The sequence below is a fragment of the Plantibacter sp. MMLR14_011 genome (genome assembly GCF_001865025.1).
Classification (GTDB): Bacteria; Actinomycetota; Actinomycetes; order Actinomycetales; family Microbacteriaceae; genus Plantibacter; species Plantibacter flavus_A.
This window is the reverse complement of the sequence record NZ_MJGW01000001.1, coordinates 299,022-356,692: the sequence shown is the minus strand read 5'-3', so window position 1 is coordinate 356,692 and position 57,671 is coordinate 299,022. Positions and strand designations below refer to the sequence as shown.

The window sequence follows — 57,671 nt, the reverse complement described above, 5'->3', positions numbered from 1 at the left end:
ACACCGATCAACCACACCCAGACCCGCGGGAAGATGATCCCGAACGCGACCGCGATGGTCGCCGCGTTCGCGCTGTGCCCGGAGGGGAACGAACCGAAGTCGGCGTGGACGAGGATGTCCTCGGGCCGTGACCGACCGACGATGTTCTTGATGATCTGCACTGCTCCGGCGCTCAAGGCGGAGACCAGCGCGAAGTACAGGGCGGCCCATGGACGGCGCAACAGCAGCAGGACGGCGATCCCGAGCAGCGGCACGACGAAGATCGCGACGACCCCGCCGCCGAGCCAGTTCATGACGAGCGCAGCCTGGACGAGCCACGGCGAACGCTCCTCGAGGACCTCCTGCATCCACTCCTCGTCGAACCCGAACGGGGCGTTCGGACCGCGCTGGAAGAGCAGTACGCCGAGCAGGAGGACGAGGACCACGGCGATCGCGCCGCTGATCAACGGCCACCGCCGGGAGACCTTCGCGGCGAGCTTCGGATCGGGCCGGATCGACGCCGGGTCCGGATCCATCGCGAGCGAACCCGACTCGTCGAGCGCGGGCGAGACCGCCTCGTGCACCTCGGGAGCCGGTGCAGCTGCGGGATCGTCGTGGTCGTCGGGTGCCGTCATCGTCCCATCATGCCGTGTCGGGCATGTCTCACGCGCGGGCTTGCGCCGAGAGGATGTCGTGCTGATCGCCGCGCCGATGCGCCACCGGACGCGTGCCGACGGGCAGTGACAACCGACGTCCGGCGAGCACGACCCGCGAGCCTGGCGGGCGATACTGGAGCAGTGACGACCGACGCCCGAACCGCTGCCCTCGCCGACGACGCGCGGTGCCCCTGCCTGTCCGGTGAGACGTACGGCGCTTGCTGCGGCCGCCTGCACCGAGGCCAGTCGTCGGCGGCGACCGCGGAGGCGCTCATGCGGTCACGGTTCTCGGCCTTCGCGGTCGGCGACCCGGAGTACCTGTTGCGCACGTGGCATCCGTCGACCAAGCCGGCATCGCTCGAGTTGGACGACTCGCTCCGCTGGTACCGGCTCGACATCGTCGCGACGTCCCGAGGTGGGCTGCTCGACACCGAGGGGATGGTCGAGTTCGTCGCGCACCACAAGGTTCCCGGCGTGCGGGGCTCCGCGGGGAGCCAGCACGAACGGAGTCGGTTCTCGAAGGACACCGGCGCGTGGACCTACGTCGACGGCGTGGACCCCTCCGTCTGACCGGGACCCGCCCGCCCGATCCGGCCCCGATGCCGGCGTCAGCGCGGTGCGCCGGCCCGAACCGCCCGGGACCGGCGTCAGCGCGGTGCGGCCACGTGAGCGAGCCCGAACTGGCGCGACCGCGGGTCGCAGCCGTGAGCGCGCCGCTCCGGAGACCCGCGCTCACGCCACAGGCCCGCGCTCACGTCAGCGCACCGCGCTGGCGCAGCCCACCAGGTCAGCCGGCGAGGGCCGGGACCTTCTTCGGCTGCACGATGAACCAGAGCGCACACACCGACACGACCGAGGTCGCGGCCATCACGGCACCCATGGGGATCGCGGTACCGATCCCGAGCACACCGACGATCGGCGAGATGAGCCCCGCGAGACCGAAGTTGAGCGCCCCGAGGAGCGACGCCGCCGTCCCGGCCTCGTGCCCGTGGTTCGCGAGTGCGAGCACCTGCACCGCCGGGAAGCCGAAGCCGCACGACAGGATGAAGAAGAACAGCGGCACCAGCACACCGAACAGCCCGACGTCCGCCATCGTCAGCGCGACGATCGTGACCGCCGAGATGAGCTGCACGATGGTCGTGCACGCGAGGATCCACTGCGGCCCGTACCAGCGCATGAGGCGCGACGAGATCTGCACCCCGGCGACGATGCCGAGCGAGTTCACCGCGAACAGGAGACCGTACTCCTGCGCGTCGAAGTCGTAGACCTCCTGGAAGAGGAACGACGAGCTCGAGAGGTAGGCGAACAGGCCCGAGAAGCTCATGCCGCCGATGAGGGCGACACCGACGAACACGCGGTCGCTGAACACCGAGCGGTAGCGGTCGCGGACGGTGCTGTGGCCGGCGTCGCGACGCCGCGCCGGAGGCAGGGTCTCGACGATCCAGAGCGACACCGCGATGACGACGAACAGTCCGTAGGCGGCCAGGAACACGAAGAGTCCGCGCCAGTCGAGGACGAGGAGGAGCTGCGACCCGATCACGGGGGCGGCGATCGGCGCGAGCCCGTTCACGAGTGCGAGTCGCGACAGCATCCGCACGAGCGGCTTCCCACCGAAGAGGTCGCGGACCATCGCCATCGCGACCACACCACCGGCCGCCGCACCGGCGCCCTGCAGCACGCGGAACACCATGAGCCATCCGATGTCGGGCGCGAATGCGGCGCCCACCGAGGCCGCGATGTGGATGCTCGTCGCGAGGATGAGCGGGAGACGCCTGCCGACCTTGTCGCTCCAGGGCCCCATGAAGAGCTGGCCCACCGCGAAGCCGATCGTGGTCCCGGTGAGGGTGAGCTGGATGAGGCTGACCGGGACGTCGAGGTCCTGTTCGAGGATCGGGAACGCCGGCAGGTAGAGGTCGATGGTGAACGGCCCGAGTGCGGTGAGCGCGCCGAGCACGAGGATGTAGACGAGGCGCTGCCTGCCCGAGAGCGAGTCGCCGGGGTGGACGACGGTGATTCCTGCGGTGTGCACTGGTGAACGGATTCCTAGCGAGGTGCGGGGGGGTGGAGGGGTGGTCCGAATCGATGTCGAATCGATTCGAGAAGAGGCGTCAAGGCTAGCAGCCGGGGATGCGTTTTCGCGACACCCCAGGACGACCGATCGGCGTCGACCTCGCTCCACAGGCCCTGGGGAGCAGGGTCGTCTCACCGACTCCCAGGCGACCGCCCAGCATCCGTTTCACGACGTTCGCTAGGCTGATCCGGCTGCAGATGAACCGGTCGCGGTCCGTCTGCCTGAAGCCCGATCCACCCCGCACAGACGCCCGATGCAGGCCCCGCAGCCGCCGACGGAAGAGAGCCATGCCAGACCACTCCCGAGCCCCGCTGCCGTTCCAGGTCGACCTCCGCGGAGTCGTCGACCTGCTGAGCCGCCACATCTACTCGGGACCGCGCGTCTACCTCCGCGAGCTCCTGCAGAACGGACGCGACGCCGTCGCAGCCCGTCGCGCCGACGACCCGACGGCACCTCCCGGCAGACTCCGCATCACCCCGCACGTGCCGCCGTCCGGCTCGGAGGCGGGCTCGCCGTTCCGATTCCGCGACGACGGTGTCGGGCTCACCCGCGACGAGGCCGCAGAACTCCTGGCGACGGTCGGCCGCAGCTCCAAGCGCGGCGACCTCGACGAACTCCAGCGCGGCGACTACCTCGGCCGGTTCGGCATCGGTCTGCTGAGCTGCTTCATGGTGGCCGACACCATCACCGTCCGCAGCCGCTCGGCTCGTGGCGGTCCGGCCATCGAGTGGATCGGCGACGCCGACGGCACGTTCACGATCCGAGAACTCGACGACGCCGCGACCGCCGCCATGCCGATCGGCTCCGAGGTCGTCCTCGATCCACGCATCGACGGTCCGATGCACGACGGCAGTCTGCTCGGGCACGGTTCGGTGCTCGGCCTCGCCACGACGTTCGGACGCTTCCTCGACCTCGACGTCGAGGTGGTCGATCCCTCCGCCCCCGACCACCCGGTGCGCATCAACGTCGACCCGGTGTTCCGGACGGCTGAGGCGACGACCCGCGAGGCGCTCCTGGCGTTCGGGGAGGACCTCCTCGGGACGCGCCCGTTCGACGCCGTCGAGATCGTGGTGCCCGGCACCGGCACCCGGGGCACCGCCTTCGTCCTCCCCTCACCGCCTCCGCCGGGCGCCCGGCAGGCGAGCCGCGTCTACCTCGGCGGCATGCTGCTGAGCGAACAGATCGACGATCTGCTGCCCGAGTGGGCGTTCTTCGTCCGCTGCATCGTCGACACGACGGGGCTCCGCCCGACGGCGTCGCGCGAGCAGCTCGTGCAGGACGACGCGTTGGAGTTCACCCGCGAGGCCATCGGAGCAACCCTGCGACGGTGGATCCTCGATCTCGCCCGCCAGCGGCCGCACCGACTCCAGGAGTTCATCGGCGTCCACCAGCTCGGCATCAAGGCGATCGCCGCTCACGACGACGACCTCGCGAGTGCCGTCGTCCGGTGGCTCCCCATCGAGACCTCAGCCGGCACGATGACGATCGACGAACATCTGTCGCAGACCGGCGTCATCCGGTACACGGCCTCCCGCGACGAGTTCCGTCAGATCGCCGCGGTCGTCGATCCGGCCTCTCCGATCGTCAACGGCGGGTACGTGTACGACCAGGAGATCCTGGAGCGGCTGCCCCACCTGATCGACGGCGTGCGGGTCGAACGGGTGACGGTCGCCGACGAGCTCGACAACCTCGAGCCGCCGCACCTGGACGACCTCGCCGCGACGACGGCACTCGAGGACCGCGCCAGCCGCGTGCTCGCCGAGGTCGAGTGCCGGGTCTCGGTGCGCCGGTACCGGCCGGACGACCTCGCCGCGCTGTACGTCGCCGACCCGTCCGTGCTCCGCCGGCTCGAGCGGCACCGGGCCGCCTCGGTCGCGCCGGGTATCTGGTCGCAGGTCGTCGGGGCCGTCGACTCCTTCCTCGCCGACGCCGGCCCGGGAGGTACTGAGGCCGACACCGCAGCCCGGCTCTGCCTCAACTGGAACGCGGCGCTCGTCCGCCGCTTGGCGACCCTCGACGACGACCTCGTGTTCGAGCGCAGCATCCAACTGCTCTACGTCCAGGCGCTCCTCGCCGGGCACCGCCCCCTCGAAGCACGCGACCGCCGCATGCTCGACGCAGCCATGACCGACCTGATCGGCCTCAGTGTCGGTCTCGACGACAAGGAACTCCGATGACCGACACCACCGCCACCCCCGTGAACGACATCGATCCCGACGCGAGCGTCCAGGACCTCCTCGAGGAGGCCGACACCCTGCCGTGTGGTCCCGCCGAGCGAGCCCTGCTCGACGAGGCGCTCCGGCGAGCCGAGGCCGCCGGCGACGAGGAGGCCGCGTACGCGACCCGCATGCGGTTGACCCAGTCGGCGCACATGACGGGCGACACCGACGCCATGTTCAGCTCTTTCGGCTGGTGCGTCGGCAAGCACGATGCAGACCCGGAGCGCTTCCCGATCACGGTCGACGGCTGCGACCTGCTGTTCCAGTACAAGTGGATGGCCGGCCGGCTGTCGACGAACCCGACCTTCTCGCTCGCGCAGATCGAGGCCATGCACGAGGACATGCGCGCGCGGTACGCGGCAGCGGGCGCCACGATGAGCGGCGTGGTGCAGTCGCAGTTCCACATCGCGACGGTGACCGGTCGCCTCGACGAGGCCGCCGCGTTCCTGGAACGCCGCTCGACCATCGAGGACGACCGGTACAGCCACTGCGAAGCGTGCGTGCGCAATGAGGACGCCTGGTTCCACCAGCTCCGCGGGCACGACGACGACGCGATCCGGATCTACGACGAGATGTTCGAGAACCGCATGAGCTGTGGCGAGGAACCGGAGACGAGCGAGGCACAGGCGCTCCTCCCCTACCTCCGCGCCGGCCGGTTCGACGACGCCAAGGCGGCGCACCAGCGCAGCTACCGGGTCGCCCGTTCCAACGCCGACGGATTCGGCATCATCGCCGACCACCTCGTGTTCTGCGCCGTCACGGGCAACGAGGCGCGCGGCCTGGCGATGCTCGAACGTCACCTGCCGACCCTCGTCAACGATCCCATCAACCTGTCCGGGCACGCCGACGGGCTCATCGCGGTCGGCGTCCTGCTGGATGCCGTCGCCCGAGCCGGTCACGGTGATCTGCCCGTCCGCGGTGCCGACGCCCCGGACCTCGCCCGGTACCTCGGCACCGAGTCGACCGACGCCGCCGACTGGACCGTCACCGCGGTCGCGGCTCGCGCCTGGGCGGCCGCCGAGCACCTGACCCGTGCCTTCGACGAACGCAACGGCAACGGCTTCCGTACCGAGCGACTCGAGGCCGCGCGGGCACTCGCGACGGAGCACTGGGACCTCCCGCTGTCGGTCGAGGGGTTCGCAGCCCCCGTCGCCGAGCCGGAGCCGGCGACCACGGCCGCCGAGTGGCGTGAACGGACCTCCGCGCTCCTGCAGAGCGCCGATCCGCGGGCTGCGATCGTCGCCGCGGAGCAGGGCCTCGCGCTCCTGGCGGACGACGCGGATCCCGACGAGAACCTCCGCGCCGGGCTCCTCGGTGCGATCGCGCAGGCAGCGGTCATCGAGGGTGACGACGACCGCGCTGCGACGGCCTGGGCCGACCGCGGTACGGCGCTCCGCGCGGCCGGACGCATCGCGGTCGCCGACGTCGAGGCCCGCTTCGGCGTGGCCCTCCTCGGCACGGCGACCGAGGACCGGCTCACCCTTCTGCTCGCCGAGCTCGACGACGCGCGTCTCGTCCCCGTCGACGCGGACCGGCTCATCCACACGCTCGTCGTCACCGCACGCCATGCGTTCGAGCTGGCGGGAGCGCAGACCGAGCAGGAGTCCGCGGAACGGTTCATGGGGATCGCCGACCGACTCGCGGGTGAGGCCGTGCTCGCCGCCGCGGTCGACGATCCGGGCGAGGCAGGCCCACCGGCCCGCCTCCTGCACGCGCACCTCTTCGCCGTGACCGGCCGGATCGAGGAGGCGGCAGAGCTCCTCGATCCGCTCCTCGAGCCCGGGCAGCGGGCGTCGGTCCGCCTCCCGGCATTGACGCTCCGCACCCGGATGCTCGGCGGGGCAGGGGCCTTCGCCGAGGGGGTCGCGCTCGCCGACGAGCTCGTCGCGCTCCAGACCCTCCTCGGCAACCGGCTCGGCATCATCCAGGCATGCACCCTCTCCGCGGCCCTCCTGAGCGACGCCGACCGCGATCGCGAGGCCGCGGCCCGCATGCAGCTGGCGATCACCCACGCGAAGCGGGCGGAGTACGCCGACCTCGACTCGCTCACGCTCCAACTCGCGCGGTACCTCCAGTTCGCGGGCGATGCCGCCACGGCGCTCGAGCACTACGACGAGGTCTACCAGGCGAAGCGCGAGCACGCTGCGCCGGGTGAGCTCGCGGACCTGCTCGCCAACATGGGCGAGGCCGCGCGCATGATCGGCGAACACGGCATGGCGTACGGCGTGTGGCGCGCCGCGATCGACGACGCCGCGTCCGTGGGGAACGACCAGGTGGTCATCCGCACCGGCTTCGGGTTGAGCACGCTCCTCGTCCAGTTCGAGGACGACGACGCGATCGAGGTCATCGACCAGGCACTCGCCGCCGCTCGCCGTCTGGGCGACCCGCAGCTCCTCGTCCAGGCACTCCAGCGTGCGGCGAGCGCACGGGCGGCCTTCGGCGACGACACCGGGCTGCCGCTCTACTCGGAGGCTCGTGACATCGCCTCGGCGCACGAGGCGGCGTGGCTCGTGGCCGACATCACCGATTCGGAGGCACGCTCGCTCGGTGCGCTCGGACGTGCCGACGAAGCGACGGCGACGGCTCGGCTCGCCGCTGCGGGGTTCGTGGCCGCCGGCGACGAGAACGGCGCGGCGGTGGCCGAGGTGTTCGCGGCGAGGTCGCGGGTCGCCGTCGACGACCACGCCGGTGCCGTCGACCTGTTCCGGTCGGCTCGCGGACGCCTTCCTGCCGGTTCGCCCGACTGGACGACGGTCACGGCCGAGCTCGCGGACGCGTACGAGCGATTGGAGCAGCACACCGATGCGGCACTGCTCCGGGCCGAGATCGAGGAGTGATCGGGACCGTCCTCAGCGCGCCGCCGGCACCGCGAGGACGGTCTTCGGACCGCGCCTAGGGCAGTCGCGCGAAGGCGCGGACGGGGAAGGTCGCGAAGTCCTCGACGAGCGGTGGCGTCGCGGTGAAGGCGGCGCCGCTCGCGGGGAGCTGCTCGAGGCCGGTGAGGTGCTCGACCACCTGGATCCCGGCTTCGAGGAGCAGCGAGTGGGCGGGACGCGCGCCACCGGATCCCGGCTCGGTGTCGTCGATGTTGATGGAGTCGATGCCGACCAGCACCACGCCCTGCTCGACGAGGTACCGCACCCCGTCCTCGGCGAGGTAGGGAGCGTCCTTCGTGTAGGCCTCGGTCGCGAAGTGGCGGTCCCACCCGGTGTGCAGGAGGACGGCGGTCCCGCGCAGGTCGCGGTCGAGGAAGACGTTCGCGCCGATACCGCGTTCCGCCGAGTCCTGGAGGTGGAACACCTCGGCCGGGAGGTCGACGAGCTGCTCGAGCGTCAGGCTCGCGAGGTCGCCGCCGCCGGCGTAGCGGTGGTACGGGCTGTCGAGGTAGGTGCCGGTGTTGCCGACCATCTCGATGATGTCCATCGCGAACTCGGTGCCCTCGGCGTACTTCGGGCGAGAGTCCTCACGGGTGAGGAACGGACGGATCACGGGCTCCGGCAACCCCGGGTAGGTGCGGAGGCCGGCACGGATCGGGTGGCTGAGTTCGACGAGTGCGCCCGCCGGACGGGGGCGCACGGCGTTCGCATGCGCTGCGCTGTCCGGGACCTCGAGCCCGGCCGCAGCAGCCGCCGCCAGGATCCCGCGGGAGCCCTTGTGCTGCTCGCGCACGATCTCGAGCTTGGTGATGCGGATCTCGCCGACCATCGCGAGCCCGAGGTGCGTGACGAGCAGCCGACCGACCTCCTGCTGCTGCGCCTTCCCCTTCGTCTGCGCGATGGCGGGCGGCAGGTCGAGACGGAAGTCCTCGACGGCGAGACCGCCGCCGTTCAGGAAGCTGACGGTGGCATCGAGGACGGCGCGTTGTTCGGTCATGCCCTCATTCTGACGGGTGCCGCGAACCCTGCCGAGGGATTCCCGGCCATGGGCCACCGATATCCGGCCACGACCGTGCGGTTCCGTCGACTGGACGGCTGAGTGCACTCCACAAGCAGCCCTCATGAGGCTTTTGTACACAGGGCTTGCATATCACATACCTCATGTCTATCCTCGATATGCAAGGATGGCTGACGAACCCGTCCGCGGACGAGGAGAGCCCCCATGAAGCACCAACGAACCCTGTCGATCGCCGCTGCAGCCGCCACGCTGGTCGCGCTCTCCGCGTGCACGGGCGACGCCGGGGGCGAGCGTGTCGGTCGCTGCGCGATCGCCGACGAATTCGCCGCTGGCACGCCGGTCGATGCGACGCCGTCCGGCGAGATCACCTTCCAGACCACCGCGCTGAAGGCCTCGTTCTCCGAGTACTTCACCGAGCTCATCGAGGAGTTCGAAGCCGCCTACCCCGGCACGACCGTCACCTGGGAGGACGACCCTGGCGACGGCAGCTTCGCCACCCGGCTCGTCGCGGACGCGCAGGCGTGCTCGCTGGCGGACGTCGTGAACATGCCGCTCGCCACCGCCGGCGGGCTCCGCGAACAGGGCTTCCTCGCGGACCTCGACGCAGCGTCACCGGGTATCGGCGCCGACTTCATCCCGAGCCTCTGGGACAGCCTGGTCCTCCCCGGCGACGACCACCACTACGTACTCCCCTGGTACTGGGGCCTCATCGGCCTCCAGACGTACAACACCGAGCTCATGCAGCGCGCCGGGCTCGACCCGGAACAGCCGCCGACCACCTTCGAGGAACTCTTCGACGCGGCCGATCAGGTCGCCGAACGGTCGAACGGCGAGTTCAGTGCCTTCTCCGCGAGTCTCGGTCTGCGACTCCCGCTCGAGTGGCAGCTGCAGGAGGCCGAGGTCATCGCCGACGACGGTTCGGCGTTCGTCTTCGCCGACGATCCGGCCGTGCAGGAGTGGACCGAGCGCATGACGCGACTCGCGCTGGCCGGCGGCATCCCGAAGGACTCGATCGCCTCCGACGACGAGCCCACCGCCCTGTTCACCCAGGGCGCGACCGTCTGGGGGTCACCGAACGCCTCGTCGCTCCGGTACGTGCAGGAGGGCAACCCGGGCGTCTACGAGCACGTGGGCGTCTCGTCCCTCCTCGACCGCCGCGGCACGGCGATCGCCGAGGTACAGACCATCGGTGTCCCGAGCACGAGCACCAACCCGGCCACCGCCATCGCCTTCGCGCGATTCCTCCTCGCCGCCGAGCAGCAGAACCGCTTCATCAGCGACCCACGCATCCAGAACTTTCCGAGCACCACCGAGTCGCTCGGCATCCCGAAGCTCACGGACATCACCGGTACCGCACCCATCGACGAGGCGAACCGTCTCGCCGTCAACCTCGCCGACGAAGCGGAGATCGTCACCATCGTGCAGTGGAGCGACGCGGTCGCGAACGCGGTCAACGCCGAGCTCCAGCTGGCGCTCACCGGGAAGAAGGCACCGCGTGAGGCGCTCCGGGCCGCCCAGGACGCGGCCAACCGGGTCATCGGAGCCGATGCTCGATGACGACCGCGATCCACCTCAACGGGGCGGCGCGTTATCGACCGCCCTGGGTGCCGCTGCTGTGGTGCGCACCCGCGCTGCTCATGATCACGATCTGGAGCGTCGGGCCCTTCGTCGGGACCATCGCGCTGTCGTTCACCGACACCTCCCCGCTCGGCATGGGTGGAGCGTTCGTCGGCCTCGACAACTACCGCTCGATCCTGCAGGACCCCGCGTTCTGGTCCGCGAGCGGCAACAGCGTGCTGTACGCGATCATCGCCGTCCCGTTGCTGATCGTCCTCCCACTGCTGCTCGCGCAGCTCGTCCACACCCGGCTCCCCGGGATGGGGTTCTTCCGCTCCGCCTACGCGGCTCCGATCGTGGCGTCCGTCGTCGCGGTCGGGCTGGTCTGGCAGAACCTCCTCGGTGAACAGGGGCCCGTGAACACGATGCTCCAACGGGTCGGTCTCATCCAGCAGGCGGTGCCGTTCCTCTCCGAGGGGTCGCTCATCCTGCTCAGCGCCATCGCCCTCACGGTGTGGCGTGGGCTCGGGTGGTATCTGATCTTCTACCTGGCGGCGCTCTCCAACATCCCCCGTGAGCTGTACGAGGCGGCGGAACTCGACGGCGCCGGCCCGACACGACGGTTCCTCACCATCACGGTGCCGGGCACCCGCCTCACGATGCTCCTCGTCGGGCTCCTCGCCGGCATCGGGTCGCTCCGCGTGTTCAGCGAGGTCTATCTGCTCGGCGGCGCCACCGGTGGCCCGGGAGGCGAAGCGCGGACACTCCCGTTCTTCATCCGCGACGCAGCGCTCGACCCGATCACCGGCAACGCGGGCTACGGCGCGGCCGCGAGCGTGGCGCTCTTCACGCTCACCGCCGTGTTCGCCGTGCTGGCTCAGCGCTTCGGCGGGGAGCGGGACGCATGATCGCGCACATCGGGCAGCCACCCGCGCGACCGCTCCTGCGGCGTCGGCGTCGACGCTGGTCGAGGACGACACCGGTGCGGTACGCGCTCCTGCTCCTCGTGCTCCTCATCTCCGTCGGCCCGTTGCTGTGGCAGTTCCTGTCGTCGATCAAGGGCTCCGGCGAAGCACTCTTCGGACGCGACGCCACCCTGTTCCCGCAGTCGCCGACGCTCGACGCCTACGTCACGATCTTCCGGCAGATCCCCATGGACGCCTACCTGACGAACAGCGCGATCGTCTGCGCCCTCACCATCGCCTCCCAGGTGGTGTTGCCGACCGCCGCCGGGTACATGCTCTCCCGACGCGGCTGGCGCGGGCGGCGGGTCACCTTCACCGTGCTGATCGTGTCGATGGTCGTGCCCTTCGAGTCGATCATGGTGTCGCTCTTCCTCATGACCCAGGAGCTCGGCCTGCTCGACACCCTCGTCGGCGCGTGGCTCCCCGGTGCGGTCTCCGCGATGAACGTCCTCATCATGCGGGCCGCGTTCACGGCGGTGCCCGACGAGATCGAGGACGCCGCGTTCCTCGACGGAGCCTCGGAGTGGCAGCGGTTCACCGCCCTCTTCCTGCCGTCGTCCATCGGCGCGATGCTCGTCGTCGTCGTCAACTCCTTCATCACCGCGTGGGACGACTTCCTCTGGCCGCTCCTCGTCCTGCGGAGCGAGTCGTCGTTCACCGTCTCGCTCGGACTCGCACGACTCTCGGCGTCGTCGTTCGGGTTCGACCCCAGGGTCGTGATGGCCGGATCCATCATCGCCGTCGTCCCGGTCCTCGTGGTGTTCATCGTGCTGCAACGATGGTTCCACCGAGGCGTCGCAGCAGGAGGAGTCAAGTGAGTCAACAGTCGCACCACCGCCAGCACCGTCCCGTCCCGACCGAGGGCCAGTTGCGCTGGCAACAGGACGGCTTCGGCGTGTTCTTCCACTTCGGCGTCAACACCTTCGCCGGCAAGGAGTGGAGCGACGGCACCCTGCCCGCCTCGAGCTTCGATCCAAGCGACCTCGATGTACGGCAGTGGGTGCGCGTGGCGGCCTCGATCGGCGCCCGATACGTCATCCTCACCGCGAAGCATCACGACGGGTTCTGTCTCTGGCCGACCGCGACGACCGACTACAGCGTCGCATCCTCTCCGTGGCAGGACGGCCACGGCGACATCGTGGCCGAGCTTGCAGCGGCCTGTCGCGAGGCGGGCCTCGGACTGGGGCTGTACCTCTCGCCGTGGGATCGCCACGCTCCCGAGTACGCCGACGAGGCGCGCTACGCCGAGGTGTACGCCCGGCAGCTCACCGAACTGTGCACGAACTACGGCGAGCTCGTCGAGCTGTGGTTCGACGGCGCCGGGTCCGAGGGGTACACCTACGACTGGCCCGGCATCACCGCCATCATCGAACGACTCCAGCCGCAGGCGATGGTGTTCAACATGGGCGCCCCGACGATCCGCTGGGTGGGCAACGAGAACGGTCTCGCCGAAGACCCGGTGCGGTACGTCGTCGACCACACCGACTTCAGCAACTACACGGTCGTCACCAGCCGGTTCGAGGAGGCCCTCTACCTGCCGCCCGAGTGCGACGTCTCGATCCGCCGCGGCTGGTTCTGGCACCCGGACGACGAGCCGAAGTCGGTCGAGCATCTGCTCGCGATCTTCTACCGGTCCGTCGGACTCGGAGCGAACCTGCTCCTCAATCTCCCACCAGACACTCGCGGACTCCTCCCCGACGCCGATGTGGAACGGGTGACCGCCTGGGCCGCGGAGCGCGACCGACGCTTCGCACAGCCGATCCCGGGAACGCTGACCACCGACGGGTCGACGGTCACCGTCACGTTCGCGGAGCAGGTCACCATCGATCACCTCCGGCTGCACGAGGACCTCGCAGCCGGACAGCTCATCGACCGCCACGAGGTCCGGACAGCGGACGGCCGCACGCTCGTCGGAGCCGGTTCCGTCGGCGTCTCGAGGGTGCACGTGTTCGAACCGGTCACCACCGACCGGCTGACGATCGAGCTCGTCCCGGACGTCACCGACGAGGCGGGCCATCCCGAGGAAGCGCCGAACCCGACGCTTCTGGCGGTCACCGCGTTCCACACTGGCACGAGCACCGTCCCCGAGCTACCGGTCGGCTACGAGGCCCCGACGGACGCCCCCGACTGAGCGGGCCGCACCTGATCGGGCCACGCCTCGACGCGGAACTAGGCTGGTGAACGTGCAGGCACTCCCCGAACCACTCGACACGAGTGCGCTCACCCGGCCGCTTCCCCGCCGCGAGGTTCGAGAGCAATGGCGAGCCTTCGTCGCCGAACAGCCCGACGCCCTCGACCGCATCGGGCGGGCGCGCCGGATCACGACCACGATCGGCACGGTGGGCGGACTGCTGAGCATCCCGCTCTTCACGCTGATCGGCGTCCTGGCGCTCGCACAACACGGCGCGGATGCTGCACGACTCGCCTTCGGATTGGGAACGCTCGCGCTGGCCATGGTCACCGTCGCCGTGATCCTCGTCCGGACGACGGTCAGGGTCTGGTCACGCAGGACCATGCGACGCACGCACCTCCGTCTCGTCGCCTTCGCCGAGGCGAACGGATTCGACTACCTGGTCGGCCCCGTTGCGGCGCCGCGCGACATGCCCTGGCGGAACCGCGGTGCACTGAACCTTCACCGCGTCCTCCGAAGCCGCCAACCGCGCGGCATCGAGATCACGAATTACGAGATCACCGGAAACCGGAAGAACCTCGCGGCCCCCTTCGGCGGCTACTGCGCGCTCCGGATACCGATCGCCCTGCCACACCTGGTGCTCCGCGCGCAGGACGGCCGACGCCGCGGCATGAGCGCCGCGAGCGCCCCGGTGGGCACTCAGCGACTGGAGCTCGAGGGCGATTTCGACCGACACTTCCACCTCTACTGCCCGATCGGCTACGAGGCGGACGCGCTCTACCTGTTCACGCCCGACGTGATGGCGCGCCTCCTCGACCACGTGCGCGGCTTCGACGTCGAGATCGTCGACGACTGGCTCCTCCTCGTGACCACCGACGACCTCGTCACGACGAAGGTCGACGATTGGCAGGACATCGCCGCCGCTGTCGACGCCGTGGACGACCGTGTCGAGCGCTGGGCCCGGTGGTGCGAGACCCGGGGCGACCGACGGAGCACCGAGACGGTCGCACCGGCGCCCGACGCGATGGTCGGCCGCGTCAGCACTCGCGGCCGACGCCTCAAGCTCCGTATGAGTACCGACGACATCCTCATGTGGAGCGCGCTGGCGCTCTTCGCTGTCGGCGCCGTCGTCGGACTCCTCCCCTAGCGCGTCCGGACGGGTACGGGTCAGTCGCCGTACTCGTCGAGGAAGGTGTCCGACTCCGCATCGAGCGCACATCCCTCGGCGGCGGCCTCGGCCGGGGTACGGTCGCCGGCGTCGACGATGCTGCTCGCCCGCTCCGCGATGCACCGTTCCATCGCCCGCTCGGCGGCCGCCGGGTCGGCGGCGGTGAACCCGCCCGTCGCTGCGACGATCGCGAGGACCGCTCCGACACCGGCGACGAGGACGGTCCCACCGATCGCGAGCTTCCATCCGAGCCTCGTCGGCTCGGCCGTCCTCTGGTCGCCCGGTTCGTGCTGCTCCGGCCGCGTGAACACATCCGTCATCGGTCGACCCCCGTCGTTCAGTGCGCCACCCCCGGCGCGTCGCCCCAGGCTAGCAAGCGCCGTCGTCGCACCGCACGATCGACGACAGCACGACGCGGGACGGCCTCCCGCTAGTGGGCAGGAGGCCGTCCCGGTCGGATCGTCCCGAGGCTAGAACCCCTGGGCCAGGCGGTAGTACGCGTTGTTCCAACGGACCTCGCGCTGGAAGTCGCGCGTGGTGGTCGACTCGTCGATCACGAGGAGCTCGGTCTTGGCGATCTCCGCGAAGTCGGCGAAGACCTCGACCCCGACGGCGGTCGACATGACGGTGTGGTGCGCGGCGCCGGCGGTGAGCCAGGCAGCGGCCGAGGTCGCGAAGTCCGGAGCCGGCTTCCACACGGCGCGCCCGACGGGCAGCTTCGGCAGGGCCTCGATGGGCTGGACGACCTCGACGACGTTCGCCGTCAGCCGGAAGCGGTCGCGCATGTCGCTCATCGCGACGACCACGGCGGGGCCGGAGTCGGCCGTGAAGACCAGGCGCACCGGGTCCTCCTTGCCACCGATGCCGAGCGGGTGCACCTCGAGGGTGGCACGAGCCGAGGAGAGCGTCGGGCTGACCTCGAGCATGTGCGCCCCGAGGATGAGCTCGTTGCCGGGCTCCATGTGGTACGTGTAGTCCTCCATGAGCGAGGCGCCACCGGGGAGGCCGGCGCCCATGACGGACGCGGCACGCACGAGGACGGCCGTCTTCCAGTCGCCCTCCGCGCCGAAGCCGTAGCCGTCGGCCATGAGGCGCTGGACGGCGAGGCCCGGCAACTGACGCAGCTCGCCGAGGTCCTCGAAGCTCGTCGTGAACGCGGCGAAGTCGCCGGCCTCGAGGAAGGAGCGCAGGCCCAGCTCGATCGCGGCGCCGTAGCGGAGCGACTCATGCCGCTCGCCACCCTTCCGCAGCTCGGGGACGACGTCGTACAGCTCCTCGTACTCGGCGACGAGCGCGTCGATGTCGGCGTCCGTCGACGCGTGCACGGCCTCGGCGAGCTCGTTGACGCTCCACGTGTTGACCTGCACCCCGAAGCGCAGCTCGGCCTCGGTCTTGTCGCCCTCGGTGACGGCGACGTACCGCATGTTGTCGCCGAAGCGTGCGAGCTTGAGCTCGTGCGTGGCCGCCCAACCGGCGGCGGCGCGCTGCCAGGTGCCGACCTCACGCTGGACCCGCGGGTCCGAGACGTGGCCGACGACCGTCTTGCGGGCGACGCCGAGACGCGTCTGGATGTACCCGAACTCGCGGTCGCCGTGTGCCGCCTGATTGAGGTTCATGAAGTCGAAGTCGATCTCCGACCACGGCAGCTCGACGTTCGCCTGCGTGTGGAGGTGCAGCAGCGGCTTCTGCAGCGCGTCGAGGCCGGCGATCCACATCTTGGCCGGGCTGAAGGTGTGCATCCAGGTGACGAGACCGATGACGCTGTCGTCGGCGTTCGCGTCGAGCATGGCCCGACGGATCGACTCGGAGTCCTTGAGGACGGGCTTCCACTCGATCCGCACGGGGACGTCGGCGGCGGCGCCGAGCTCGGCGGCGATGGCCTGGGACTGCTCGGCGACCTGACGGAGGGTCTCCTCGCCGTACAGGTTCTGGCTGCCGGTGAGGAACCAGACGGTGTAGTGGTCGAGCGTGGTGGTGGGCTTCGGCATGGGTGGGTCTGCTTTCTGAGTGGGTGGGCCCTTCGACAAGCTCAGGGACCGGAGTTCGGTGCGGCGGTCCCTGCCCTTCGACAGGCTCAGGGACCGGGAACGGCGCGGGGGCCGGAGATCGTTCTGGTTAGAGCGCGCCCTGCGGCGCCTGGCCGTAGACGTTCTGGTAGCGGTCGAACAGGGCGTCGATCGCCTCGGTCGGCATGGGCTTCGGCTCGCCGAGCTGACGCGAGATGTGCACGGTACGGGCGACGTCCTCGACCATGACCGCGGCCTTCACGGCGTCGCGGGCGTCCTTCCCGATCGTGAACGGCCCGTGGTTCTGCATGAGCACCGCGCGCGAGCGGTGACCGGTGAGCGTCTCGACGATGCCGCGTCCGATCGAGTCGTCGCCGATGATCGAGAACGGACCGATCGGGACCTCCCCGCCGAACTCGTCCGCCATCGCCGTGATGACGCACGGGATGGGCTCGGCGCGTGCGGCCCAGGCCACCGCGTAGGTGGAGTGGGTGTGCACGACGCCGCCGACCTCGGGCATATGCCGGTAGACGTATGCGTGCGCCGCGGTGTCGCTCGACGGCGACCGCTCAGCACCGGGCGTGCCCGGGATGACGTTGCCGTCGAGGTCGCAGAGGATCATGTTCTCGGGCGCGAGGTCGTCGTAGTCGACGCCGGAGGGCTTGATGACGAAGAGGTCGGCTCCCGGCACCCGACCGGAGACGTTGCCGCCGGTCCAGATGACGAGCCCGTACCGGACGAGCTCGCCGTGCAGCTTGGCGACGTCGGACCGGACGCGCGCGATCGCGACCTCGATCTCGGGTGAGTAGGTGTTCACGCGGTTGCTCCTTCGAGGGCGGTGGTCTCGGTGTCGGTCGGCAGGCTGTCGACGCCGCCACCGAGGGCGGCTCGGCGGATGCGCTTCAGGCGCTTCATGACGTCGTTGGCGCCACGACCGAAGTAGTCGTGGAGCGTCGCGTACTCCGCGTAGAGCAGGTCGTACGCGTCGGCGGCGGCCTCGTTCGGTGTGTAGACGGCGCGGTTCACCTTGCCCATGGCGGCACTGGCGGCCGGGACGTCCGGGTAGGCCCCGGCGGCGACGGCGGCGTGGATGGCCGAGCCGAGTGCGGGGCCCTGGTCGCTCGCCGTGATGGAGATCGGCAGGCGCAGGATGTCGGAGTAGGTCTGCATGAGGAAGGGGTTCCGCTGCAGACCGCCGGCGACGATGAACTCGGTGACGGGGACGCCCGAGGCATTGAACGTCTCGACGATCTTCCTGGTGCCGAACGCGGTCGCCTCGAACAGTGCGCGGTAGACCTCCTCGGTGCGGGTCGTGAGCGTCAGACCGAGGACGGTGCCCGAGAGCTCGTGGTCGACGAGGACCGAGCGGTTGCCGGAGTGCCAGTCGAGGGCGACGAGGCCGTGCGCGCCGACCGGCTGGTCCTGGATGAGGGAGGTGAGGTGCTCGTGGATGCTGACGCCGCGCGCCGCAGCCTCCTCGGTGTATCGGGCGGGGACCTGGTTCGCGACGTACCAGGCGAAGATGTCGCCGACGCCGGACTGCCCGGCCTCGTAGCCGTAGAGGCCGGCGATGATGCCGCCGTCGACGACGCCGCACATGCCCGGGACCTCGCGGAGGACGTCGCCGTTCATGACGTGGCAGGTGGAGGTGCCCATGATCGCGACCATCTGGCCGGGCGAGACGGCCTGCGCCGCGGGTGCCGCGACGTGCGCGTCGACGTTCCCGACCGCGACCGCGATGCCCTCACGGAGACCGGTCCACCCAGCGGCCTCGGCCGACAGGGTGCCTGCGGCGGCGCCCAGCTCACCGATCTCGTGCGCGACCTTGTCGTCGGCGAAGCGCTCGAAGGCGGGGTTGAGGGCCGCAAGGAACTCGTGGCTCGGGTAGGCGCCGTCCTGGTAGATGCCCTTGTAGCCGGCGGTGCAGGCGTTGCGGACGTAGGTGCCGGTGAGCTGCCAGATGATCCAGTCGGCCGCCTCGACCCAGTGGTCCATGCGCTCGTAGAGCTCGGGGTCCTCCTCGAGGAGCTGGAGCCCCTTGGCGAACTCCCATTCGCTCGAGATGAGCCCGCCGTATCGCGGCAGCCAGGACTCGCCCCGCTTGGCGGCGAGCTCGTTGATGCGGTCCGCCTGCGGCTGCGCGGAGTGGTGTTTCCACAGCTTCACGTAGGCGTGTGGGCGGTCAGCGTACTCGGGCAGCTCGTTGAGCGGCGTCCCGTCGGCGATGACGGGGACCATCGTGCAGGCGGTGAAGTCGGTGCCGATGCCGATGACGGCGGCGGGGTCGATCCCGGCGGCCTCGACGGCGCGCGGCACGGCGGACTGCATGACGGCGACGTAGTCGGCCGGCACCTGCAGCGCCCAGTCGGGCGGCAGCGCGGCGCCGGTGGAGGCGAGCTCCCGATCCATGACGGCGTGCGGGTAGTCGAGCACCGCCGACCCGAGTTCGGCGCCGTCGGACACTCGCACGACGACGGCTCGGCCGGACAGCGTGCCGAAGTCGACGCCGATCGTGTAGGTCTCGGCGTGGGTGGCGGTCGCCTGCTCGGGGGCGCTGGCGGCCGGGTTCTGCTCGGTGTTCACCGGTGGGACTCCTTCGTCGATCTGGTGCTCGGATGATTCGCGATGCTGTGGTGAAGCGGGTGGGGGCGGCTGCTCGTTCGGGTGGATCAGGGCTGGGCCGCACTCCAGTGTACAACGTTGTATATTGCCGTGGCCATGCACAGGACGACGCGATCTCGACTCATGCGAGACCGCCCATCGTCTCGATGACGGCGCGTGCGTCGAGCGGCTCGGGATCCGGCGCGTCAGCAGCGCCGACGGTCCCCACGATCCGGCCCGCGCGGACGGCGACGACCCGGTCGCAGACGGCCGCGAGCGCCGTTGGGTCCTCGCTCGAGACGACGACCGCCCGGCCGGACGCCGCGAGCGATCGGATCAGGGCGCACCGCTCAGCCCGCCGACGTCCGTCCTCGGAGCCGGGGGCGCCCGTCGCACCGAACGGTTCGGCGAGCAGCACGGCGCGTGCCCCCGTGTCCGCGATGATCCGGAGCGACTCCGTGAACTGGTCGGCGTCCGGTCCGCGGTGCACGCCGGGGAGTGCGGCGACCAGGCCACTCGGCACGGTCGTCGCCCGGTAGTCGCGGCGCGGGTCGGCCACACCCAGCCTGACCATCCTCGTGAGGGCGTCCGGGGAGACACTCGACGGCACTCCGCCGAGGAAGGAGAGGTCGAAGCGGATCGGATGCTCGGTCGTGTAGAGCACCCCCGCGGCGCGCGCCAGGTCCGTCGTCGAGACGTCGACCGCCGCACCGTCGAGCGCCACCGAACCACGGGTCCGCGCACCGTACGACCGACCGAAGACGCTCAGCAACACTTCCCCGGCACCGGAGTCGGGCGGACCGAACAGCCCGAGCACCTCCCCCGGTGCGCAGGCGAAGGACAGGTCGTCGACGACGGTCCGCTCGGGGTCCGCGGGGTGGCTCGCGGTCCAGTGTTCGACGGCGAGGCCGGTGCCCGACACCCGATCCGTGGGAACCGTCGCGGTACCCGGTGTCCACGAGCGGGCCCCGGCCGGACCTGCGGCGTCGAGGGCGAGCGCACCATCGGCCATGGCTTCGAGCACCTCGCGTTCACCGCTGTCGGGAGTCAGTCGGATCGAGGGCGAGTGGGCACCGCCGACGGCCAGCACGGTCGCGGTCGATGCGACGCCCGCCAGCCCGGTGACGGCCCCGGTCGCGAGCAGGACGCCGGGTGCTGGGCCGGCGGCTCGAGGAACTCGGGCCACCTCGACCATCGCCTGCCGCCAGCGCTCGACCTCGTCCGCTCGAAGCGCGGGTCCGCTGTCGTCGATGACGATGAGCGACGCCTCCGCGGCGACCGCCCTGGCCAGCTCCACGAGCCGACGCTCCACGACCGACAGGGCACCGGCGGGGTCCGCGGGTGACCGGTCGAGCCCGACGATACGCAGAGCGCGGCGGATCCGCGCGGCATCGCTCTGCTCCACGGACGTCCGATCGGCGGACGGTCCTCGGAGGAGCCGCACGACCGTCTCCCGCAGGCCCGCGGCACGCTCGGAACCGAGCAGCACGTTCTCGCCGATGGTCTGCGACCAGCTGATGGCCTGCCCGGCCGTCACGACGGCCACCCCGGAGGCGCTCGATGCGGCCCGGGACGACAACCGCGCCGGTCGACCGGCGACGAGCACCGTCTCGGAACCGGACGACCTGGTCACGCCGCGCGGGGCGGGAGCCGTCCCGGACAACCGCGCGATCAGGTGCCGGAGCGCGGAGACCGGGCCGAGCACGGCGTGCACCGTGCCGAAGGGCACCTCCAGCAGCGGCGTGCCGTCCCGCAGGACGGCGAGCGCCGGCATGGCCGACGAGGACTCGGGCGGGGCGGTCGCCTCGCCACCACGCACGGAGGCGAGGGCACCGGCCAGGTCGCCGGTGCTCTCGCCTCCGTGGTGGATGTCCATGCGTCGGATCGATCCGGGTTCCGCTGTCGCGGACCTCGGGATCAGCGTCCGCCGCTGCGGCGCTTGTTGTAGACGTCGAACGCGACGGCCAGCAGCAGCACGAGACCCTTGACGGCCTGCTGCCACTCGATGCCGAGGCCGATGATCGACATACCGTTGTTCAGCACACCGATGATGAGACCGCCGATGATCGCGCCGCCGATGGTACCGACGCCACCCTGCACCGCGGCTCCACCGATGAAGGCGGCGGAGATCGCCTCGAGCTCGAAGCCGTCACCGGCCTTCGGACCGGCGAGGTTCAGGCGGGCCGTGAAGATGAGGCCCGCGAGCGCCGCGAGGAAGCCCATGTTGACGAACAGGAAGAAGTCGACCTTGCGGGTCTTGATGCCGGACAGCTCCGCGGCGTGACGGTTGCCACCGATCGCGTAGATGTGGCGGCCGAAGACCGAGCGGTTCATGACGATGCCGTAGACGAGCACGAGGACGGCCAGCACGATGAGCGTGACCGGGATGCCCTTGTACGCGGCGAGGGCGTACACGAAGAAGCCGATGCCCGCGATGATGAGGACGAGCTTGGCGACGAACCACGGGAACGGCTCGGTCTCCTGGCCGTACTTCTGACGGCCGAGGCGCGTGCGGACCTGCTGCACGACGAGGCCGACGACGGCGATGACGCCGATCCCGAGCGTGAGCGGGTCGATCGGGAAGTCACCGAACACGTCGTTCAGGAAGCCGTTGCCGAGCGCGCGGTACTCCGCCGGGAAGGAACCGATGTTGGCGTTGCCGAGGACCACGAGCGCGAGGCCGCGGAAGATGAGCATGCCGGCGAGGGTCACGATGAACGCCGGGATCCCGACGTAGGCGATCCAGAAGCCCTGCCAGACACCGACGAGCGCGCCGATGGCGAGCGACAGGATGACGGCGATCCACCACGGCATCTGCATCTGCACGGCGAACACCCCGGAGACCGCACCGACGAAGGCCGCAACTGAACCGACCGACAGATCGATGTGGCCGGCGATGATGACCATCACCATGCCGATCGCGAGGACGAGGATGTACCCGTTCTGCACGATCAGGTTGGAGATGTTCTGCGGCCGCAGCAGGATGCCGTCGGTGATGACGGCGAAGAACACGACGACGAGCAGGAGGGCGATGAAGATGCCGTTCTTGCCGAGGTCACTGAGGATGTGGGTCAGCCAGCTCGTGAAGCGGTTGGTGGCCGGGTTGACGAGGCCGCCGGCGGCGGTGCCGTCGCCTGCCGGGACGGTGGGTTTGGTGTCCAGATCGGACATTGCGGTTCTCCTTCGATCCGTCCGCGCCCGCGTCAGCGGGGCTTCTCCATGGTCATGAGTTTGAGGAGCGCTTCGGGGTTCGCTTCCTCGATCGGCAGTTCGCCGGTGATGCGGCCCTCGCTGAGCGCGTAGATGCGGTCGCAGATGCCGATGAGCTCGGGGAGCTCGGAGGAGATGACGATGACGCCCTTCCCCTCGGCGGCGAGGCGGTTGATGATCGTGTAGATCTCGTACTTCGCGCCGACGTCGATCCCACGGGTGGGCTCATCGAGGATGAGGACGTCGGGGTCGGAGTAGATCCACTTCGAGAGGACGACCTTCTGCTGGTTGCCGCCCGAGAGCTTCCCGGTCTTCGCGAGCACGTTCGGAGCCTTGATGTTCATGCTCTTCCGGTACTCCTCGGCGACCTTGTACTCCTCGTTGTCGTTGACGAGTCCGCCGCGTTCGAGCTTCTTCAGCGAGGCCATCGAGATGTTCCGCTTGATGTCCTCGATGAGGTTGAGGCCGTAGTACTTGCGGTCCTCGGTGGCGTAGGCGAGGCCGTTGTCGATCGCCTCGGACACCGTGCGGGTGCGGATCTCGGTGCCGTTCTTGAACACCTTGCCGCTGATCCGACTGCCGTAGGACTGACCGAACAGGCTCATCGCGAACTCGGTGCGGCCGGCGCCCATGAGGCCGGCGATGCCGACGATCTCACCGGCGCGGACGTTGAGGTTGACGGCGTCCACCATCACGCGGGTCGGGTCCTGCGGGTGGTGGGCGGTCCAGTCCTCGACGCGCAGGATCTCCTCGCCGATGTTCGGCGTGTGGTCCGGGTAGCGGTGCTCGAGGTCGCGGCCGACCATGTCCTTGATGATGCGCTCTTCGGTGACGTCGTTCTTCACGATCGTCTCGATGGTCTTGCCGTCGCGGATGACCGTGACGGTGTCGGCGACCTTCTTGATCTCGTTGAGCTTGTGGCTGATGATGATCGACGTGATGCCCTGCTCCTTGAGGTGCAGGATCAGGTCGAGCAGGTGGTCGGAGTCCTCGTCGTTCAGCGCGGCCGTCGGCTCGTCGAGGATGAGGAGCTTCACGCGCTTCGAGAGGGCCTTCGCGATCTCGACGAGCTGCTGCTTGCCGACGCCGATCTCGAGGATCTTGGTCGTCGGGTTCTCCCGCAGGCCGACCCGGGCGAGCAGTGCTGCCGCCTCCTGGTTGGTGCGGTTCCAGTCGATGAGGCCGAGCGGCCCCTTCAGCTCGTTGTTGAGGAAGATGTTCTCCGCGATGGAGAGGTAGGGGCTGAGGGCCAGCTCCTGGTGGATGATGACGATGCCCTTGGACTCCGAGTCGCGGATGTCCTTGAACTCCATCGTCTCGCCCTCGAAGACGATGTCGCCCTCGTAGGTGCCGAACGGGTAGACGCCGGACAACACCTTCATGAGCGTCGACTTGCCGGCGCCGTTCTCACCGCAGATGGCGTGCACGGTACCGCGCTGCACATCGAGCGTGACGTTCGAGAGGGCCTTGACGCCGGGGAAGGTCTTGATGATGTTGCGCATCTCGAGGATGCTCGTGGTCTCGCCTGACACCGTGTCTCCTTACAGGTGATCGTCGTTGAACCGGGCCCTCCGACAGGCTCAGGGATCGGAAGTGATTCCGTTCCCTGAGCCTGTCGAAAGGGGTGTTGCAGGACTGACTAGCCCTTGATCTCGTCTTCGGTCCAGTACCCGGAGTCCACGAGGACCTCCTGGATGTTGTCCTTGACGACGATCTGCGACTCGAGGAGGAAGGACGGGACGACCTTCTTGCCGTTGTCGTAGTCCTCGGTGTTGTTGACCTCGGGCTTCTCACCGTTCAGCACGGCGACGGCCATCTTGACGGCTTCGCTCGCCAGCTGGCGGGTGTCCTTGAAGATGGTCGCGTACTGCTCGCCGGACTCGATGGCCTTGACCGAGTCGAGCTCGGCGTCCTGGCCGGAGATGACGGGCCAGCCGTCGCCCACCGAGTAGCCGGCGTCGGTCAGCGCCGAGATGATGCCTCGCGAGATGCCGTCGTAGGGCGACAGGACCGCGTTGACCTTGCTGCCGTCGGAGTAGGTCGACGTGAGGATGTTCTCCATGCGCTTCTGCGCGGTCTCACCGTCCCAACGGAGCGTTGCAGCCTGCTCGAAGGAGGTCTGGCCGCTGGCGACCTTGAGGGTGCCCGCGTCGATGAACGGCTTCAGGGTGTCCTGAGCGCCGTCCCAGAAGAACGTGGCGTTGTTGTCGTCGGGCGAGCCGGCGAACATCTCGATGTTGAACGGACCGGCGGGTGCGCCCTCGGTGGGCTTGCCCTCGAGGTCGACGAGGCCGAGGCCGTTGAGGACCGAGTTGGCCTGCTGCACGCCGACCTTGTAGTTGTCGAACGACGCGTAGTAGTCGACGTTCTCGCTGTCGCGGATCAGGCGGTCGTAGGCGATGACGGGGATGTCGCCGTCCTTGGCCTCCTGCAGCACGCTCGTGAGCGTGGTGCCGTCGATCGAGGCGATGATCAGGACGGAGGCGCCCTTGGTGATCATGTTCTCGATCTGCGAGACCTGGGTCGGGATGTCGTCCTCGGCGTACTGCAGGTCGACCTTGAAGCCCTCCTTCTCCAGCTGCTCCTTGACGGCGTTGCCGTCCTGGATCCAGCGCTCGGAGCTCTTGGTGGGCATCGCGACGCCGACGAGCTTGCCGTCGCCTTCGCCGCCGCCCGATCCGCCGCTTGCGCCGCCGGAGCAGCCGGCGAGCGACACGATCATCGTGCCTGCGGCCAGCGTGGCGAGGAGCATTCTCTTCTTCACTGTGTGGTTCCTTCCCTAGGGAGTTGCTTGGACGTCATTGTCATGCGCAGGTCTGTCGGCTCCGATGTGTCCAGCTCATCGAGGCCGCTCGTCGGTTACGTGGCGTTCGCGGGTGCGGGTGCGGGCGCCTCGTCGTGGTGCCGGCGAGGGTGCAGGGAGAGGTGGCCGGCGGAGAGCCGGGCCGAGAGGGAGCTGTGGTCGGATCGATCGGTGCCGTGGATCGGGAGGCGGCTCATCGCCGACCTGCTCGCTCCATTGCGCTTCGTTCCCACGTCGACTTCCTCGTCACTCCGAATGTGACCGTTCACATTGTGTGTCACACGATAGCCCCAGACCTCCACCTGATGTCAAGTCGGGATGGGTCTCATTTTCATAACCGGCGATTGCCGGGGCATGGTCGCGCTCTCAGCGTGCCCGTGCAAGCACGTGCCGGGGGCGCAGCTACGCCCCGATCGGCGTGGCCGGAACCCGGGGAGGTGCGCGGGCGATCCCAGTGGACGCCTAGAGTTCGGCGTCGATCGCGCGGATGACGTCCCACGCGCCGTCCTCGGAGTTCGACAGCACGACGACGTCGATGGCGTCGGCGGCGGTCGGGCCGAAGTAGGTGCGGACGATGCCGCTCGCGCCGGGGTTGACACCGTCGAGGTACATCGATCGCACCTGGCCGCCCTCGTCGACGTCGAACTCGAAGCCGAAGCCGTAGGAGATCTCCTCGTCGACCTCGATCTGCGGGGAGGTGAACTCCTCGGTCAGCTCGGCGGTGACGATCTTCGCGTCGCGGGCGGCGCGCAGGAAGGTGATGAGGTCGGCCGCGGTGGACTGTGCACCGGCGTCCGGGCCGCCGAGCGGTGGGAACGCGTCGGCGTTCGAGTGCCAGACGCCGTCGTCGTCGACGTCGCCGCCCTCGGCCAGGCCGGGCTCGCCCGTCCGGCGGTCGACGAAGCCCGAGTGGTCCATGCCGAGGAGCGCGAAGACCTGCTGCTCGATGAGCTGGCGGTACGGCAGCCCCGTCACGCCCTCGAGCGCGAGCCCGAGCAGCACGTAGCCCGCATTGACGTAGTTCGCCTCTTCGCCGGGGGCCGCGAGCGGCTCCTTGTCGGCGAAGAGCGGCAGGAGGTCGGCGGTCTCGCGGATCGACGAGGCCGGGCGCTCGGCCCAGAGGTCGTCGTAGCTCTCGCCGGCGGTCTCGTCGGCGTCGTCGGCGATGCCGGAGGTGTGGGTGAGCAGGTGGAGCAGCTGGACGTCGCGGCGGATGGTGGTGCCGTCGAGGTCGACGTACTCGTGGATCGACTCGTCGAGGTCGATGTGTCCGGCGTCCACCTGCTGGAGCACGGCGGCGGCGGTGAAGAGCTTCGTGATGGAGGCCGTGTCGAAGCGGGTGTCGAGCGTGATGGGTTCGTCGCGCTCCCTCGAGGCGAGGCCTCGGGCGGCCTCGAAGAGCGTCTCGTCACCGCGCTTGACGAGCACGACGCCCGAGAAGTCGGTGGCTTCGATGACGCGGGCGACGCTTTCGGTATCCATCCCCCAACGGTACCGTCGCGGACCCCTCCGTGGCTCCACGCGCCCTGGGGGACCCGATCCGTCGGGGGGGGGCTGACGCGTGTGCATAATGGGTGCAGCACGAAATGTGACCGTGCACATCGAGGTCCGAGGAATCCGTGAGCGACGACGCCGAACGGGGGCGAGCCCCCAATATCCGCGATGTCGCGCGCCTGGCCGGGGTCTCCCACCAGACGGTCTCACGGGTGCTCAACAACCATCCGAGCATCCGCGACTCCACCCGCGACCGGGTCCTCGCCGTAATGGACGAGGTCAACTACCGTCCGAACCGGGCCGCCAGGGCACTCGTGACGAGTCGGTCGCGGACGATCGGCGTGCTCGCGAGCCAGCGGTCGCAGTACGGTCCGGCGAGCATGATCCAGGCGATCGAGAACGCGAGCAAGGACGCCGGGTACCTCGTCAGCACGGCCAACCTGCCCGACGTCTCCGACGCGTCGATCGTCGCCGCCGTCGAGCATCTGCTCGCGCAGTCGGTCGACGGCATCGTGGTCATCGCGCCGCAGGTCCGGGTGTTCCGGGCGATCGAGGAGCTGCAGGTACGGGTGCCGTTCATCGCGGTGCAGTCCGGCGGTGACCTCGACGACCACTCGATCGGTGTCGACCAGGTCGCCGGTGGACGCTTGGCGACACGGCACCTCATCGAGCTCGGGCATCGGAACATCTACCATCTCGCCGGCCCGCAGGACTGGATCGAGGCGGAGGCGCGCATGCACGGGTTCCTCGCCGAGATGAGCGCGCAGGACGTGCCGACGACCGCGCCGATCCTCGGTGACTGGACCGCCGACTTCGGGTATCGCGCCGGGATCGAACTCATGCGGGTGCGCGACTTCACGGCGATCTTCTCCTCGAACGACCAGATGGCGCTCGGTCTCATCCACGCGATCCGCGACGAGGGGTACGACGTGCCCCGGGACGTGTCGATCGTGGGGTTCGACGACATCCCGGAGGCACCGCACTTCTGGCCGCCGCTCACGACCGTGCGGCAGGACTTCGACGAACTGGGGCGTCGTTGTGTCGCGCGGTTGCTCGGCAACCTCGAGGTCGACGCCGTCGGCTACCGCGGCACGATCGAGCCGGAGCTCATCGTGCGGAAGTCGACGGGTCGCCCGGCCTTCTGACCCCTTCGTGGTCGCGTCTGGTGTGGTGGTGGTGGTCCCAGCGCGGTGCGCTGACGTGAGCGCGAGTCACACGCGTGAGCGCGCCCCTCTGGAGACCCGCGCTCAGGTCCATGCCCCGCTCCCACGCCGATTCGCGCGATCTCGCGTCAGCGCACCGCGCTGACGCCGGGTGAGCGCATCTCACGCCGGCGCACCGCGCTGACCACCAGGCCGACAGCACCCAGGGCGAGGATCACCAGGCGGCGGGGTCCGCGATGAGGCGATCGAACGCGAGTTCCGCGGCACCGATGAGCAGGAGGTCCTGGCCGAGTTCCGCACGAACGATCGAGACGTCCTCGAACGGCGGGACGAGCGCCCGCTCACGGACCGCGTCGTGCAACTCCTCCGACGCCAGTTCGAGCACGATCCCGAGATGACCACCGAGGACGACGAGTTCGGGGTCGAGGATGTTCACCGTCCCGGCGAGCGCCCGTCCGAGCGTCCTGGCCTGCCGGACGACCTCCTCCCGCATCGCCCCGGCCGGATCGGCCGCGATGCCCTCGGCGAGCGCCGCTTCGAGGACCGCGTCGTCCCCGGCGGCGAGACCGGCGACACGGAGGAGCTCGCTGCGTCGCACAGCGTCTTCGAGCGCATTGCCGGCGGTCGTCGCCGAGGTGTGGCCGAACTCCCCCGCGTAGCCGCGTGCACCACCGACGGGTCGGCCGCCGGCGATGATGCCACCACCGATACCGCTCGCGCCACCGTTCAGGTAGACGAGGTCGTCGATACCGCGGCCCGCCCCGAAGGTCCGCTCCGCCCGGGCGCCGAGACTCGCGTCGTTGGCCGCGAACACCGCACGACCGGTCGCGGCACGCAACCGTTCGACCAAGGGCTCGTCGACCCACCCGAGGTGCGGTGCGAGCCGGACGACCCCGTCGGCGTCCCGGACGAGACCGGGGACCGCCAGCCCGATCCCACCGCCGCCGCGAGCTTCTTCGGGCAGGCGGTCGGCGAGTTCCGCGACCAGTTGCGCGATGATCGCCGTCGCCTCGGCCGCCGTCGGTGTCGTGTCGACCTCGCGACGCACGCGCTCGAGGACCTCGCCGCCGAGTCGCACGGCCGCCACCGTGATCGCGTCGAGTTCCGGGTTCGCTGCGAAGGCGACGGCTCGCGGGCCGGCTGAGACGAGTGGCGACGGCCGGCCGACACCCTGCCCACCGACCGGGACGGACTCCGTGACGATACCGATCGAGGCGAGTTCCGTGACGAGCGCGGCGACCGTGGACCGGTTGAGCCCGGTCGTCCTCGTGAGCGCCGACCGCGACTGCACGCCGCCCTGATGGACGAGCTCGACGATCCGGCCGAGGTTGCGACGGCGCACCGAGTCGAGTCCGCTCCCCATGCCGGATCCGCCCGCTGGACCCGCCCCGACCGCTGTCGACTCGCTCACACGCACACCCTCTACTCGATCCCTCCAGTGTCCCCTATCCGAGCACACGCCGGTTCACCCGCCTCCGGCCACGGATGGTTGACTGGACGGATGCCCGCCGCCTGGACACTCCGCCCCGCCACCATCGACGACTCGACCTGGATGGTCGAGTTGCGTGCCGTCGTCATGCGACCCGACCTCGAGCGCCTCGGTCGCTACGACGAGACCCGCGTGCGTCAGCGCTTCCTCAGCGGATATCGACCGGAACACACCTCGGTGATCGAGGTCGAGGGCATCACGGCCGGGCTGGTCGCCCTCCGCCCGGAACCCGACGAGCGGTGGCTGGAGCACTTCTATCTGGCGCCCGAGCACCAGGGCGCGGGCCTCGGCACCGCGGTGCTCACGCGGCTCCTGGCCGACGACGGTGACCCGCGCCCGTTCCGCCTGAACGTCTTGCAGGGCAGCCCGGCCCGCCGCCTCTACGAGCGCCACGGCTTCACGCTCGAACGCGAGGACGAGGTCGACGTCTGGATGGTCCGCGGCGCGGGAGCAGGAGATCGGCACGGTGGCAGGACGTTCGGCTGAGTGACGTCCTGCCACCGCGCGGATCTCCTCCTGCGACGCCGGCACCGGCACCGGCACCGGCACCGGCTAGCGGGTGAGCAGCGCGACGCCCGACCAGCTCAGGCGGGCTGGCGGACCGTGGTGACGATGTCGACGAGGTGCGGGTCGGCCGGCGCGGAGCCGAAGCCGAAACGCACGGGCGGGTCGAGTCGGGCGAGGGTGCCGAGGTCGGCACCGGACCAGCTCGCGGTGGCGGCGGTTATGCGGCGGGCGCCGGTCACGCCGTAGTACTCGCGTCGACCGTTGCCTGCGGAGCCTGCCGTCCGGGCGCCGGGTTGGAGCACGCGGGCGAGGGGGTCGATCGTCTGCAGCCAGACCGGGTTCACGGCCACGGGTTTGGGGACGACCCGGAGCGCTCGACCGAGCGGAGAGCTCCCGCCGATGCGGAGGGTCGTGTCGAGCGGACCGCCCACGAAGCGGAGCCCCGTCGGCAGGCGGGTCCAGCCGACGGTGCCGATCTCGACGTCGTCGAAGGTGTACGTGGAGGAGATGAAGTCGGCGATCTCCTGGGTCGGCGCGAGCAGCAGGCGTTTGCCGCGGGAGTCCTCGATCATCGCGTCGGCGAACGAGCCGAACGGCGAGGTGGACCAGAGCCCGAGGACGATGCGGACGCCGCCCGTGGTGCCGTAGCCGGCGATCCTCCCGGAGAAACGAAGGTCGGTTGCGGGCATGGGATCACCCTAGTCGCCCCTCCTGCGGGAGTGTCCGTGAACGGCGGTCCGCGGCCCGGTCCCCGAGCGGGTCGACGGGCGCGCGAGCACCACCCGGTTGACGGAGTCCGCCCGATCCGCTTCCGTGGGACCATGCCGACCTCGCTGCTCCTCCTCGCCGACACCCACCTGCCGAAGCGGGCGAAGGTCCTGCCGGACGCGGTCTGGGCCGCCGTCGACACGGCCGACCTCGTCGTCCACGCGGGTGACTGGGTCGATGAGGCGACCCTCGACGCCCTCGAGGCCCGGGCGACCCGCCTCGTCGGTGTCTTCGGCAACAACGACGGCCCAGGCCTCCGCGCGCGTCTTCCCGAGGTCGCGCGCTTCGAGCTCGACGGCCTGCGGTTCGCCGTCGTCCATGAGACGGGGGCGGCGACCGGTCGCGAGCGACGGGCCGACGAGGCCTTCCCCGACACCGACGTCCTCGTCTTCGGACACAGCCACATCCCGTGGGACACCGTCTCCCCCGCGGGTCTGCGTCTGCTCAACCCCGGGTCGCCGACGGACCGCCGTCGTCAACCGGAGTGCACGATGATGACCGCGCGGGTGACCGACGGCACCCTCACCGACGTCCGCCTGCTTCCGGTCCCGCGAACTGTCACTCGACGCTAGTCCGAGCGGCTGGAACTGTGCCGGAGTGACAGTTCGCGGGCCACGGGTGCCGGACGGTCGACGGTGCTGCTCAGTTCCACGACGCGGTGCTCACGACCGGCGACGATGATCGCCTCCATGATCTCCAACACGTGGAACGCGAGGTCGCCCGAGGCCCGATGCGGTCGGTCCTGTTCGATCGCCTCGGCCAGGTCCGACAGGCCGACCCCGCGCCCGGCGTCGACGAAGCCGGCGCTGTCGGGGACGGCACGCCAGGTGCGGTCGTCGGCCGTCGCGATCTCCACCGGGTCCGAGAACCGGTTCGGGTCGGGCACGGCGACCGTCCCGCCCGTCCCGTAGACCTCGAAGAGCGGCGCTCGGCTCGCCCACACCTCGAACGAGACCGTCACGGTCGAGACCACCCCGTTCGCGTGCTCGAGGATCGCGGTGACGTGCGTGTCGACCTCCTCGTGCACCGGGATCGGCGTCCCGGCCAGCGCTCCGGTCGCGACCGACCGCTCACGATCCGACCGCGCGACCGCGCCCGACACCCGCACGACGGGACCGAAGAACGACACGAGGCTCGTCAGGTAGTACGGCCCCATGTCGAGGAGCGGTCCGCCACCCGGCTGGTAGTAGAACGCGGGGGCCGGGTGCCACAGCTCGTGTCCCGGGGCGCTCCAGGCGACGGCTGCGGCGATCGGCCGACCGATGGCGCCGCTGTCGAGCACGGCGAGCGCCGTCTGGACCCCGGACCCGAGGACGGTGTCCGGCGCGCTGCCGACGCGGAGGCCCTTCGCCGCCGCGAGCTCGAGCACCGGTCGCGCCTCGGCGGTCGACAGCGCGAGGGGCTTCTCCCCGTAGACGTGCTTGCCGGCCTCGAGGGCCCGGAGCGCCACCTCGGCGTGCGCGGCCGGGATGGTGAGGTTCAGGACGACGTCGACCTCGGGGTCGGCGAGCAGTTCGTCGACGCTCGACGACCGCACGCCCTGTTCGGCGGCGACCTCCGCGGCGCGGGCGAGGTCGAGGTCCGCGACGACGACGAGCTCGAGGTTCGGCAGCTTCGGGAACTCGGCGAAGTACTGCTTCGAGATGTTGCCGACGCCGATGACGCCGACCCGGAGGACGGACCCTCCGGTGCTCTCCAATGGCCCGTTCAGCGCGCTGCCCACAGCAGGCCCCTTTCGATGATGGTGCGGACGTTCGGGTCTTCGACGATCTCGATGCGGTGGCCGGGCGCGGACACGAAGATCCTGCCCTTCCCCCACTGGCGGGTCCAGATGGCGGGCGCCGTGACGGGACGGTTCCACGCGTCCCAGGGCCGCACCTCCTGCGTCGTCGTCGCGAGGACGTCGTTGTACTCGTCGCTCAGCACCCAGTACTGCTCGGTGACGAGGTCGAAGTCCTCGATCCCCTCGGTGATGGGGTGCGTCCGGCCGTACTCGGTGATGTGGACGGTGTAGGGGATGTAGTTGTCGGACTGCTCCCCCGTCCGCTCGGCCGGGTCCTTGCCGGCGTGGTGCGCGAACTGGCCACCGATCATGTGGAGGTAGTCGGCGTTGTTGCGGTACGAGTCCGCGATCCCGCCGTGCCAACCGGCCATGCCCGTCCCGTTCAGGACGGCGCGTTGCAGGCCGGCGAACTCCTCCGGCTCGATGGTGTTCATCGTGTTGATCTGCACGATGAGGTCGACCGTGTCGAGGTAGTCGGTGTCCGTGTAGACGGTGGTCCCGTCCTCGACGCGGACGGTGAACCCGTTCGCCTCCAGGAAGGGGATGAAGGCCGCGGTCGTCTCGACGGGCATGTGTCCGTCCCAGCCGCCTCGCACCACGAGCGCCTGCTTGTCAGTCATGTGTTCCTCTCAGGGGGTGGTTCGGTCTCCGGTCGACTCGCGACCGGCACTACTTGCTGAAGCCGGCGGTCATGCCACTGATCAACTGGCGTCGGCCGAACAGGTACAGGATGAAGATCGGCAGGGTCGACAGCACCACGGCGGCGAGCACGGCCGGCACGTTCACGCTGAACGAGCCCTGGAACGTCCACAGCGACAACGGCAGCACCCGGTTGCTCGGCGACTGCGTGAGCACGAGCGGGAACAGGAAGCCGTTCCACACGTTGAGCGCGTTGTAGAGCGCGACGGTGACGATCGCCGGCCGGGCGAGCGGGAGGACGAGCGACACCAGGGTCCGCCAGCTCGACGCGCCGTCGACGGTCATCGACTCGAACAGCTCCTTGGGGATGTCGCGGATGAAGTTCGACAGGATGAGCACGGTGACGGGCACCGCGAAGCCGATCGACGGCAGGATCAGCGCCAGGAGGGTGTCGTAGAGTCCCGCCTTACTGAGCATGTAGAACAGCGGGATGATCGTCGCCTGCAGCGGGATCGCGAGGCCGAGCAGGAAGAACGAGAACGCTCCCCGCGTGAATCGGGAGTTGGTGCGCACGATCGCGTACGACGCCATGAGGCAGACGAACACGGTGACGGCGACGCTCGCGACGGTGATGACGACGCTGTTGCCGAGGTACAGGAAGAAGTCGCTCTGCAGGACGAGCGCGTAGCCGTCGAGGGTCGGGTCGGTGGGTGGGATGAGCTGGTTGCTCGAGAAGAACCCGGCCTGCGGGCGCACGCTCGTGATGACGATGTAGTAGATCGGCAGCACGATGATGAGCAGCCAGATCCATGCGCCGATCCCGCCGATGATGTTCGGCTTGCGGCGGGCACCGCGGGGGCGCCTGCCTCGCGTCTCGTGCTCGCCCGGGCGTCCGCGCTTGGACCCGGCGGTCGAGACGCTGACCGTGTCGAGGCTTCCCGTCGGGAGCCCACCGGGCTTCGTGAGTGGGTTGGTCGCTGACATCAGAGGCCCTCCTGCTGACTGTCCATCTTGGCGAAGCCGCTCAGCTTGGTGAGCAGCAGGGCGATGGCGAGACCGATGACGGCCAGGATGATCGCCATGACGCTCGCCTGCCCGAACTGGCTCGCGGAGAAGCCCGTCACGTACATGAGGATCGGGAGGATGCGGGTGCCGGCGCTCGGAACACCGCCCGTGAGCACGAAGATCACGTCGAAGTAGGTGAGCGAACCGATGATCATGAGCGTGGACGACGTCACGAGCGTGTACCGCAGCTGCGGGAGCGTGATGTGGAAGAACTGCTTGACCGTCCCCGCACCGTCGATCTCGGCCGCCTCGTAGAGGGACGCCGGGATCTGCCGCACGCCACCCTGGAACAGGAGCGTGTGGAAGGGCACGAACTGCCACGCGATGATGAAGATCACGACGAAGAGCACGAGCTGCTGGTTGCCGAGCCAGTCCTGCTTGAGGAACGGGATGCCGAGCGACGCCGACAGACCGAAGTTCGGGTCGAGGATCGCCTTGAACGCGATGGCCGTCGCCGCCGACGACAGCAGGAGTGGCAGGAAGAAGATCGCGCCGAGGACGGCCCGGTTGCGCTGCTTGCCGGCGGTCCAGGTCCCGAGCAGCAGACTGATCGGTGTCTGGACGATCCAGGAGATCACGATGACCTTGAGGGTCAGGACGAGCGCGTCGATCGCGACCGGGTCGACGAGGACCGAGGCCCAGTTGTCGAGGCCGACCCACGCGGGGTCGGTGATCGCGTCCCAGCGGGTGAAGCTCAGGTACAGGGCGACGATGAGCGGGATGATCGCGAAGACGAGGAAGAAGCCCAGCGCCGGCGCGACCATCCAGCCGCTGGGGCCGGTGCGGCGGCGCATCGCTGCCGCACCGGCCCCTCGGGCCCCGTTCAATGGACGGGTGACGGTCATCGGGAGATCACTGTCCGATCGTCTTGTTCATGTTGTCGGAGAACTCCTGCGGGGTGATCTGCAGGTTGAAGAGCTGGTCGAGGTTCGTCAGCAGCGCGGTCGCTTGTGCCGGCGGGAGCGCCTGGTCCCACGACATCTGGAAGTTCTTGGCGTTCTTCGTCAGGTCGTAGACGGTCGTGCCGAAGTCGCCGCCGGCGTCCGCGATCTCCGAGTCGATGTCGGTGATGGGCGGCACCTGGCCGGCCTTCACCATGCGGTCGATGTAGCCCTTGTCGAACACGCCCTCGGTGAGGTACTTCAGCGCGCTGGCCTTCTGCTCCTTCGTCGCCGAGGCGGAGATGGAGAAGTACCCGGACGGGTTGCCGACGATGTTCGACGGGTCGCCCTTGCCACCGGTGACGGCGGGGAAGGTCGTGTAACCGAGACCCTTCTCGGCGAACTCGGCCGCCTGCTGCTTGAAGGTCGTCATGACCCAGGCGCCCTGGAGCATCATCGCGGCCTTGCCCGTGTAGAGCAGGGCGACGTCGGCGTTGCTGTCGGCGGTGACCGAGGCGTAGCCGTCGACGAACGCGCCGGCCTTCACGAGCTCCTGGATCTTCTCGTTCGCCTCGATGATGCCGGGGTCGCTCCATGCGTCGGCCTCACCGGCCATGATCTTGTTGAAGGCCTCGGGGCCGGCGACGCGGTCGACGAGGTACTCCTCCCACATGAGCGACGGCCACTTGGAGGCACCGGCGAGCGAGAACGGGGCCACGCCCGCGGCCTTGAGCTTGGGGATGGCGTCGACGATCTCGTCGAAGTTCGTCGGGACCTCGACGCCGGCGGCCTTCAGGACGTCCTTGTTGTAGTAGAACATGATCGGCGTGGTGGCGTTCATCGGCACCGCGTAGACCTTGTCGTCGATGACGCCCTGGTTCCAGACGGACTCGAGGAACTTGCCCTTGGCGTCCGCGGTCTCCGAGGTGATGTCGGCGACCTTGCCGGCGTCCACGTAGGAGTTCAGCGTGCCGCCCGCCCAGCTGTAGATGATGGTCGGGGCGCTGCCCGCGCCGACGGCCGTGCGGATCTTGGTCTTGTAAGCGTCGTTCTGGAAGTAGGTCGCGGCGACCTGGCCGTCGGCGTTGGCGGCGTTCCACTCCTTGAGCGACGGGCCGAGGACGGTGTCCTCGTCGGTGCCGGTGAGGCCCCAGAGGGTGGCACTGCCGCTCGGGGCGCCGCCGCCGCTGGAGCAGGCGGTCGCGCCGAGCATGAGGGCCGAGACGCCGAGGGCGACTGCGGCCAGTCGGGTCCGGCGGCGGGATGAAGTACGAAGCGTCATTGCGTTCTCTCCTTGGTGGGTGCTGCTGCTGATGGTGCGATGGGGACGGATCAGTCGGTGGGTGTCCAGGCGCTGCCGTTCGCCGCGCTCGACTCGACGGCACGCAGGACCCGCTGGACCTGCAGCCCGTCGGCGAAGGACGGCTCGGGATCGGTGCCGCCGGTGATGGCCTGGACGAGGTCGCGCACCTGGTGCGAGAACGGGTGCTCGTAGCCGATGCCGTGACCGGTCGGCCACCAGGCGGCCATGTACGGGTGCTCCGGCTCGGTGACGACGATGCGCGTGAAGCCCTGCTTGCCGGCGGGAGCGGTGGCGTCGTACACCTCGAGCTCGTTCATCCGCTCGAGGTCGAAGGCGATGGCTCCGCGCGATCCGCTCAGCTCGATGCGGAGCGCGTTCTTCCGGCCGGTCGCGTACCGGGTCGCCTCGAAGGCACCGATGGCGCCGTCCGCGAGTCCGCCCGTGAGCTTCGCGGTGAACCAGGCGGCATCGTCGACGGTGACCGCACCGCGCTCATCGGAGGCGGTCCCGCTCAGGCCGACGGTCTCGCCGAGGAGTGGTCGCTCGGTGACGAAGGTGGCGAGCGTCCCGCTGACGGTGTCGAGTCGGGCGCCGGTCAGGTGCTGCACGAGGTCGATGGCGTGCGCGCCGATGTCACCGAGCGAGCCGGAGCCGGCCTGGTCCTTGTCGAGGCGCCAGGTCATCGGGCCCTCCGCGTCGCTCAGCCAGTCCTGGAGGTAGAGCGCGCGGATCTGGCGGACGTCGCCGAGCGCGCCCTCCGCGATGAGCTGGCGGGCGTACCCGATGGCGGGCACACGACGGTAGCTGAAGCCGACCATGGAGCGGACGCCGCGGGCCCTCGCCGCCTCGGCCGCGGCGACCATCAGCTCCGCCTCCTCGACGCTGTTGGCGAGCGGCTTCTCGCAGAGGACGTGCTTGCCGGCTTCGAGGGCGGCGATCGCGATCTCGACGTGCGAGGAGCCGGGGGTGCAGACGTCGACGATGTCGATGGACGGGTCGGCGATGACGCTCCGCCAGTCGGTCGAGGCCGACTGCCAGCCGAACTTCACGCGGGCCGCTTCGAGCGCTTCGGCGTTGCGGCCGACGATCGTCGCCATGACCGGTTCCGCGTCGAGGTCGAAGAAGCGCGGTGCGGTGCGCCAGGCCTGCGAGTGTGCGGCTCCCATGAAGCCGTATCCGATCATCGCGACCCGGAGTTCCGGCCGTCCGCTTCCCGCCATGTGCAACGCTCCCGAGCTGCTCGCGCAGCTGCGGCCCCGGGGTTCCGGATCGCTTCGCTGCGGTGCCCTGAAGCTAGCCCCGCCGCCTGTCTGCCCGCAACTTCCCTATCCCGCATTGGAAACTTTTCGCACCCATCGCCCACCAGCCCATCCCCACCGTTACCCACGAACTGTCGCTCCGGCACAGTCCCGACCGCCGGGACGAGCGGCGAGTGACAGTTCGCGGGCTAGGGGGTGGGCGGGGCAGCGGTCGAACCCCGGACGACGAGGGAGGTGGCGAGGTCGAGGCGGATGTTGTCGACCGACTCGGAGCGCAGTTTCAGGACCAGGCGGGTCGCCTCCTCGGCCATCTCGATGAGCGGCTGCCGGATGGTCGTGAGAGCCGGGCCGACCCACTTGGCCGGCGGGACGTCGTCGTACCCGACGACCGACAGCTGCTCCGGGATCGAGATCCCGAGCGAGCGCGCCGCCTCGTAGACGCCGAACGCCTGCATGTCGTTGCCGGCGAAGATCGCGGTCGGTCGGTCCTCGAGCTGCAGCAGTTCGAGCGCAAGGACGCGTCCGGCCTCCGGGATGAACTCCCCGCGGCGCAGGATCGTCTCGTCGAGCGGGATCCCGGCCTCCTCGAGCGCGGACCGGTAGCCGGAGACCCGCGCCCGCGAGCACATGAGGTCCTGCGGGCCCGAGATCAAGCCGATCCTGCGGTGACCGAGCTCGATGAGGTGGCGCGTCGCGGCCATCCCACCGGACCAGTTCGTGGAGCCGATGGCGGCGACCTCCGGGCCCGGGTCCCCCGCCGGGTCGACCACGACGACCGGGATGTTGCGCGTGTGGAGCTGGCGCCGGTACGCCGGGTCGATGTCCGAGAACACGAGGATGACCCCGACGGGCTTCCGCGAGATGATGCTCTCGACCCAACCCTCGCCGGTCGAACGCCGAGCGCCCGTCTCGGTGAGGGTGACGCTCATGCCGTGCTGGCGCGCGACCTTCTCGACACCGCGGATGATCTCGAGCGACCACGAGCTGTCGATGTACTCGAAGACGAGCTCGATGAGCGAGCCCTGCGCGAGCTCGGCACCGCGGCGACTGTACCCGTGGCGGTCCAGCAGCCGTTCGACGATCTCCCGGGTGTCCGGCGACACCCCCGGCCGCCCGTTGAGCACCTTCGAGGCGGTCGACACCGACACGGAGGCCTCCCTGGCGATGCGCGACAGGGTCGCGCGCCCGCCACCGGCACCGGGTCCAGCGGTCTGCACCGCGAGGTCGTCGCTCATCCGAGTCCTCCGATCCCGCTCCGTCGGGCCGGGCGGCCGTCTCTCCAGCGAGAAGTTCTGCCCATGCTAACGAAATATTTCGCGACCTTCGACCGGTGACGCGAGGCCGACGATCTGCTAGTCTCGACTATAAGTTGTGGTTAACAACAAATCATCCACTCACCAACGACGTTGAAGGACTGCACGCATGAGCCTCACCCCCACCAAAGCCGATCGGTTCTCCTTCGGCCTCTGGACGATCGGCTACAACGGGACCGACCCGTTCGGTGGCCCCACCCGCCCCGACCTCGACGTGGTCGAGGCCGTCACCCGCCTGAACGACCTCGGCGCCTACGGTCTCACCTTCCACGACGACGACCTCTTCGCCTTCGGCTCGACCGACGCCGAACGCCAGAAGCAGATCGACCGCCTCAAGCAGGCCCTCGCCGACACCGGCGTCATCGTGCCGATGGTGACCACCAACCTGTTCAGCGCGCCCGTCTTCAAGGACGGCGGCTTCACCTCGAACGACCGCGCCGTCCGTCGCTTCGCCCTCCGCAAGGTGCTCCGCAACCTCGACCTCGCCGCCGAGCTCGGTGCCAAGACCTTCGTCATGTGGGGCGGCCGAGAGGGCGCCGAGTACGACTCCGCGAAGGACGTGCAGGCGGCCCTCGAGCGCTACCGCGAGGCCGTCAACTTCCTCGGCGACTACGTGACCGACAAGGGCTACGACATCCGCTTCGCGATCGAGCCGAAGCCCAACGAGCCCCGCGGCGACATCCTGCTCCCGACACTCGGCCACGCCATGGCGTTCATCGAGACCCTCGAGCGCCCGGAGCTCGTCGGCATCAACCCCGAGGTCGGCCACGAGCAGATGGCGGGCCTGAACTTCACCGCCGGCATCGCCCAGGCGCTCTACCAGGGCAAGCTCTATCACATCGACCTCAACGGCCAGCGGGGCATCAAGTACGACCAGGACCTCGTCTTCGGTCACGGCGACCTGCAGAACGCGTTCTCGCTCGTCGACCTCCTCGAGCACGGTGGCGTGAACGGCGGCCCCGCGTACGACGGCCCGCGTCACTTCGACTACAAGCCGAGCCGCACCGAGGACATCACCGGCGTGTGGGACTCCGCAGCCGCCAACATGCGCATGTACCTGCTGCTCAAGGAGCGCGCCGAGGCGTTCCGCGCCGACCCCGAGGTGCAGGAGGCGCTGGCAGCCGCCCGCGTGCCCGAGCTGCGCGAGCCGACGCTCAACCCCGGCGAGACCGTCGAGCAGCTGCTCGCCGACCGCTCGTCGTACGAGGACTTCGACGCCGACGCCTACTTCGGCGGCAAGGGCTTCGGGTTCGTCCGCCTGCAGCAGCTGGCCGTCGACCACCTCATGGGCGCGCGCTAGCCGACACCCGCGAACCTGGCGTTCCGTCTCCTGATCCGAGAGGATCGGGGGCGGAACGCCGTTCCGCGTTCCACCCCCACAGCAGACCCGGCGGTCACCCGACCGCCCACCACCGAGAACAGGGAGAGCGATGACGCTCGTCGCCGGCATCGATTCGTCCACCCAGAGCTGCAAGGTCGTCATCCGCGACGCCGAGACCGGAGCGCTCGTCCGCGAAGGACGCGCGGCGCACCCCGCCGGCACCGAGGTCGACCCGGCCGCTTGGTGGCAGGCGCTGCAGGAGGCGGCCTCCGCCGCAGGCGGATTGGCCGATGTCGCCGCGGTGTCGGTCGCGGCCCAGCAGCACGGCATGGTAGCGCTCGACGTCGACGGACGCGTCATCCGTCCGGCACTCCTCTGGAACGACACCCGGAGCGCGCAGGCCGCGACGGACCTCATCACGGAGTTCGGCGCTGCGGAACTCGCCCAGCGGACCGGGTGCGTCCCCGTCGCCTCCTTCACGATCACGAAGCTGCGCTGGCTGCGCGATGCCGAACCCGCGAACGCCGCCGAGGTCGCCGCCGTCGCGCTCCCCCACGACTGGCTGAGCTGGCGTCTGCGCGGCTTCGGTCCGGCAGACGAGAGCCCACTCGGCGCGGACCTCGCCGAACTGACGACCGACCGATCCGACGCCTCCGGCACCGGGTACTGGTCGCCCGCCGACGGTGAGTACGACCGCGAGCTGCTCGTCGCAGCGCTCGGCCACGATGCGATCCTCCCACGTGTGCTCGCGCCGGAGGAGTCGGCCGGTACCGGTGTCGACGGTGGCATCATCGGGCCGGACACCGTCATCGGGGCGGGCGCCGGTGACAACGCGGGAGCCGCCCTCGGGCTCGGGGCGACGGCCGGCGACGTCGTCGTGTCGATCGGGACGAGCGGGACGGTGTTCGCCGTGACGCCGGCCGTGGTCCGCGACAGCTCGGGCACCGTCGCCGGGTTCGCCTCCGCCGACGGCGCGTTCCTGCCGCTCATCGCGACGCTCAACGCCGCCCGGATCCTCGACGCGGTGGCCGCGCTACTCGGCGTCGACCACGCGGAACTCGGTCGACTCGCGCTCGAGGCCCCGGCCGGAGCGCGCGGTCTCGTGCTCCAGCCGTACTTCGAGGGTGAGCGCACGCCGAACCAGCCGGACGCCACGGCGACCCTCTTCGGCATGACCCTGGAGTCGACGACGCGGGAGGGGCTCGCCCGGGCGGCGATCGAGGGGCTGCTCTGCGGACTCGCCGACGGTCTCGACGCGGTGCTCGCGCAGGGCGTCACGGCGGAACGGGTCCTCCTCATCGGCGGAGCGGCGCAGAACCCGGCGGTGCAGGCGATCGCCCGCGAGGTCTTCGACGTCCCGGTCGTCGTACCGGCACCCGGGGAGTACGTCGCCGACGGCGCAGCGGTGCAGGCGGCCTGGGCGCTCAGCGGGACCCGTCCGGTGTGGACCGTGGTGGGAGCCGGCGACGGTGCCGACCAGGCGGACGCAGTCGCTGCGGACGCCTCCGGGATCGCCCGCGAGCAGTACGCCGCCCGAGCCTGAGCCGGTGCCCGAGGCGACCTCCACCAGTCCCGGGGCCGACCTCCGCCGGTCATCGAACCGACCCCCACCGGTCACTGAGCCTGTCGAAGGGCCACCGCGGAATCTTCCGCGAGGCGGAGACGTTGGCGACGGTATGCGATCGATCGTCTACTCCACCAACGGTGACCCGTCCGTCCTCCACCTCGTCGAGCGCGAGCTCCCCGAGCCCGGCCCCGGCGAGGTCCGTGTCAAGCTCGCGTTCTCCGGCGTCAACCCGACCGACTGGAAGACGAGGCGCGGCGGCGGCCCCTCGGGTGGCATGCCCTTCCCCGAGGTCGTCCCGAACCTCGACGGTGCCGGCGTGGTCGACGCGGTCGGCCCCGCTGCCGGCGACGCGGCGACCACGACCACCTTCGCCGTCGGCGACCGCGTCTGGGTGTACCTCGCTGCACACGAGAGCCCGCTGGGCACGGCTCAGGAGTTCACGGTGCAGCCCATCTCCCGTGTGGTCCCCCTGCCCGACGCCGCGTCCTTCGAACTCGGCGCCAGCCTCGGTGTCCCCGCGATGACCGCGCACCGTGCACTCACCGTCGCGCAGGATGGTCCGACCCGCCTCACCCCCGGTGCCCTCGACGGTCGGACGGTCCTCGTCCAGGGTGGCGCCGGCGCCGTCGGCAATGCCGCGATCCAGCTCGCGCGCTGGGCGGGCGCGACGGTCATCAGCACCATCAGCAGCGACGAGAAGGCCCGCCTCGCGACCGCCGCGGGAGCGCACCACGTCGTGAACTACCGCGAGGGCGACACCGCCGCGGCGATCCGCGAGGTGGCGCCCGACGGCGTCGACCTCGTCGTGGAGGTCGCGATCGCGCAGAACCTACCCCTCGACCAGGCGGTCCTCGCCCCGCGCGGCACGGTCGTCAGCTACGCGAACAATGGCGGTGACTCGATCACGCTCGACATCCGCCCGCACATGGGGCTCAACACGCGGCTCCAGTTCATGCTGCTCTACACGGTCGGCGACGCCGCACTCCACGCCGCCGCTGAGGACATCACCGCCGCGATCGAGGACGGCGCGCTCCACGTCGGCGAAGACCACGGCCTGGCGCTCACGGTGTTCCCGCTCGCCGAGACGGCTGCTGCCCACGCCGCCGTCGAGGACGACACGGTCGGGAAGGTCCTCATCGACGTCACCGCATGACGTGCGTCACCGCCGGGTGACGTGATCAGGGGCGGTACTGGGTGGCCAGTGCCGCCCCTGCCGCACGCAGGTGGACGAGCGGTTCGGCCATCGCCGCCTCGACACCGCCGGCCAGCTCCGTGAGCGATGCCGCCGCGAGGAAGATCCCCTCGGTGGGCGCCTGGATCGCTCCGGCGACGAGCATGGTCCGGTCCGCCGCGAGCCCCGCGACCCAGGAGGCGACCTTGCCGTCGGCCGTCTGGTCGTCGAAGCGGCCCTCGCCCGTGATCACGATCGACGCCGCCTCGGCCGCTTCCGGGAGGGCGATCGCCTCACCGACGCCGCGCGCGCCCGAGGTGGCGGTGGCACCCCACAGCAGGAGGCCGTAGCCCGCACCGCCCGCGGCACCGGCACCGGGTTCGACCGCTGCGCGTTCCGCGTGGTCCCGCCCGAACGCCTCCGCGGCGCGGGTCGCGAACCGCGCGAGGTTCGCGTCGAGGACGGGGACGTCCGTCGCGTCTGCCCCCTTCTGCGGTCCGAACACCGCTGCGGCGCCGCGGTCGCCGAGCAGCGGGTTGGTCACGTCGCTGAGGATGACCGCACCGTCGGCCGGCAGCGCACGGAGGCCGGTGGTGTCGATCCGGTCCAGGGTTGCCAGCCCCGCATTGCCGTGCGCCGTCGAACCGCCGTCGGCATCGATCAACCGGGCGCCCAGCGCGGACAGGAGTCCGGCTCCACCGTCCGTGCTGGAGCTTCCGCCGATCGCGAGCAGCAGTCGTCGCGCACCGTGGTCGAGGGCGGCTGCGATGGCCTCGCCGAAACCGACGGTGTGCGCTGCGAACGGCTGCAGGGGGTCGAGGAGGGTCAGCCCGCTCGTCTGCGCCAGTTCCACGACCGCGGAGCCGTCGGGCAACTCGAGCCATTCGGCGTCCACCGGGTCGCCGACCGGGCCGGTGACCGTGATCGGGTGCCGACGCGCTCCAGGGACGGCGGCCGCGAATGCGTCGAGCGTGCCCTCGCCGCCGTCGGCCATGGGAAGCGACTGCAGGAGGTCATCCGGCCGGACGGTCCGCCACCCGTCGGCGATCGCCTCGGCGACCTCCGCGGCGGTCGCCGTGCCCTTGAACGAGTCCGGTGCGATGACGATGTGCTGGGTCATGTCTTCAGCCTCCCACGGTGGACGGGATCTGGTGGGTCGAGGCCGAGCTCGTCGTCAGCACCTCGACACCGTCCGGCGTGACCACGACGGTGTCCTCGACCTTCACGCCGGGTGCGGTCGGGTTCCAGGCGAAGGCCTGCCAGGGCTGGACGACATCGCTCGCCTCAGGCGTGGCGCGCGGATCGCGTCCCGCGTAGCCGGCCGCACCGCCCTGATGGTGTTTCGTCCACTCCTCGGCGTCGAAGCCCTGCTCGGCGTAAGCGGCACTCCCCGTCCGGAGGATGTCGGCGAGCGAGGCACCCGGCACGGTGGCGTCGAGATAGGCACGTTCGACGGCCCGGATGCGCTGCATGCCGGTGGTGAACGGCTCGGCCGGGGTGCCACCCTCGTCGAACCACCGTGTGAGGTTCACGATGAGCCCGTCGCGGCGGCCGCAGGCGACGACCATGGCCCGGGAACCGAGTCGCCCCTCGGTCGGCAGCGGGTGCCGATGGGCGAGTCTGTGCTCCCCGGCGACGAGGAGGACGAGAGGGTCGATCCCGGCCGCGACGAGGCGCCCGGCGAGGTCAGCGGCGACCTCGCGTTCCGTCCAGTCAGGAGCGACCTCGTCGACGAGCGTCTCGAGCGCCGACGTCGTCGCCCGCCCGAGCGAACGGAACCGCGAGAGTTCGGCAGGGAGGAGCGACGCACGCGCCGCCCGAAGCTCGGCGGCGACGTCGGCCTCCTGCAGCACCCCGTCCCCACTCGGCAGCACCGTGTCGATCGGCGTGTGCCACGGCACCGTCCGAACCCGGATGTCGGGCAGCTCCTCGGCCTGCAGCCGGTCCACCTCGTTGGAGGTCGCGACGAGCCACGCGTCGCCCGGCGAGACCACGACCGCGACGATCGGGTCGGCCGCGAGACTCACATGGACGCGAGAGCCGTCGAGGTACCAGCTGACCGCGGCGGCGGACCGCAGCACGATCGTGCCTGCTCCGCGTGCCTCCAGGAGCGACACGAGCCGGGCGTGCTTGCGCCGGCGGTCGTCCTCGTCCGGCCCGGGTCGCTCGTCGTTCACCGCCGGGCCCAATCGGTCCCGAGTTCGGCGAAGGTGCTGCCGGTGGCGGCCGCTTCGGCGACGAGCTCCTCGATCCTCGGGATCACCGGGCGGCGCTCGTCGCCCGTCCCGAACCACTCGACGAGATCAGCGGGGATGGGGTGCGGCGCTGGGGCCGATCGGACCGCGTCGAGGACGGCGGTGAAGGCGGACGCGTCGGCCAGGGAGCTGACGAGTGCGGCGTCCTGACCCGCCCGGACCGCCTCGCGCGCGCGGAGGAGGTCGGGGAGCAGCTCGGTCCGGCCTGTGGTCCAGCGTCGCGGGGTGACGCCGTCGACGACCACCTCGACCTCGTCGCGCGTGTAGTGGAACCGGATCGAGCCGAGCTCCCCGTGCACCGTGACCACCGGGTCGGTCGTCGCCTGCGCGCACAGGGTGAGCGCCGCCGTCATGACCGGACCGCGCTGTGGGGTGATGCGGACGACCGAGGTGTCGTCGGCCTCGATGTCGTTGGCCCGGTACTGGTCGAGGTCGATGGTGGCGATCGCCGCACGGTCGGTCGTGCCGCCGAGCCGCAGCATGGTCTGGACCGCGTGCGCGAGAGGGTTGGTGACGACACCGTCCACGACGGGCACACCGTCGAGCGAGCGCCTGCCCGACCACGCGGCACGCGTCCAGTACCCGACGGTGCGGACCCAGGTTCCCCTCGCCTCGAGCGCTGTCACGGCCCCGATCTCCCCGCTGTCGACGATGGCCGCGATCTCGCCGATCGCGTGCGATCCGAGACTCTGGAACCCGACCTGCACGAGCCCGCCGGTCCGGGCGGCGGTGGCCTGCAACCGATCGAGTTCGTCGTTCGAGGTCACCGGCGGCTTCTCGAGCAGGACGTCGGCGCCGTGCTCGAGCGCGGTGACGGCGAGGTCCAGATGCGTGTGGATCGGCGTCGAGAGGATGACCACGTCCACCCGCCCGTCGGCGAAGCACTCCTCGAGTGAACCGCGGAGCGGCGCGTCCCCGGTGGCGCGGTCCTCCTCGGTGAAGGTCCGGTCGACGAGGCCGACGAGGCGGATCGCGCCGGTCGCGGCGAGCGCCCTGGCTGCCGCCACGTGGCTGGCGCCATGGCCGTGGATCCCGACGACCACGACGGTCGGGACGGTGGTGAGGTCGGTGCTGGTCATGCGTCACTCCCTGTGCTGCGCGGTTCGGTGCTGCGCGGTTCGATGAGGCGTTCCTCGGCCGTGAGGAGCGCGCGGTGGATGGCGTCCGCCTGTTCCGCGTCCAGGGCGCCGTCGACGACGACCGCCTCCAGACCGGTGACGAGCGGGGTGTCGGCGGTGATGGCGGTGCGGCTGGTGGCGGCGAGCGAGACCCCGACACCCGGGTACTCGGCCGCACGGAGGAACCAGGGGAAGGCGTTCGCTGCGGGCTGCCGGAACAGGACGGTCGTGGGGCGTCGAGCCGGCGTCGGGGCGGACTCGGCCGCGTCACCCGTCTCCGGGTCGGCGCTCCCGTCGGCGTCGAGGACGAAGGCGACCCACGCCGCACGGGAGCCGTGCGCGGTCGACTCCCCTGGCCCCTCCGCGCTGAGGACGGACCGTCTGGCGTCCGCGGGCAGCCGCCAGAACCATCCGCCATACCCGGCGCCCTCACGACCGTTCGTGGCCGGCGATCCGATCGTCACCGTCGATCCCGTCGTCTGAAGGACGCTGGAGACGGCGACGCGGAGCGCCGACCTCCCGCTCCCGACATCGGATCCGGGCAGGGCGAACGCCTCGACGACCGTGCTGCGCGACTCCCGCAGCTGCGTCGTCCCGTCGCGTCCGGTCCAGTCGAGCGACTGACGCAGCACACCCGCGTCCACCTCGGTCTCGGTGACGCGCTGGACACCGTGGTTGTCGAGCATCGTCGACCCCTGCCCGACGACGTAGGTGCGACCGCCCCAGTACGAGACACCGTCGACGTCGGCGACGGCCATCGAGAGACCGACATGGTGGGGGTGGTCGTCGGGAGCGGATTCGGTGACGACGGTCCCGCCGAGCGAGGTGACGGGGTGTGCGAACGGTCGCGGGGCGTCGGTCGGTTCGAGGCCGCTGCCGTCGTGGAGGACGAGGACCTCGCGGTCGCCGAGCCTGGCGGTCAGCTCCGGTGAGGTGGGGTGCTGCTCGGTTCCGCGCCAGACCGGTGGACTCGCGGCCGGGCACGCTGCGGTGCTCTCCCGGGCGACGAACCGCGATCGGAAGACGAGCGGGTGTCCACCGTCCGCGCCGCCGATGGTGTCGCGCAGTCTGCTCCACGCCTCGGCACCGAGCTCGCGCCGCGGGACGGACACCGTGCTGAGCGCCGGCACCGCGAACGCCGCGAACGGGATGTCGTCGAAGCCGACCACACTGAGCGCCGAGGGGACGGACACACCGGCACCGCGGAGCGCCGAGACGAGCCCGAGTGCGACGAGGTCGTTGAAGGCGACGACGGCGGTCGCGTCGTGCTGCACCACCGTCTCGACGACCGCCGCGCCGTCCACCAGCGCAGAGCCGGCCGTCACGACGTCGACGGAGAGGTCGTCGTGGTCCGAGCGGGCACGGGTGATACCGACCCGCCGGAGGCGATCGCCCTGGCTCGCGGCGGGCCCCGCGAGGTACAGGATGTGCCGGTGCCCGAGTGCGTGCAGCTCGGCGAGCACCTGCTCCATGCCGCTCGCGTAGTCGATGGACACCGACGGAACGGGCGAGTCGGCGAGCTCGCGGTTGACGAGCACGACCGGGTGCAGCTCCGCGAGGAGCGCTCGAAGCTCCGGCTCGGCCAGGCGGGGTGAGCAGAGGACGATCGCGTCGCAGCGACGACGGGCTTCGCGGGCCGCCGCCGCCTCGTCGGCCGGGTCCTCCTCGGTGTCGGTCACGAGGACGCGGTAGCCGTCGGCCGCCGCGGCCCGGGTGACCCCGCGCAGGATCTCCTGGAACATCGGGTTCTCGAGGTCGGGCACGACCACCCCGATGGTGTTCGTGCGGCCGAGCGACAAGCTTCGGGCCAGCATGCTCGGCCGATAGCCGAGGGCGTCGACTGCGGCGAGGACGCGGTCGGCGATCGCCGCGTCGACGGTGGCCTTGCCGTTGAGCACGCGCGACACGGTGGCCTTCGAGACGCCCGCCTGCACGGCGACGTCCGAGATCGTCGGCGTCGGGCCAGCAGTGGGGAACCGGTTGCTCATACGTCCTCGTCCAACTCATCATGGGTGGTGCCGTCGTCAATCATCCTATAGGCTCACCCCGAGAAACCGGTTTCTTGGTCAGCGCGGTCGGCCTGGTCGACCCGGACGTGGTCAGAGAGGACACCGATGCGCATCATCGTCACCGGCGGCGCAGGACGACTCGGGCGGAGCGTCGCGAGCGCCCTCACCGAAGCAGGCCACGAGGTCGTCTCCGTCGATCGGACCGACCCCGGGCTCCCCGGCGTCGAGGGCCGGACCGCGGACCTCCTCGACCACGACGCCACCCATGAGCTCTTCGCCGCCCTGCGGCCCGACGCGGTCGTGCACCTGGCGGCGATCGCCGTGCCCTTCAGCGCGCCGGAGCACGTCATCCTGTCGACCAACCAGACGCTCGCCTTCACCGCCCTCACCGCGGGGATCGCCGCCGGAGCCACCCGGCTGCTGGCCGCGAGCAGCCCGACCGTCATCGGCTACGGCGCCCCGCACGGGTGGACGCCCGAGGCGCTCCCCATCACCGAGGAGCACCGGGTCGCCCCGTGGAACGCCTACGCGCTGTCGAAGGTCGCGATCGAGTCGACGGTCGCGATGCTCGCCCGCGCCCACGGCGACGCCGTCGTGACCGGCGCCTTCCGGCCGTGCTTCGTCGTCTCCCCTGAGGAGTGGGAGGGCGCACCGACGCAGCAGGGGCACACCATCGTCGACCGGCTCGCCGATCCCGCACTCGCCGCCGTCTCCCTGTACAACTACGTGGACGCGCGCGACGCAGGTCGCTTCGTCGCCGCCTGGATCGATCGCGCGGAAGCCCGGCACTCCGGTGAGATCTACTTCGTCGGCGCCGACGACGCACTGGCCCTCGCACCCCTGTCCACCCTGCTGCCCGCTCACGTCCCGAGCACCGCCGGATTCGCCGACGGACTCGTCGACCGAGCCGCAGCCTTCAGCAGCGCGAAGGCGACCGCCCACCTCGGGTGGCGGCCGGAGCACGACTGGCGATCGGTGCTCAGCCCCGCCGAGGCGGCCCGGCTCACCGATCTGCTGGCCGCCGACACCGGCCGGCCGGCCACCATTCCTGTTCCAGCCCCAGCCCCACGATGACGAGGACCTCCACCATGCCAGCACCGCTCGCCTTCGACGGCGTCCTGTACTTCCCGATCACCCCATTCGACGCCGCGGGCGAGGTCGACCTGGGGCTCCTCGGCACCCACCTCGAGTCGCGACTCGAACACCGCCCGGGAGGGGTGTTCCCCGCCTGCGGCACCGGCGAGCTGCACGCGATGTCGCCGTCGGAGGCCGCCCGCGTCGTCCGGCGGACCGTCGAGGTCGTCGACGGCGCCGTCCCGGTCATCGGTGGCGCCGGAGGAGGCGTGGCGACCGCGAAGGAACTCGCCGCGGCGGCCGAGGAGGCGGGAGCCGACGCGATCCTGCTCATGCCGCCGTACCTCGTCTCCGGGCCGGCGGCCGGACTGCAGGCGTACGTCGAGGACGTCCTCTCGGCGACGAGCCTCCCGGCGATCGTCTACCACCGGAACAACGCCCGCTACACGACGGCGACGATGCGCCACCTCGCGCGCAACCCGCAGGTCGTCGGCTTCAAGGACGGCGTCGGCGACGTCGCGGCCGCCCAGGACATCGTGCTGGCGGTGCACGAGGAGGGCCGAGACGACTTCGCCTTCTTCAACGGCCTCCTCACCGCCGAGCTCACGCAGGCCGCCTACCGCGGCATCGGCATCCCGCTCTACTCCTCGGCCGTCTTCGCCATGCTGCCGGAGCTCGCGACGCTGTTCTACCGCGCGTACACCGAGCACGACGAGCCGCTCCGAGAACGCCTGCTGCGCGAGTTCTACAGTCCATTGGTGGCCCTCCGCGATGAGACCCCCGGCTTCGCCGTGTCGCTCATCAAGGCCGGCGTCCGGCTCGGCGGTCTGCCGGTCGGTTCCGTGCGATCGCCCTTCGTCGATCCGACCCCCGAGCAGACCGAGGGCCTGGAGGCGCTGCTCGCGACCGGCGCCGACCTCGTCGCCGAGCACGCGACCCTGGTCGCAGGACGCTGACGATGCCGGGGATCGCCTCCATCACCACCTCGCTCGGCCGGTTCACCATGCCGCGCCCTTGGGTGCCCGAGGCGCCGTGGCTGCATCTCATCCGCGTGGACGTCGTCGACGACGAGGGGGCGACCGGCTCGGGCTTCACGTGGACACCGACGATCGGAGCGACGGCCGTCCGCGCGCTGCTCGACGACGACATCGCGGCCGCCGCCCTCGGATCGACGACCGACCCCGAATCGCTCTGGCCCCGGCTGTGGACGCATCTACACGAGGCCGGTGGTGGCGGGATCACCACGATCGCGCTCGCCGGGCTCGACACCGCGCTCTGGGACCTCCGTGGGCGACGGGCCGGTCTCGGGCTCTCCGACCTCCTCGGTCGCCGACGCGACACGGTCCGGGCGTACGGCAGCGGCGTCAACCTCCACCTCGACGCCGCCTCGCTCGCCGCGCAGGTCGAGCGGTGGATCGCGGCGGGCTACGACGCCGTCAAGATCAAGGTCGGCAAGCCAGACCTCGCCGAGGACGTCGACCGCGTGACGATGGTGCGCGAACTGCTCGGACCGGACCGCCGACTCATGATCGACGCGAACCAGCGCTGGGACGTCGACCGCGCGGTCTCGTCCCTGGAACGGCTCGGCGTCGTCGACCCGGCGTGGATCGAGGAGCCGCTGCGCTCCGACGACACCGCGGGGTACGAACGGCTGCGCCAGGCGACCGACATCCCGATCGCGCTGGGCGAGAACGTGCACACGATCCACCGGTTCCGCGACCTCGTCGACCGTGGCGTCGCCGACGTCCTGCAACCGAACGTCGTGCGCGTCGGCGGCATCACCCCCTTCCTCGCGATCGCCGCGCTCGTCGACGACGCCGGGCTGACGCTCGCCCCGCACCTGCTCCCCGACCTCTCCGGGCAGCTCGCTCTCGCCCTCCCGCAGGTCACCGAGGTCGAGGACGTCGAGGACGCGGGCTTCGTCGCGATCGGCGCCATCGACCCGCCCGGGCCGGTCACCATCGCGGAGGGCCTGGTGCAGGCCGAGCGGCGACCCGGCATCGGCTTCGTGATCCGCGACCGGGTCGCCGAGACCACTCCCGTCGCGCGCTGAGCCCGGCCGCCGCCCGATCCGCCACCCGCCCGATCTCCATCAGCCGCATCCGCATCCCCGAGGAGTCATCACCATGCACGACACCGACCACAGCACCGGCACGATCGACCGCACCACCCCCGCCAGGGCGCGCACCGACGATTCGGACAGCGTCCGCGGACGTATCGACGACGCCGACGGCAGCGGAAACGGCAGCAGCAGCAGCAGCAGCAGCAGCAGCAGCAGCAGCGTGGGCCACGGCGGCGACACCGTCACGCCCGCAGGTCACACTGGCGACGCCGCGTGGGATGCGGGACGTGCCGCCGTTCCGACCGTCGACGAGGTCGCCGCGGCAGCAGGTGCGGCCTCCTCCGAGCTCGCATCCACCGCGCCCTCGACCCGCGCCGCCTGGCTCGAGGCCGTCGCCGACGCCCTCGACACCCGGGTCGACGAGCTCGTCGCACTCGCCGACGAGGAGTCCCACCTCGGGACCGCGCGCCTCACGGGCGAGGTCGCGCGGACGACGGGCCAGCTGCGGCTGTTCGCCGCCGTCCTCCGCGACGGCGCATTCCTCGAGGTCGTCATCGACCACGCCGATGCCTCCGCCACCCCGCCCAAGCCGGAGCTGCGACGCATGCTCCGGCCGACGGGGCCGGTCGCGGTCTTCAGCGCGTCCAACTTCCCGTTCGCGTTCTCGGTCGCCGGCGGTGACACTGCGTCGGCGCTGGCGGCCGGATGTCCGGTCATCGTCAAAGCGCACTCCGCCCACCCGCGACTCTCCCGGCTGACCGCGGCGATCGTCGTCGAGGCGTTGCGCACAGCGGGTGCTCCGGAGGGCACGTTCGCTCTCGTCGAGGGTCGTGAGCAGGGCACCGCCCTCGTGCAGCACCCGGCGATCACCGCGGTCGGGTTCACCGGCTCACTCGCCGGCGGGCGCACTCTGTTCGACCTCGCGTCGCAGCGGCCGGCCCCGATCCCGTTCTACGGCGAGCTCGGCAGCACGAACCCCGTCGTCATCACCGAGGCCGCGCTGCAGGGCGAGGCAGCAGGTGAACTCGCGCGCGGACTGGCGGCGTCGTTCACCCTCGGTGTGGGGCAGTTCTGCACGAACCCCGGGCTCGTGCTCGTGCCGAGCGGCAGCGGGTTCGCCGAGCTCGTCGCGCAGGCCGCGGCGGACACCGTCGCCGGGCGCATGCTGACGCCGGGCATCGCCGAGGCGTACGCCGCGGGCACCGCTCGCGCCGCCGGTCATCCCGGGGTGCGGACGCTCCTCGGCGGCGGGACGGCGGCTGCCGATTCCGGCGTTCCGACCGTCCTCGCGACCACCGCCGTGACGGTCCTCGACGCGCCCGACGTCCTGCTCGAGGAGATCTTCGGGCCGGCGACGCTCGTCATCGAGGTCGCGGACGACGCCGAGCTGCACGCGGTCCTGGCCGAGGTCGGTGGCGCGCTCACGGCGACCGTGCACGCGGCGCCCGATGAGGACATCGCCGGTCTCGTGTCGCGGCTCGAGCTGATCGCCGGCCGGGTGCTCTTCGGGGGCTGGCCGACGGGTGTCGCGGTCGGCTGGGCGCAGCACCACGGCGGACCGTGGCCGGCGACGACCTCGCTCCACACCTCGGTGGGCGCGTCGGCGGTGCGCCGCTTCCAGCGTCCGATCGTCTACCAGGACGCCCCCGAGCGTGTGCTCCCCGAGGCCCTGCACGAGGCGAACCCGCTGCGTCTCCCCCGCCGCGTCGACGGCTTCCTGGAGCTCCCCGCCGCAGCCCGCGCCTGACCGCCGTCCTGTCCGTCCCCAACTCAGGACTCCCCCGGCGCGCCGCCGCAGCCCAGCCCCGACACACCGGCCATCTCCTGAGAAGGGGACCTCCCACCACCCACACCCACCCCTGTTCACAACTCAGGACACACCCGGCGCGCCACCCCGGCCAGGCCCGTCCCACACCCCAACACGCCGCACCCGTCCTGAATTGCGAACACCGAAACCATCGTCCCCAACTCAGGAGTCCCCCGTCGCGCCGCCCCAACCCAGCCCCGACACACCGGACATCTCCTGAGAAGGGGACATCCCACCACCCACACCCACCCCTGTTCACAACTCAGGACCCACCCGGCGCGCCGTACGCCACAGCACCCGCCCCGGGCCCGACACGCCGCACCCGTCCTGAATTGCGAACACCGAAACCACCGTCCCCGACTCAGGACTCCGCCGGCGTGCCGCCCCAGCCCGGGCACGACACACCGGACGTCTCCTGAGTTGGGGACAGGACCAGGGCCGGTCAGGCGAGGGCGGCGGCAAGCCAGGCGCGCAGCTCGGCCTGCATCGAGGCCGACCAGCTGTGCGGTTCGTCATGGAACGTGCCCGTGTAGGCCGAGCGCTCGCCACCGGACCGGTACCGCTCAGTGAGCATCGCGTGGGCATCACGCATGCCGGCCGGCTCGAAGAGCTCGTCGCGCTCGGCGTACTGGACGAGGAGCGGCAAACGGGGGCGCAGAGATGCGAGCTCCGGCCAGTCGCCGACCCGTGACAGTCCTGGTGATAGGAACGTCCACGAGTGCTGATCGGCGTGCCCGTCGAGCACACCGTCGAACGTCGACATCATCGCGACCACGCCGGCAGCGCGGATCCGGTCGTCCATGGCGGCGAGGAGGACCGCCCGGGCACCGCCGCCGGACAGACCGAAGCACGCGATGGCTCCGGAACGGACCCCGGGCGCGGCTGCCAGCTGGTCGAGCGCGATGAGGTCGTCGCGGAGGACGAGACCGGCGAGCGACGTGCCCAGGACGCCCAGCTCCTTCGCGAGCTGCGGCTCGTTGGCCCCCGCGAGAAGCTCGGACCGTTGCCCGGGCGACACCGCCGCGGGCTGCTCCCCGCGCTGCACCGACGCGAACCGACGACCGGCGAGCTGCAGGTCGACGGTCCGATGGAAGCGTTCGGCGACCGCCTCGTCCGGGATCCGCCGTGATCCCCACCCGAACGCATCGTGCACGAGCACGGCGAACCCGTCGCGCGCGAGGTCGGACGCGACGGCGCGGCCTCCGTAGTAGCGGTCGCGGAACGCCTGCAACTCCTCCCGTGACACGGACGTCGTGGCAGGGACACCGTCGGGTCCGTCCGCGAGCTTCTCCCGCCCGACGCGTGTGAAGCCGCCATGGTCGTGCAGCGCCAGCGCGCCCGGGAGCGCGCCCGTCTCGCCGGCCGGACGCAGGAGCCACGCCGACGTCGGTGCACCGAACCCGGTCGACCAGCGGAGTTCGACCCCGTCGACGCCGTCACGGGTCCAGCGGGAGAGCTCCGCGGGCGGCTCGGGCTGCACCGGTCGCGGGAGCACACCGAGGACTTCGGCGAGGCGCGTGCGCGTGGTGTCGAGCGATCCGTCTGCGGTACTGATGCCCCGGATCGACTCTCTGAACCGGGCGGCGAGCGCCCGCAGACCGGGGTCGCGGCCGGGTGGAGGTGCGAACGACCTGGCGCGCACGTCGACACCCTCGTCGGGCGAAGATGGGGCGGTCGTCGGGCGCACTTCGACAGGCTCAGTGACCGGGGTTGCCCCATCGACCGGAAACAGGGCGGCGGGCGGCACGGGCGTCGGGCGCACTTCGACAGGCTCAGTGACCGGGACGGGTCCGGCGACCGGGACGGGCTCGGTGACCGGGAGGGGTCCGGCGACCGGGACAGACTCAGCGGCCGGGACAGACTCAGCGATCTGGGCGGCCTCGGTCACCCGCTCAGCGGCCGGGATCGACCCGACGTCCGAGTCGGCGCCGGTGCCGGCCTCCGGGCCGCAGCTCACGGCGCGATCGTCGCGACCGGACGCCCGGTCAGCAGTGACTCGTTTCCGGCGATGCCGACCGAGATCGCCCGCACGCCGTCGTCGTAGCCGGCGGGGCGTCCCAGTTCGTCCTCGGTGACGCGGTCGAACAGGTGCCGCAGCAGGAACGCGTCGCCGCCGCCGTGTCCGCCGACGCCCTCGGGGATCTCGATCTCGCGGGCCTCCTCCCAGTGGCGTTGCAGCACGAGGCGCTCTCCGCGCGAACGCACCGGCGCGACGGACGCGGCGCCGTCCGCGGTCTCGCCGTCGCCGCTCAGGCTCGGGTCGAGGACGACGCGCCCGTCGGACCCGACGAGCACGGCGGCGCGCTCCACGACCTCGAGCTCGACCCTGCCCTCCGTCCCGTTGATGGAGACGCGGTACCCCTCCCACGGCGCGTGGGCGTTCAGGGAGTAGCTGAGCGAGGCGCCCCCGTCGTACTCGACGAGGACGGACAGGTTGTCCTCGATGTCGATCCCGGGCGAGAAGACGTCGCGGTCGCGCAGGTATCCGTCGTGCTGCTCGGCCCGCAGGTAGAGCGACTCGAGCCGCGGGTCGTCACGCAGGTCGAGGGCGAACGGGTCGTTCGGACGATCGCGAGCCGCCGCCTCGGCGTCGTCCGGCACCGATCCACGCCCCGGACGCGCCGCGAGCCCGCGTTCGGCCGCGTTGGCATCGCCGTAGAAGCGGAGGCCGCCGGTGGCGTAGACGGAGGCCGGCCGAGCCCCGATCCACCAGTTGACGAGGTCGAAGTGGTGCGACGCCTTGTGGATGAGGAGGCCGCCGGAATGCTCCTTCTCACGGTGCCAGCGGCGGAAGTAGTCGGCGCCGTGCACGGTGTCGAGCACCCACTCGAAGTGCACGCCCGTCACCCGTCCGATCCCACCGTCCTGCACGATGCGGCGCAGCTCCGAGTTCCGCGGGCTGTAGCGGTAGTTGAAGGTCGTGACGACGTTCCGGCCGCTCTCGGCGACGGCCGCCGCGATGCGCTCGACGCCCTCGCGGTCGATGGTGAGCGGTTTCTCGACGACGACGTCGGCACCGGCGAGGAGCGCGCGTGAGACGATCTCGGCATGCGTGAAGTCGGGGGTCGTCACGATCACCCGGTCGACGCGTTGCTCGGCGATTATCCGCTCGACGTCGTCCGGGCCGTGTCGAGCCGGCAGCGGGACACCCTGCTCGGCGAGGACCCCTTCGTAGTGGTCGAGCCGGCCGGGGTTGCTGTCGCTCCAGGCGACGAGCTCGGCGACGTCGGCGTGCGGGCCGACGATGGCGTCGAGGTACATCTGCGAGCGGTGTCCGGTGCCGATGAGGGCGTAGCGTTCGCGGGTCGTGGTCATGCGCGTGGGTCCTTCCGGGTCGGTGCGGCGGGCGTTGCGATGGGCGCGCTGTCGTGGTGATCGGCGCGGCCCGAACGCGACCGTTCGAGCGCGTCGCGACCGGATGCGGCGAGCGTGGCGGCCCGGCCGTCACCGGCTGCACCGTCGGCGACGACGACGGCGTAGCGGAACTCGAGGGTCTCGTCGGCTCCGAACGGCAGCTCCTCGCTGAAGAAGGGGGCCGGGCAGAGTCCGGCGAACTCCTCGGTGCGCGCGAACCACTGCGGCGGGTGCGCGGGGTTCCGGACGTCGTCGACGATGACGATGCTCGACGCCACGGCCGTTCCGTCGTGGAGGCCGGTGAACCCCATCCATGCGTGGCGAGTGCCGCGCAGCTCCTCGCCGCCGCTCCCGTCGGGGCTGTGGAGGGTGCCGCCGGTGAAGGATCGTGGGCCGCGCCAGAAGAGCCCGCCGTAGCCGGCGTTCTCCCGACCCTTCGTCGTGGGCGACCCGATCGACAGGTCCCGGCCGGAGACGTTGCGCATCCGGGTCTCGAAGGTCAGCGTCCAGTCCCCGGCGGCCGGTCGCACCGTGAGCGTGCGCTCCTCGTCGACGACGTGCCGACCGTCCTCCGTGATCCAGGCGAGCGTGTGCGCGAACCGCACCTCGCCCGGGTCAGCACGGACGTCCGTGACCGCGACGTGCTCGGAGCGGCCGTTGTTCGCGAGTTGTTCGTAGGCGGTCCCGGTGAAGGTCGGGCCGCCCCAGAAGTTGTCGTCGCCGACGTGCGGGAGGGCCCACGCGATCCCGGTGTGCCAGGCGTGGTCGTGCGGTCTGGCCAGCGTCACGAGCGCGCCACCTGCCGTGCGCACCGGGTGGAGGTACGGCTTCGGCGATTCGCGCTGGACCGTGTCCGGTCGGTAGGTGTACCGCAGGATGTCGATCCCGGCGAGGTGCACGGTGACGGCCGTACCGACCTCGTGCGTCAGCGCGAGACCGGTCGGACGGGTGCGGTGGTCGGTCGTCACGGGATCCCCTCGGATGAAGCGGTGGTGGAGCTGCCGGTCGA

General features: G+C 70.6%; 47 protein-coding genes (1 of these 47 only partly in view). 18 read left to right on the top strand and 29 right to left on the bottom strand.

Annotated elements, in window-relative coordinates:
* A protein-coding gene (locus BIU99_RS01710; protein ID WP_231884318.1) for a phosphatase PAP2 family protein crosses the window boundary here: on the bottom strand, positions 1 to 614 show its 5' portion. It extends 172 nt beyond the left edge of the window; only the first 614 of its 786 coding nucleotides appear in the window; it begins with the start codon at positions 612 to 614; the stop codon falls past the left edge of the window.
* A gap of 162 nt (positions 615 to 776) precedes the next feature.
* Between BIU99_RS01710 and BIU99_RS01705 the strand changes: the two genes are divergently transcribed.
* Positions 777 to 1,205, top strand: coding sequence for a YchJ family protein (locus tag BIU99_RS01705; protein ID WP_071258875.1), 429 nt, complete (start codon positions 777 to 779; stop codon positions 1,203 to 1,205).
* Positions 1,206 to 1,422: 217 nt separating this feature from the next.
* On the opposite strand, the gene BIU99_RS01700 is transcribed toward BIU99_RS01705, so the two are convergent.
* The gene (locus tag BIU99_RS01700; protein ID WP_231884319.1) at positions 1,423 to 2,664 is read right to left on the bottom strand and encodes a multidrug effflux MFS transporter; all 1,242 of its coding nucleotides are present in this window, start codon (positions 2,662 to 2,664) and stop codon (positions 1,423 to 1,425) included.
* 329 nt (positions 2,665 to 2,993) lie between these two features.
* On the opposite strand from BIU99_RS01700, the gene BIU99_RS01695 reads away from it, so the two are divergent.
* Together BIU99_RS01695 and BIU99_RS01690 are read left to right on the top strand one after the other, a co-directional pair.
* Positions 2,994 to 4,883, top strand: a complete 1,890-nt coding sequence (locus BIU99_RS01695; protein WP_071258873.1) for an HSP90 family protein — start codon at positions 2,994 to 2,996, stop codon at positions 4,881 to 4,883.
* A complete protein-coding gene (locus BIU99_RS01690; protein ID WP_071258871.1) occupies positions 4,880 to 7,762 on the top strand; it encodes a hypothetical protein in 2,883 nt (960 codons plus the stop codon). The genes BIU99_RS01695 and BIU99_RS01690 overlap by 4 nt, the downstream gene beginning before the upstream one ends.
* 55 nt (positions 7,763 to 7,817) lie before the next feature.
* Here BIU99_RS01690 and BIU99_RS01685 read toward each other — a convergent pair whose 3' ends face one another.
* Complete coding sequence (locus tag BIU99_RS01685; RefSeq protein WP_071258868.1) at positions 7,818 to 8,798, bottom strand: cyclase family protein; 981 nt, start codon at positions 8,796 to 8,798, stop codon at positions 7,818 to 7,820.
* A 225-nt stretch (positions 8,799 to 9,023) separates the two neighbouring features.
* On the opposite strand from BIU99_RS01685, the gene BIU99_RS01680 reads away from it, so the two are divergent.
* Genes BIU99_RS01680 through BIU99_RS01660 form a run of 5 tightly spaced genes read left to right on the top strand, consistent with a single transcriptional unit; the run spans position 9,024 to position 14,619 of the window.
* Entirely contained in the window at positions 9,024 to 10,376 is a 1,353-nt protein-coding gene (locus BIU99_RS01680; RefSeq protein WP_071258866.1) for an extracellular solute-binding protein, read from the top strand.
* Positions 10,373 to 11,284, top strand: a complete 912-nt coding sequence (locus BIU99_RS01675; RefSeq protein ID WP_071258864.1) for a carbohydrate ABC transporter permease — start codon at positions 10,373 to 10,375, stop codon at positions 11,282 to 11,284. The genes BIU99_RS01680 and BIU99_RS01675 overlap by 4 nt, the downstream gene beginning before the upstream one ends.
* Entirely contained in the window at positions 11,281 to 12,159 is an 879-nt protein-coding gene (locus tag BIU99_RS01670) for a carbohydrate ABC transporter permease (RefSeq protein ID WP_071258861.1), read from the top strand. The genes BIU99_RS01675 and BIU99_RS01670 overlap by 4 nt, the downstream gene beginning before the upstream one ends.
* Positions 12,156 to 13,472, top strand: coding sequence for an alpha-L-fucosidase (locus BIU99_RS01665; protein WP_071258858.1), 1,317 nt, complete (start codon positions 12,156 to 12,158; stop codon positions 13,470 to 13,472). The genes BIU99_RS01670 and BIU99_RS01665 overlap by 4 nt, the downstream gene beginning before the upstream one ends.
* A 52-nt stretch (positions 13,473 to 13,524) precedes the next feature.
* Positions 13,525 to 14,619 carry a hypothetical protein gene (locus BIU99_RS01660; RefSeq protein WP_139205294.1) on the top strand — a complete coding sequence of 365 codons (1,095 nt, stop codon included), beginning with the start codon at positions 13,525 to 13,527 and terminating at the stop codon, positions 14,617 to 14,619.
* Between the two features lie 20 nt (positions 14,620 to 14,639).
* Here BIU99_RS01660 and BIU99_RS01655 read toward each other — a convergent pair whose 3' ends face one another.
* The 10 genes from BIU99_RS01655 to BIU99_RS01615 all read right to left on the bottom strand — a co-directional run bounded on the left by BIU99_RS01655 (position 14,640) and on the right by BIU99_RS01615 (position 26,742).
* Complete coding sequence (locus BIU99_RS01655) at positions 14,640 to 14,960, bottom strand: hypothetical protein (RefSeq protein ID WP_064294992.1); 321 nt, start codon at positions 14,958 to 14,960, stop codon at positions 14,640 to 14,642.
* Positions 14,961 to 15,110: 150 nt separating this feature from the next.
* A complete protein-coding gene (gene araA, locus BIU99_RS01650; protein WP_056014267.1) occupies positions 15,111 to 16,628 on the bottom strand; it encodes an L-arabinose isomerase in 1,518 nt (505 codons plus the stop codon).
* A gap of 127 nt (positions 16,629 to 16,755) precedes the next feature.
* Positions 16,756 to 17,463: an L-ribulose-5-phosphate 4-epimerase gene (locus BIU99_RS01645; RefSeq protein ID WP_071258853.1), complete on the bottom strand. Its 708-nt coding sequence runs from the start codon at positions 17,461 to 17,463 to the stop codon at positions 16,756 to 16,758.
* Positions 17,460 to 19,157 (bottom strand): ribulokinase, encoded by a 1,698-nt coding sequence (gene araB, locus BIU99_RS01640; protein ID WP_071259320.1) that lies wholly within the window; start codon positions 19,155 to 19,157, stop codon positions 17,460 to 17,462. Before araB ends, BIU99_RS01645 begins: the two co-directional genes overlap by 4 nt.
* Before the next feature lie 232 nt (positions 19,158 to 19,389).
* Complete coding sequence (locus tag BIU99_RS01635; protein ID WP_071258851.1) at positions 19,390 to 21,123, bottom strand: hypothetical protein; 1,734 nt, start codon at positions 21,121 to 21,123, stop codon at positions 19,390 to 19,392.
* Between the two features lie 41 nt (positions 21,124 to 21,164).
* On the bottom strand, positions 21,165 to 22,418 hold the full coding sequence (mmsB, locus tag BIU99_RS01630) for a multiple monosaccharide ABC transporter permease (RefSeq protein WP_064294995.1): 1,254 nt from the start codon (positions 22,416 to 22,418) through the stop codon (positions 21,165 to 21,167).
* A 32-nt stretch (positions 22,419 to 22,450) separates the two neighbouring features.
* Positions 22,451 to 23,959 (bottom strand): multiple monosaccharide ABC transporter ATP-binding protein, encoded by a 1,509-nt coding sequence (gene mmsA / locus BIU99_RS01625; RefSeq protein ID WP_064295024.1) that lies wholly within the window; start codon positions 23,957 to 23,959, stop codon positions 22,451 to 22,453.
* Positions 23,960 to 24,096: 137 nt separating this feature from the next.
* Positions 24,097 to 25,209, bottom strand: a complete 1,113-nt coding sequence (gene chvE, locus BIU99_RS01620; protein ID WP_064294996.1) for a multiple monosaccharide ABC transporter substrate-binding protein — start codon at positions 25,207 to 25,209, stop codon at positions 24,097 to 24,099.
* A 107-nt stretch (positions 25,210 to 25,316) separates the two neighbouring features.
* A complete protein-coding gene (locus BIU99_RS19850; protein WP_153303513.1) occupies positions 25,317 to 25,457 on the bottom strand; it encodes a hypothetical protein in 141 nt (46 codons plus the stop codon).
* Between the two features lie 265 nt (positions 25,458 to 25,722).
* Complete coding sequence (locus BIU99_RS01615) at positions 25,723 to 26,742, bottom strand: serine hydrolase (protein WP_071258849.1); 1,020 nt, start codon at positions 26,740 to 26,742, stop codon at positions 25,723 to 25,725.
* A gap of 137 nt (positions 26,743 to 26,879) precedes the next feature.
* Here BIU99_RS01615 and BIU99_RS01610 point away from each other — a divergent pair, with 137 nt between their 5' ends.
* Entirely contained in the window at positions 26,880 to 27,899 is a 1,020-nt protein-coding gene (locus BIU99_RS01610) for a LacI family DNA-binding transcriptional regulator (protein WP_064294998.1), read from the top strand.
* Positions 27,900 to 28,131: 232 nt separating this feature from the next.
* Here the strand turns inward: BIU99_RS01610 and BIU99_RS01605 are convergent, their stop codons facing one another.
* Complete coding sequence (locus BIU99_RS01605) at positions 28,132 to 29,328, bottom strand: ROK family protein (RefSeq protein WP_231884320.1); 1,197 nt, start codon at positions 29,326 to 29,328, stop codon at positions 28,132 to 28,134.
* 90 nt (positions 29,329 to 29,418) lie between these two features.
* On the opposite strand from BIU99_RS01605, the gene BIU99_RS01600 reads away from it, so the two are divergent.
* Positions 29,419 to 29,892 carry a GNAT family N-acetyltransferase gene (locus tag BIU99_RS01600; protein ID WP_071258847.1) on the top strand — a complete coding sequence of 158 codons (474 nt, stop codon included), beginning with the start codon at positions 29,419 to 29,421 and terminating at the stop codon, positions 29,890 to 29,892.
* A gap of 98 nt (positions 29,893 to 29,990) precedes the next feature.
* Here the strand turns inward: BIU99_RS01600 and BIU99_RS01595 are convergent, their stop codons facing one another.
* The gene (locus tag BIU99_RS01595; protein WP_064295001.1) at positions 29,991 to 30,602 is read right to left on the bottom strand and encodes a hypothetical protein; all 612 of its coding nucleotides are present in this window, start codon (positions 30,600 to 30,602) and stop codon (positions 29,991 to 29,993) included.
* A gap of 132 nt (positions 30,603 to 30,734) precedes the next feature.
* Between BIU99_RS01595 and BIU99_RS01590 the strand changes: the two genes are divergently transcribed.
* On the top strand, positions 30,735 to 31,253 hold the full coding sequence (locus BIU99_RS01590; protein ID WP_071258846.1) for a metallophosphoesterase: 519 nt from the start codon (positions 30,735 to 30,737) through the stop codon (positions 31,251 to 31,253).
* Here BIU99_RS01590 and BIU99_RS01585 read toward each other — a convergent pair.
* The 7 genes from BIU99_RS01585 to BIU99_RS01555 all read right to left on the bottom strand — a co-directional run bounded on the left by BIU99_RS01585 (position 31,250) and on the right by BIU99_RS01555 (position 38,846).
* Positions 31,250 to 32,404, bottom strand: coding sequence for a Gfo/Idh/MocA family protein (locus BIU99_RS01585; protein WP_254773545.1), 1,155 nt, complete (start codon positions 32,402 to 32,404; stop codon positions 31,250 to 31,252). The two genes, BIU99_RS01590 and BIU99_RS01585, sit on opposite strands and share 4 nt — an antisense overlap.
* Entirely contained in the window at positions 32,389 to 33,084 is a 696-nt protein-coding gene (locus tag BIU99_RS01580; RefSeq protein ID WP_064295003.1) for a ThuA domain-containing protein, read from the bottom strand. The genes BIU99_RS01585 and BIU99_RS01580 overlap by 16 nt, the downstream gene beginning before the upstream one ends.
* A gap of 49 nt (positions 33,085 to 33,133) precedes the next feature.
* Positions 33,134 to 34,087 carry a carbohydrate ABC transporter permease gene (locus tag BIU99_RS01575; RefSeq protein ID WP_083397123.1) on the bottom strand — a complete coding sequence of 318 codons (954 nt, stop codon included), beginning with the start codon at positions 34,085 to 34,087 and terminating at the stop codon, positions 33,134 to 33,136.
* Entirely contained in the window at positions 34,087 to 35,013 is a 927-nt protein-coding gene (locus tag BIU99_RS01570; RefSeq protein WP_071258845.1) for a carbohydrate ABC transporter permease, read from the bottom strand. Before BIU99_RS01570 ends, BIU99_RS01575 begins: the two co-directional genes overlap by 1 nt.
* 7 nt (positions 35,014 to 35,020) lie before the next feature.
* A complete protein-coding gene (locus BIU99_RS01565; RefSeq protein ID WP_071258843.1) occupies positions 35,021 to 36,331 on the bottom strand; it encodes an extracellular solute-binding protein in 1,311 nt (436 codons plus the stop codon).
* Positions 36,332 to 36,381: 50 nt separating this feature from the next.
* Positions 36,382 to 37,572 (bottom strand): Gfo/Idh/MocA family protein, encoded by a 1,191-nt coding sequence (locus BIU99_RS01560; protein ID WP_139205293.1) that lies wholly within the window; start codon positions 37,570 to 37,572, stop codon positions 36,382 to 36,384.
* A gap of 227 nt (positions 37,573 to 37,799) precedes the next feature.
* Entirely contained in the window at positions 37,800 to 38,846 is a 1,047-nt protein-coding gene (locus BIU99_RS01555) for a LacI family DNA-binding transcriptional regulator (RefSeq protein WP_175484328.1), read from the bottom strand.
* A gap of 187 nt (positions 38,847 to 39,033) precedes the next feature.
* Between BIU99_RS01555 and xylA the strand changes: the two genes are divergently transcribed.
* The 3 genes from xylA to BIU99_RS01540 all read left to right on the top strand — a co-directional run bounded on the left by xylA (position 39,034) and on the right by BIU99_RS01540 (position 42,965).
* The gene (gene xylA, locus BIU99_RS01550; RefSeq protein WP_064295008.1) at positions 39,034 to 40,224 is read left to right on the top strand and encodes a xylose isomerase; all 1,191 of its coding nucleotides are present in this window, start codon (positions 39,034 to 39,036) and stop codon (positions 40,222 to 40,224) included.
* A 130-nt stretch (positions 40,225 to 40,354) separates the two neighbouring features.
* Positions 40,355 to 41,788 carry a xylulokinase gene (xylB, locus tag BIU99_RS01545; RefSeq protein ID WP_071258841.1) on the top strand — a complete coding sequence of 478 codons (1,434 nt, stop codon included), beginning with the start codon at positions 40,355 to 40,357 and terminating at the stop codon, positions 41,786 to 41,788.
* Between the two features lie 133 nt (positions 41,789 to 41,921).
* A complete protein-coding gene (locus tag BIU99_RS01540) occupies positions 41,922 to 42,965 on the top strand; it encodes an NADPH:quinone reductase (protein WP_071258839.1) in 1,044 nt (347 codons plus the stop codon).
* 25 nt (positions 42,966 to 42,990) lie between these two features.
* On the opposite strand, the gene BIU99_RS01535 is transcribed toward BIU99_RS01540, so the two are convergent.
* From BIU99_RS01535 to BIU99_RS01520, 4 genes are read right to left on the bottom strand one after another with little or no spacing between them, the layout of a single operon-like run.
* Complete coding sequence (locus BIU99_RS01535) at positions 42,991 to 44,103, bottom strand: glycerate kinase (protein ID WP_071258836.1); 1,113 nt, start codon at positions 44,101 to 44,103, stop codon at positions 42,991 to 42,993.
* A gap of 4 nt (positions 44,104 to 44,107) precedes the next feature.
* On the bottom strand, positions 44,108 to 45,160 hold the full coding sequence (locus tag BIU99_RS01530) for a Xaa-Pro peptidase family protein (RefSeq protein WP_175484327.1): 1,053 nt from the start codon (positions 45,158 to 45,160) through the stop codon (positions 44,108 to 44,110).
* A complete protein-coding gene (locus BIU99_RS01525; protein ID WP_071258830.1) occupies positions 45,157 to 46,317 on the bottom strand; it encodes a Gfo/Idh/MocA family protein in 1,161 nt (386 codons plus the stop codon). Before BIU99_RS01525 ends, BIU99_RS01530 begins: the two co-directional genes overlap by 4 nt.
* Positions 46,314 to 48,344: a DUF6807 family protein gene (locus BIU99_RS01520; protein WP_071258827.1), complete on the bottom strand. Its 2,031-nt coding sequence runs from the start codon at positions 48,342 to 48,344 to the stop codon at positions 46,314 to 46,316. Before BIU99_RS01520 ends, BIU99_RS01525 begins: the two co-directional genes overlap by 4 nt.
* Positions 48,345 to 48,470: 126 nt before the next feature.
* Between BIU99_RS01520 and BIU99_RS01515 the strand changes: the two genes are divergently transcribed.
* The 4 genes from BIU99_RS01515 (at position 48,471) to BIU99_RS01500 (ending at position 53,248) form a co-directional block, all read left to right on the top strand.
* Positions 48,471 to 49,439 (top strand): NAD(P)-dependent oxidoreductase, encoded by a 969-nt coding sequence (locus BIU99_RS01515; RefSeq protein ID WP_071258826.1) that lies wholly within the window; start codon positions 48,471 to 48,473, stop codon positions 49,437 to 49,439.
* A gap of 14 nt (positions 49,440 to 49,453) precedes the next feature.
* Positions 49,454 to 50,395, top strand: a complete 942-nt coding sequence (locus BIU99_RS01510; RefSeq protein ID WP_071258824.1) for a 5-dehydro-4-deoxyglucarate dehydratase — start codon at positions 49,454 to 49,456, stop codon at positions 50,393 to 50,395.
* Positions 50,396 to 50,397: 2 nt separating this feature from the next.
* Positions 50,398 to 51,492 carry a mandelate racemase/muconate lactonizing enzyme family protein gene (locus BIU99_RS01505; RefSeq protein ID WP_071258821.1) on the top strand — a complete coding sequence of 365 codons (1,095 nt, stop codon included), beginning with the start codon at positions 50,398 to 50,400 and terminating at the stop codon, positions 51,490 to 51,492.
* Between the two features lie 73 nt (positions 51,493 to 51,565).
* Positions 51,566 to 53,248 (top strand): aldehyde dehydrogenase (NADP(+)), encoded by a 1,683-nt coding sequence (locus BIU99_RS01500; protein ID WP_083397121.1) that lies wholly within the window; start codon positions 51,566 to 51,568, stop codon positions 53,246 to 53,248.
* 502 nt (positions 53,249 to 53,750) lie between these two features.
* Here BIU99_RS01500 and BIU99_RS01495 read toward each other — a convergent pair.
* The 3 genes from BIU99_RS01495 to BIU99_RS01485 all read right to left on the bottom strand — a co-directional run.
* The gene (locus tag BIU99_RS01495) at positions 53,751 to 54,950 is read right to left on the bottom strand and encodes a dienelactone hydrolase family protein (RefSeq protein ID WP_139205292.1); all 1,200 of its coding nucleotides are present in this window, start codon (positions 54,948 to 54,950) and stop codon (positions 53,751 to 53,753) included.
* Between the two features lie 311 nt (positions 54,951 to 55,261).
* A complete protein-coding gene (locus tag BIU99_RS01490; protein ID WP_071258817.1) occupies positions 55,262 to 56,623 on the bottom strand; it encodes a Gfo/Idh/MocA family protein in 1,362 nt (453 codons plus the stop codon).
* Positions 56,620 to 57,671, bottom strand: a 1,052-nt coding sequence (locus BIU99_RS01485) for a PmoA family protein (RefSeq protein ID WP_071258814.1), incomplete at its 5' end; no start/stop codon positions are given. The genes BIU99_RS01485 and BIU99_RS01490, both read right to left, overlap by 4 nt.

Excerpts from the sequence above, each read along its gene's own strand:
- BIU99_RS01690 (WP_071258871.1), top strand. The coding sequence starts at position 4,880 with ATGACCGACACCACCGCCACCCCCGTGAACGACATCGATCCCGACGCG.
- chvE (WP_064294996.1), bottom strand. The coding sequence starts at position 25,209 with ATGCTCCTCGCCACGCTGGCCGCAGGCACGATGATCGTGTCGCTCGCC.
- BIU99_RS01520 (WP_071258827.1), bottom strand. The coding sequence starts at position 48,344 with ATGAGCAACCGGTTCCCCACTGCTGGCCCGACGCCGACGATCTCGGAC.
- araA (WP_056014267.1), bottom strand. The coding sequence starts at position 16,628 with ATGCCGAAGCCCACCACCACGCTCGACCACTACACCGTCTGGTTCCTC.
- BIU99_RS01525 (WP_071258830.1), bottom strand. The coding sequence starts at position 46,317 with ATGACCAGCACCGACCTCACCACCGTCCCGACCGTCGTGGTCGTCGGG.
- BIU99_RS01505 (WP_071258821.1), top strand. The coding sequence starts at position 50,398 with ATGCCGGGGATCGCCTCCATCACCACCTCGCTCGGCCGGTTCACCATG.
- BIU99_RS01560 (WP_139205293.1), bottom strand. The coding sequence starts at position 37,572 with ATGGCGGGAAGCGGACGGCCGGAACTCCGGGTCGCGATGATCGGATAC.
- xylA (WP_064295008.1), top strand. The coding sequence starts at position 39,034 with ATGAGCCTCACCCCCACCAAAGCCGATCGGTTCTCCTTCGGCCTCTGG.
- BIU99_RS01510 (WP_071258824.1), top strand. The coding sequence starts at position 49,454 with ATGCCAGCACCGCTCGCCTTCGACGGCGTCCTGTACTTCCCGATCACC.
- BIU99_RS01500 (WP_083397121.1), top strand. The coding sequence starts at position 51,566 with ATGCACGACACCGACCACAGCACCGGCACGATCGACCGCACCACCCCC.
- BIU99_RS01670 (WP_071258861.1), top strand. The coding sequence starts at position 11,281 with ATGATCGCGCACATCGGGCAGCCACCCGCGCGACCGCTCCTGCGGCGT.
- BIU99_RS01675 (WP_071258864.1), top strand. The coding sequence starts at position 10,373 with ATGACGACCGCGATCCACCTCAACGGGGCGGCGCGTTATCGACCGCCC.
- mmsB (WP_064294995.1), bottom strand. The coding sequence starts at position 22,418 with ATGTCCGATCTGGACACCAAACCCACCGTCCCGGCAGGCGACGGCACC.
- BIU99_RS01635 (WP_071258851.1), bottom strand. The coding sequence starts at position 21,123 with ATGGACATCCACCACGGAGGCGAGAGCACCGGCGACCTGGCCGGTGCC.
- BIU99_RS01515 (WP_071258826.1), top strand. The coding sequence starts at position 48,471 with ATGCGCATCATCGTCACCGGCGGCGCAGGACGACTCGGGCGGAGCGTC.
- BIU99_RS01595 (WP_064295001.1), bottom strand. The coding sequence starts at position 30,602 with ATGCCCGCAACCGACCTTCGTTTCTCCGGGAGGATCGCCGGCTACGGC.
- BIU99_RS01615 (WP_071258849.1), bottom strand. The coding sequence starts at position 26,742 with ATGGATACCGAAAGCGTCGCCCGCGTCATCGAAGCCACCGACTTCTCG.
- mmsA (WP_064295024.1), bottom strand. The coding sequence starts at position 23,959 with ATGCGCAACATCATCAAGACCTTCCCCGGCGTCAAGGCCCTCTCGAAC.
- BIU99_RS01540 (WP_071258839.1), top strand. The coding sequence starts at position 41,922 with ATGCGATCGATCGTCTACTCCACCAACGGTGACCCGTCCGTCCTCCAC.
- BIU99_RS01600 (WP_071258847.1), top strand. The coding sequence starts at position 29,419 with ATGCCCGCCGCCTGGACACTCCGCCCCGCCACCATCGACGACTCGACC.
- BIU99_RS01680 (WP_071258866.1), top strand. The coding sequence starts at position 9,024 with ATGAAGCACCAACGAACCCTGTCGATCGCCGCTGCAGCCGCCACGCTG.
- BIU99_RS01490 (WP_071258817.1), bottom strand. The coding sequence starts at position 56,623 with ATGACCACGACCCGCGAACGCTACGCCCTCATCGGCACCGGACACCGC.
- BIU99_RS01695 (WP_071258873.1), top strand. The coding sequence starts at position 2,994 with ATGCCAGACCACTCCCGAGCCCCGCTGCCGTTCCAGGTCGACCTCCGC.
- BIU99_RS01590 (WP_071258846.1), top strand. The coding sequence starts at position 30,735 with ATGCCGACCTCGCTGCTCCTCCTCGCCGACACCCACCTGCCGAAGCGG.
- BIU99_RS01535 (WP_071258836.1), bottom strand. The coding sequence starts at position 44,103 with ATGACCCAGCACATCGTCATCGCACCGGACTCGTTCAAGGGCACGGCG.
- BIU99_RS01655 (WP_064294992.1), bottom strand. The coding sequence starts at position 14,960 with ATGACGGATGTGTTCACGCGGCCGGAGCAGCACGAACCGGGCGACCAG.
- BIU99_RS01685 (WP_071258868.1), bottom strand. The coding sequence starts at position 8,798 with ATGACCGAACAACGCGCCGTCCTCGATGCCACCGTCAGCTTCCTGAAC.
- BIU99_RS01575 (WP_083397123.1), bottom strand. The coding sequence starts at position 34,087 with ATGTCAGCGACCAACCCACTCACGAAGCCCGGTGGGCTCCCGACGGGA.
- BIU99_RS01565 (WP_071258843.1), bottom strand. The coding sequence starts at position 36,331 with ATGACGCTTCGTACTTCATCCCGCCGCCGGACCCGACTGGCCGCAGTC.
- BIU99_RS01570 (WP_071258845.1), bottom strand. The coding sequence starts at position 35,013 with ATGACCGTCACCCGTCCATTGAACGGGGCCCGAGGGGCCGGTGCGGCA.
- BIU99_RS01555 (WP_175484328.1), bottom strand. The coding sequence starts at position 38,846 with ATGAGCGACGACCTCGCGGTGCAGACCGCTGGACCCGGTGCCGGTGGC.
- BIU99_RS19850 (WP_153303513.1), bottom strand. The coding sequence starts at position 25,457 with ATGAGCCGCCTCCCGATCCACGGCACCGATCGATCCGACCACAGCTCC.
- BIU99_RS01580 (WP_064295003.1), bottom strand. The coding sequence starts at position 33,084 with ATGACTGACAAGCAGGCGCTCGTGGTGCGAGGCGGCTGGGACGGACAC.
- xylB (WP_071258841.1), top strand. The coding sequence starts at position 40,355 with ATGACGCTCGTCGCCGGCATCGATTCGTCCACCCAGAGCTGCAAGGTC.